Genomic DNA, 57,671 nt, shown 5'->3' on the forward strand with positions numbered 1-57,671 from the left:
CTGCGGTCGGTGCATAACAAGCGCCACTGGCGCTTTGCACCCTCGCGGAGCGTATAACTCAGAAGGGGATTGTCTCCCCTCCTGAGAAAGTTTGTGATACCCCCACCTATAGAGGAGGGGGACATCCACTCTGAGTTATAAGATTGATTTAAAATGCTTCTTTCACTTATATTGGATTTTGGTAATATTCATTGTAAGCTCCAACTTGCAGTTTGGGAAATCCATCTTTATAATAGAAGTATGACAAAGTGTAATACTTCTTGTCATAGCGATAAATGCATGGAAGAACACGCAAGTAAATGTACAAGTGCCATTTTAAGAGAATAGCAAGCGCGCAATAAACCAAACGAAACTGGCAGGAGGCGACGGAACAACAGATGGATGCAAAGAAATTGGAGATTTTGATGACGGCGGTGGATCTTGGAAGTTTTTCCAAGGCGTCGGAGGTTGTGGGATACACGCAGTCGGGACTCACACATCTCGTGAACAGCTTGGAGCGGGAGATCGGATTTCCGCTGATTGTCAGGAGCCATAACGGGATTTCTCTGACGGAGCAGGGGCGGGAGCTTGTGCCGGCGATCCGGCAGTTTTTGCAGGCGAATGCGAATCTAGAAAATCGGATTCAGACAATTGCGAAACAGCAGACGGAGACGATCCGCATTGCGGCCTATGCGAGTATGGCGATGTGTTGGATGCCGGAAATTCTCTATCGGTTTCGCCGAATCTGTCCGAATGTCGATGTGGATCTGCGCATGGTGGATCACGCGCTCGAGCCGTTTGAACTGCTTGAGGAGGGAAAGACCGATGTGATTTTTGCAAGTCGCCAGGATGTGGGGAAATGTGAATGGACACCGCTCTATCAGGAACTTCTCTATGCGATTCTGCCGAAAAATTATCCACTTGGCGGGCGGAGTGAATTTCCACTGAAAGAATTTGAGGGAAAAGATTTTCTGATGCCCTACGGTCGATTTGATATCGATGTGCACAGTACATTTGGGGAAGCCGGGGTCAAGGCAAATGAACAGACCGTCTATGTCGATGATGAGACGGTGATCCGCATGGTGGGAAAAGGACTTGGGATTTCGATGATGTCAGAGCTGATGATTCGTGGAAATACGGATGATGTTCGTTGTGTCCCGGTCACGCCAAAGAGCATTCGCGAACTTGGAATGGGAACGGAGAAGGGCGTGGCACTCTCAGAAAATATGCAGAAGTTGAAAGACTGTGTCCTGGAGTATATTCGGGAGGCAGAGCGAAGAAAAGGAGTTGGGGCAAACTGTTTTACAAAGTTGTAGCAATCCGGTGAGGGGAGAAAAAAATCAAACAGGGAAAGGAGAAGCAGGCAGGGACGGAGCGCAAAAAAGAGGCTATGCCGGTGGGATGCTGAAAAAAACTTGACTTTTCTGACCGAAATGAGTAGAATGAACCATAGGCTATGAATTGTTCATGACGATGTGAGGATAGAATAGTAAGGAATGGTAGGAAAAACAGGATACTAGGACACTCATATTTGATCCGAACAGTCATATCTGCAATCATAATTTCAGAATAAAAAAGCGAAGATCGTGTTTTTAAGATTCTGTTTCCGGTCAGAGAGAAGAGGTCGTCGGCTGTGAGCCCCTTTCCGTTCAGACAGAGATCCGAATTTCCCACGGGAGCTTCATTGCTGAATACCGAGAAGAAGAGTGGTTGAGTAGGCATTGACGTTTGGTGTACGTTACGCACCGGAAAGTGTCTGTGACAGAATGTTTTTTGCAGTCTGTTTGCAGGAAGCTGGGTGGTACCGCGGTAGAATAATTATTGTCTAATCGTCCCTTTGCACATTTGTGCGGAGGGACTTTTTTTGTACAAAAATCCATATCCTTTTTCCATAACACTGCGGTTGACCAAGAAAACCGCGAGATGTGACGGAGAAAACGGACGTGCACAAATGTGTGGATTGCAGAGCATGTTTTAGATGTTTTAGAGTAATAGAAAAGGAGAGAAATCATGCAGGATTTAAAAGAACTGAATGAAGTGATCGCTTCGATCAAAGAAAAAATCCGTGAGGGCGCAGATACTCTGACGACTTCGAGAAGTGTCTATGAGTTCAAGAAGACCTTTTTGGACAACAAGCAGGGCAAGATCGGTCTTCTGATGAAGGAGATGCGCAACGTTCCGAACGAGCAGAAGGCAGAGTTCGGTAAGACGATCAACAGCGCAAAAGAGTGGGCAAACGAGTTCTTCGACGAGCTGGATCAGAAGCTGAAGGAGAAGGAGCAGGAAATGAGATATAAGTCCGAGAAGATTGATATCTCGATGCCTCCGGTAAAGATCCGCTACGGCAACCTGCATCCGGTAACGACGGTTCGCAATCAGCTGACCGACATCTTTGCGTCTATGGGATTTGAGGTGTATGAGGGAACGGAGATCGAGACCGATTACTACAACTTCACGGCACTGAACACCCCGCAGGATCACCCGGCGCGCGACATGCAGGATACGTTCTACCTGTCTCCGGAGTTCCTGCTTCGTACCCAGACTTCCGCAGGTCAGGTTCATGTCATGGAAGCAAAGAAACCGCCGATCAAGGTCGTTTCCCCGGGTAAGGTATTCCGTTCCGATGACGATGCAACCCATTCTCCGATGTTCAGCCAGATGGAGGGCCTTGTTGTCGATGAGGGCATCACGCTCTGCGATTTAAAGGGCATGCTCGACATGTTCGTTCAGAGAATTTTCGGCGAGTCCACCAAGACCAGACTTCGTCCGTCCTACTTCCCGTTCACAGAGCCGTCTGTTGAGGTTGATGTGAGCTGTTTCCAGTGCGGAGGCAAGGGATGCAGACTGTGCAAGGGAACCGGCTGGATTGAGGTTCTCGGCGCAGGCGTTGTGAACAAGAAGGTGCTGGAGAACTGCGGAATTGATTCCGAGAAGTACAGCGGATTTGCGTTCGGCCTTGGTCTGGAGCGTATCGCAATGCTGAAATACGGCATTAACAACATCAAGATGCTTTTTGAGTCTGATCTGCGTGTGCTGGATCAGATCGATGACTGATTAGGACAGGAGGATTAGAAATGCTTGTACCGTTAAGCTGGTTAAATGATTATGTAGATATCAATGTTTCCGCAGATGAGTTGGAGAAAAAACTGTTCGACTGCGGATTTGAGGTAGAAGAAAAATGGCAGGTGGGAAAGGACATCAGCGGAATCGTTGTCGGTTACGTGGAGTCCTGTGAGCCGATTCCGGAGACCCATCTTCATGTATGTCAGGTAAATGTAGGCGGACCGGAGCTTCTTCAGATCTGCTGTGGAGCGGACAACGTAAAGGCAGGCGGAAAGTATCCGGTTGCTATGGTTGGCGCGAAAGTTTATGCAACTGCAAAGGATCATGTCACGATCGAGGGTGTTGTCACGATCAAGAAGGGCAAGCTCAGAGGATATGAGTCTCAGGGTATGCTCTGCTCCGGCGTGGAGATCGGTTTAAATGAGGATCTGTATCCGGGTGCCGGTTACTGTGGACTTCTCGTTCTGCCGGAGGATGCCGAGATTGGCGCAGACGTGAAGGAGATCACCGGATTAAACGACTGGATCTTCGATGTTTCGATCACTGCAAACCGTCCGGACTGTCAGAGCATCTTTGGTCTGGCAAGAGAGGTTTCTGCCGCTCTCGGTCAGCCACTCAAGATGCCGGCTCTCGATTACACCGAGACTGAGGTGGAGAAGGAAGGTTTTGAGGTTACCGTTGAGGCTCAGGATCTTTGCCCGCGCTACCTTGCACACTATGTATACGATGTAAAGCTGGGTCAGTCTCCGGCATGGATGAGAAGAAGACTTGCCCTTGTCGGCAACAACTCGATCTCCAACATCGTCGATATCACAAACTACATCATGAGAGAGCTTGGTCAGCCTCTTCACGCATTCGACTGCGATTATCTTGAGGGCAATGCAATCTGTGTGAGACGTGCAACCGAGGGCGAGAAGATCGTGACTCTCGATGAGAAGGAGTTCACCTTAAATCCGAACAACCTTGTGATCTGTGACGGCAAAAAGCCGGTTGCTCTTGCAGGAATCATGGGCGGTCTGAATTCCGAGATCCGTGACACGACGACAGAGGTAATGTTCGAGTCTGCAAAATTTGCCCGCGACAACATCCGCAGAAGTTCCCGTGCACTTGGTCAGTCTTCTGATGCAAGCCAGAGATACTCCAAGGGTGTCGATGAGTACGCAACCGAGATGGCAATGAAGCGTGCCCTGCATCTCGTGGAAGAGCTCGGAGCAGGAAAGGTTTCCAAGACCCACAAGAACGTGAACACCGGAAATTCCTTGGAGCCGGTAACCTTCAAGACCAGCATCAAGAAGGTAAACGGCGTTCTCGGAATCACAGTTCCGGACGAGGACATTCTTCGCATCCTGACCGGTTTGAACTTCCAGCCGGAGATCAATGGCGATGAGCTGACGATGCATTTCCCGGCATATCGTGAGGATATGGAGGATTATCCGGATGTCGCTGAGGAAGTCATCCGTATGTATGGCTATGAGCACATCAATTCCACCTTCCTTCCGACTGCAAAGGTAACGATCGGCGGAAGCAACCTGCGCCAGAAGACGATTCTGAAGGTGAAGAGAGCGCTGTGCAGTGTTGGAGCTTTCGAGGGAATCCATTATTCCTTCTTCTCCCCGGCAGACCTTGATGAGATGGGATTTGCAGAGGATGCTCCGGAGCGTCACGCAATCCGCATCATGAACCCGATCAACGAGGATCTCTCCCTGATGAGAACGACGCTTGCCCCGCAGATGATTCATGCGATGGGACGCAACCAGAAGAGAGGAATTTTCGAGGGTCGTATCTTCGAGATCGGAAATGCATTCATTCCGAAGGCGCTTCCGCTGACCGAGTATCCGGAGGAGCGCGAGACGCTGTGCATCGGTGCTTTTGGTAAGGATGAGTCCTTCTTCACCTTAAAGGGAATGGCAGAGACCGTTGCAGATGTTCTGCACATCTCCTTCACCTATGAGAGAACCGAGAAACCGTTCCTGCATCCGTATCAGACCGCAAGCATTCTCTGCGAGGGTGAGGAGATCGGTTACCTTGGAAAGGTAAAATATGAGATCATGAAGGAAGAGGCAATGCGTGAGGATGCCTACGTTCTGGAGATCAACATGAAGGCTCTCGAGAAGTGGTACGGCAAGGCACCGGTATTTGAACCGCTTCCGAAGTTTGCTGAGGAGAAGCGCGACCTGGCTCTGGTTATGGACAAGGACATCACCTGCGGACAGGTTGAGGAGTGCATCTACCAGGCAAGCCCGTTTGTAAAGGATGTCACCCTCTTCGATGTGTACGAGGGCAAGCAGATCCTTTCCAACAAGAAGTCTATGGCATTTACGGTTCTGTTCACTCCGAAGGACGAGGCTTTCGGCGCAGATACTGTGGACGGATATGTGAAGAAGATCTTAAAGCAGTTGAATAAGACTTACGGAATTGAGCTGAGAAGCTGATAAAGAGATATAAGATTTAGACTTAATAAATGCCCCAGAACGCAAGCATTTGTGGCTTGCAGGCTGGGGCATTTTTTTGTCGATGTTTTTTGAATTGCCTGCGATATTCTTTTCCTATTTTTTTGTCGATATATCGACATTAGAGACAGAGGGGAGGACGGGAAGTTGTGGGCGTGGACTGAAATTTTTCCTGCAAATAATGAAGCATTGTCTGGGAGACAACGGAGTTGGCAGTTTTTGAAAATGCAAGTCCGATCGTCCGACAAAATCCCGGGTTGAGCGGGCGGGAGATGACATCCTGGGCGAAGGCTTTTAACACAAGTTCCTGAGAGATCGTCACGCCGAGACCATTTTTTACAAATGCCATGATCAGGGTGTCGTCGCGGAAGCTGTATCGAATTTTCGGTTTGACGGAGCATCGGGTCAGCAGATGTTGGATATCGTTGTCACAACCGGGCGTCTCGATGATCAGCGGATACTCAAACAATTCGGGCAGAGAAATTTGCTCCTGTTCTGCAAGAGGATGCCCGATCGGAAAAACCGCGCAGAGCGGATCGTCATGCAGGGGATAAAACTTGAGATCATCTGCGACGATCGAGGAGAGAAATCCGCAGTCAACCTGACCGTGAGTGATCCAGTCGCGGATCTGGTCATAATTTCCGTCAAAGATTTCCACATTGACATTTGGGTAATGTTCATCGAAGAAATGGATCACATCGGGCATCCAGAGTGCGGTGATACTGGAAAAACTTCCGACGCGGAGCGTGCCCTCAATTTTGTGGGTGATCTGGAAGGCTGCCTGGCGGAGTTTATTCTTCTGGTTGACCATTTCCTGAATATAGGGGATCAGGCGGGCTCCGTTGTCCGTCAGAATGACTCCGCGTTTGACGCGGGCAAACAGCTGAATGTCAAGTTCCTCCTCGAGTCCTGCCATCATCTGGCTGATGCCGGATTGTGTATAGTTTAAAGATTCCCCGGCTTTCGAGAAACTGCCGGTCTCACACACTTTCAAAAAAATTTCATATCGATCTTTCTGTTCTCTCACAAAATGATTCTCCTATCGTTTTTGGTTACTCTTTTCTTTTTTCTTGTTGCTCTTTTTTGACCTGATTTTAGATATTACAAAATGTAATGCATAGCCATAAAACTATTTGGTTTACTGATATTATACAATGTGTTATCCTTGCTGTGCAAGTTTGAATAACTCAGAGTGGATGTCTCCCTCCTCTATAGGTGGGGATATCACAAACTTTCTCAGGAGGGGAGACAATCTTCTTCTGAGTTATACGCTCCGCGAGTATGCGAAGTGATTTTGATGGGAAGATGTCAGCAGAGCTGACCAAAATCGCGCATCAAGTTTCCGCGAGCGTCGACTTGAAATGAATTAGGGAGTGGGGAAAGAAACAATGGAAAAGAAAAAGAGTCATTTTTCGGGGCAGATTGGATTTGTGCTTGCCGCAGCGGGAAGTGCAGTCGGAGTCGGAAATCTGTGGAGGTTTCCGTATCTGGCGGCAAAAGACGGGGGCGGACTTTTTTTATTGGTGTATTTGGCACTTGTGCTGACGTTTGGGTTTACGCTTTTGACTTCTGATATTGCAATCGGGCGAAGGACAAAGGAGAGCGCGATTGGAGCATACACGAAGATGAGTCCGAGATGGAAGTTTCTTGGAATTCTCACCTTTCTTGTCCCGGTACTGATTATGACGTACTATGCGGTGATTGGTGGATGGGTGACGAAATATGCAGTTTTGTATCTGAGCGGACAGACGGAGGTCGCAGCGGGCGATCAGTATTTTACGTCCTTTATCACGTCACCGACGGCTCCGGTTGCCTTTGCGCTTCTGTTTATGGGAGTGACTTCTCTCGTTGTCTACAATGGAGTGCAGGGCGGAATTGAGCGTGTTTCTAAGTACATGATGCCGGTGCTTCTCGTGCTTGTTGTTGTGATTGCAGGATATTCGCTGACGCTTCAGCACACGGATGAATCTGGACAGCTTCGGACGGGAATTGATGGATTTCTTTATTATCTGACGCCTGATTTTTCAGGACTGACTGTGGAGCGTTTTCTTCAGATTTTGTTGGATGCGATGAGCCAGCTCTTCTTCTCATTGAGTGTTTCGATGGGGATTATGATCACTTACGGTTCTTATGTAAAACCGGAGGTAAACTTAAATCGGGCAGTCAACCAGATTGAGATTTTTGATACCGGAGTTGCGCTGTTGGCGGGAGCGATGATCATTCCGGCTGTGTTTGTATTTTCCGGGACAGAGGGAATGAGTGCCGGACCGAGCCTGATGTTTGTGTCCCTGCCAAAGGTATTTATGGCAATGGGAAAAGGAGGACGAATCGTTGGAATTCTGTTCTTTGTGACGACCATTTTTGCGACTCTGACTTCCTGCATCTCGGTTCTTGAATCGATCACAGCAAACTGCATGGAGATCTTTCACGCAGAGAGAAAGAAAACGGTTCTGGTGCTGACGATTATTTATCTGGTGGCATCGGCGGTGATTGCGCTTGGGTACAGCCTTTTTTATTTTGAGATAAAACTGCCAAATGGATCGACCGGTCAATTGCTTGATATCATGGATTATATCAGCAACAGTGTCATGATGCCATTGATTGCTCTGCTCTCGACGTTTCTGATTGGATGGATCAAGAAACCCGACTATGTGATCGGGGAGATGGAGAGAAGCGGGGATTCCTTCAAACGCAAAAAAATTTATACGGTGATGATTCGTTATGTCGCACCGGTGATGATGTTTGTGCTGTTCTTGCAGTCAACGGGAATTCTCTCATAAAACGGTGAGAGAAAAAAATGAAAATTGAAAAAAGATGGAAATCAAAAAAGACAGCAATCAAAAAAGATAGCAATCGAAAAAGATAGCAATCGAAAAAGAGGAAAATCAAAAGTCGTAAACGGATAACGGATAAGAAAAAACACAAAACCGAAAAAGATGCAGGAGAGACAGGAATGGAAAAATCAGATTCTTGTTTTTCCTGCATTTTTTATGGGTAGTCTTTTTGGAACAGTCATGATAAAATATTCATAAAATCGGGCAAATCCGAGAAGTTATCAAACAATAAAAGTGAAATCGGAAAAATAAAACACAAAACTGGAATGAAAAGATCAGAAAAAAACCGAAAAAGAGATAACAAAAGAAATAAAAAATAAAGAGCAAATAAGAAGATAAAAAATAGACAAGAAAAGGAGAAGGGCGACGTGCAGAAGATTACAGAAGAACAGATTGCTTTGATGGCACCGAATCCGAATGCGGTGGCAAACGGGAGAAAGATCTCGCAGAAGGGCGGATTTGTGAGACTTGAGCGCTCGGAAGATGATACGTTTTACATGGGGGAATGTAAGGGAAGCGGAAAGAGCAATTATTTGACCTCGGTTGACTTTATCGATCCGAGTGCACCGGTCTGTCGCTGTTCGTGTCCGAGCAGACAGTTCCCATGCAAACACGGGATCGCACTTTTGTTTGAGATCGCGGGGCAGAAATCATTCTCCCTGTGCGAGATTCCGGAAGACATCAAGAAAAAGCGGGAGAAAAAGCAGAACCGGGAGAAAAAGGCGGAGACCGGCAGGGCGGACGGCAACGCAACTCCTGCGGAGACTGGAGAAGAGCAGACAGCAAACCACGACAATGGTGCAAAGGAAATGAAGACAAAGACGACAAAGACGACGAAACGCGCGTCAGGAAATAGTCGGGCGAAAGTCAAAAAACTGCAAAAACAGTTGGAGGGACTTGAACTCGCGGAACAGATGATCAAGAACATCGTGAAATCGGGACTTGGCGTGATGGGCGCCGATAAGATCAAGACATATGAGGAGGTTGCAAAACAGCTCGGAAATTACTATCTTCCGGGTCCTCAGCATCTGGTGATGGAGCTGATTTTTGAGATCCGTTCCTTCCAGAACGATGAAAAGGAAGAACACTATGAGAATGCGGTGAAAAAGCTGGAAAAACTGTGGGCGCTGGTCAAGAAGTCAAAGAGCTATTTGGAAAAGAAGATTGAGACTTCAAATGCAGAGCAGGAGGATACGGAACTCTATGAACTGCTCGGCGGTGCATGGAAGTTGGAGGAGCTTGAGGCACTCAACCTCTGCCGGAAGGACGCAGAGCTGATGCAGTTGTCATTTTGGATTTCCTACGATGAGGCAGGGAAAACGTATGTGGACACAGGATGTTATGCGGATCTTAAAACGGGAGAGATCTTCTGCACGTACAATTACCGCCCGGCGAAGGCATTAAAGTATATGAAGCAGGATGATTCTGTGTTCCAGATCCTTCAGATTCCGACGATGGCAGTGTATCCGGGAGCCTGTAACCAGAGAGTGCGCTGGAATGGCGCGGGGATGAGAGAGGCGACGGACGAGGATCGGAGAAACGTGATTTCGTTTGCGTCCTCCTCAATCGCGCAGGAGGCAAAGAGAGCGAAGAATCTTTTGAAAAATGCGCTGGCACCGGATTTTTGTCTGAGCCTGCTTTCCTACGATCAAATCGTAAAAGTTGGTTTGACAGGGCAGACTTCATTTGTACTCATGCAGGGCGCAGAGACGATTGTTCTTGATGATATGCCGGGAATGGAGCCGACGATTTATCGTATGGAAGCATTGTCAGACACGAGTCTTTTGAAAAATCAGGTGCTCTTCGGTGCATTTTTCTACGAGGCATCAGAAGCAAGAATGAAGTTCTATCCGCTGAGTATTTTGACGGAAAAGATGACGGTGCGACTGCTCTATTAACATTGATTTAGAAGAGAACTGGAACGAACCGTTAGAACCCCAAAAAATTAGGAAGAATAAGAGATTCGAGGACGACGAAACGAGGATAAAAATATGAATCTTACACCATTATATGAGCTTAGAAGCCGGTTGAAAAACAGTATGATTGCGGGGACAGGTCTTCTCGCGGAAGATTTTCGTCTCAAACGTGCGGTTGAGGGAATCCGACCGTTTGCAAAGGCAGCGCCGGTATTTGCCAAGATCAGTGAGCTTGCAGAACAGCTTTTTGAAGAGGAGCGGGACAACAAGGAGGAGATTCTGCTCGATGCGATCACGCTTTTGGATGCCCTTTTGTGCACACAGGCGAGTGTCACAATAGAGGGATTTGCAACAGAAATTTCAACAGCAGGAAATTCGGAGATAGGAGTTTCGACAGCAGAAACTTCCGCAGAAGGGACGATAAAAGAGTCCACAGATGAGAGTTTGGAAACAACAGTTTCAGACCGGGGAAATTTAATCACAGAAGTCAAAAATTATCCCTATTCTCTTGTGAAAATCCTGACTGAGGCGCTCACGGTCTCAGGATCGGGTCATTATGCCCAGGTACTTGAGATGCATGAGACATACCCGGAACTGTTTGAGGATTACCGCGTGAAACTCGCGATGACCCAGGCGCTCGGCGCATCTTACTACGAGCTTGGCGATCAGGTGGAACAATGGCTTAAGGACACCGGAGATGACGGGATAGCGAGACTGTTGATGCGAAATTTTGATCCGAAAGGGAAGCGGGAGATGGTGCGCCGTGTTCACGTGATTGAGGAGATCTGCGGGGGACGGGCCAATGCTTTTTATCGGAGGGAGTTTCCGAACGCGGAGAAGGAAGTCCGTGAGGCGCTGATCTGGGCGCTTCGCTTTGAACCGGAAAATCTGGAACTTCTTCTGTCTCTCGAGCAGACCGAAAAGAAGAGTATGAAGAAGGTTGTGATTGCGACACTTGCCAATCTGTCGCCTGAGGAGGCAAGTGCTCCGTTTGAAAAGATCATGAAAAAGAAGCCGGAATCGGTGTTTGACTGTCTGCACTTATCCCAGACCGAGTGGGGATCAAGGTTAACGGCAAAATGTCTGATTCAGGGGCTTGAGCAGTGGGAGCAGAGAGCGACGGAGCGGGGAAGTTATGCGCTGACAAAGGAGGAGGCAAACTGGTGGGAAACATTTTTGCCGATTCTGATCGGAAAGCGTGGAATAGAGATTGAGGAAGCATTTGCGTATGCCTCAGAATGGATGAGAGCGCATATTGATCCGCAGACAAAAGCCGAGGAAGAGCAAAAAAAAAAAGAGAATTCTTACGAGAGCTCACGATATGAGATGCCAACGAATCAGGAAGTCTATGGAATGAATGTGGGACGGATTCAGGACGGTGCCATGGTCAAGCAGGCGCTTGGATATGCGCTGATGGTGTCACTGCGGATGGGACAGGATGATGGACTCTGTGCGCTTGCAGAGAAACTCTATGAGCAGAATGGATGGGAGGACCCGAGAAATCCATATTTTGGATCCGCATTACTTGCAAAACTTTTTGAGCCGGGTGACTGCTCTGAGTGGATCAGAGAGCAGATTTTTTTGCCGGAATCGAATTTGCTGTCAAAAGCGAAGGCGCTCGCGAAGTTTGTTTCCCAGATTAAACGAGATAAATCAGATGAATCAGATGGATCAGATGGACCAAAAGCAGAATCAAAACTGACTGGAAAATTATGCTCCGATCGATTGGATGCACTCGAGCATGTCTTTTATGGAATCAAGCCGGATCAGAGTGGATGGAAGATGGAGAGCAAATTCTATTATCCGGTTCTCGGGGATATCCGCAGGGTGGTTCTTTCGATTCCGCAGAGATTTGAGGATGGAATGATCGATTTATTGATGGATTGCAAAGATCTTCGGACAGACAAGATACTTGCAAACCTTGCAGATCTGGATTCGCCTGAGAGCAGGAAGAAAATCGGAGACTATTTTTATCAGAGAGCGCGGATTAGCTTGGATGTGGACACCTGCATCCGTGTGATGAAACGATGCGGATGTACGGAGTGCAAGGGAATTTTGAGCCATTATATTCGGACGTTCAAGCGGGGATTCTGGGATCTGTGGTATTTCTGCGATCGACTTCCGGGCACTGGAAAGGCGAAGGCACAGGAGATCCGCGAGACGGTGCGATTGCTTGAGAATGGAACGCTGAAACTGCGCCAGTGGAACAAGCAGTATGCAGAGCAACTGGAAAATCTGGCAAAGCACCTGGAAGAGGAAGAAATCGGATAGAGATCGGATAGAAATCAGATAGGGATTAGATAGAGACAAGATAGAGATCAAGAGATCAGACACTCGATATAAAAAAAAAAGAAATAGAAAAGAATAGAAAAAATAGAATGCTGGAATAAGTAAGTAGGAAGAAAAAAGTACAACGAAAATGAAATAGAATAAAAACACGAGCAGAGAAAGGGAAAAGGAAACGGTTATGAGTACAGAGATGTTGAGACTTCCGGCGGAGGAACAGTACAAAAAAGAGCTGGAGGCTTTGATTGCAAATGAGACAGATCCGGTGCCGGCGGGATGGAAGATGTCCCCTCGTTCTGTCCGCACTTATATCTGTGGAGGAAAGGCGGGAAATACGGTCATCACACCAAAATATATCGGTCATGAGCGTCTTGTGGAGATTGCGATTGCGACGCTTGTCACAGACCGCGCCCTGCTCTTGATTGGAGAGCCGGGAACGGCAAAGAGCTGGCTTTCTGAGCATTTGACGGCAGCGATCAATGGAAACTCGACAAATGTGATTCAGGGAACTGCGGGAACGACAGAAGAACAGATCCGCTATTCGTGGAATTATGCGATGCTTCTCGCAAAAGGTCCGTCTCAGGAAGCAATGTTGAAGAGTCCGATTTTTCGTGCGATGGAGGAGGGAACGATTGCGAGAGTTGAGGAGATCTCAAGATGTGCATCGGAGGTTCAGGATGCCCTGATCTCGATTCTGTCGGAGAAAAGAATTTCCGTACCGGAGCTTGGCATGGAAGTTCCCGCAAAAAAGGGATTTTCGATTATTGCGACGGCAAATACGCGCGATAAGGGCGTCAATGAGATGTCGTCTGCGCTGAAACGCCGTTTTAACATTGTTGTGCTCCCGGTTCCGGATGATCTTGAGACGGAGATTCAGATCGTGAGATCGAGGGTGGAACAGCTGGCAGGTGGAATGGAACTGAATGCATCTCTGCCGAAGGAGGAGATTGTGGAGAAGGTCTGCACGATTTTCCGAGAACTGCGAAGTGGAGAGACCTATGATAAGACACAGAAAATAAAGACGACGACCGGAGTGCTCTCCACAGCGGAGGCGATCTCTCTGCTTTGTGGAAGCATGGCACTTGCGGGAAGTTTTGGAGATGGAACGATCAGCGATGAGGATCTTGCAGCGGGACTTTCCGGTGCGGTGATCAAGGAAGAGGACAAGGATGTGACTGCATGGAAGGAATATCTGGAAAATGTGATGAAAAAGCGCGGATCAAAGTGGAATGGGTTGTACCGGGCATGCAGAAAGCTTCTGTGATGGCGATGGATTGCTGATTGCTTTAATGGCTTGATAGCTTGGCTTGTAGCGATGGGAGTTTGAGAAAATGAGAGAAAAGAAAGAGCCATATATTTTTGGAATCCGTCATCTGTCTCCGGCAGGGGCGTGGCATCTGCTCCAATTTCTTGAGGAGAAAAAGCCCGGACTTGTGCTCGTTGAGGGACCATCGGATTTTGCGGATATGATCGAGGATCTGGTGCGAACAGAGACGAAACCGCCGGTTGCGATTCTGGCGTACACCAGACAGCTTCCGGTTCGCACGGTTCTATATCCGCTTGCGGAATATTCCCCGGAGTATCAGGCGATTCGCTGGTGTCATAAAAATAAGGTTGTGTGCCAGTTTATGGATCTGCCGTCCGATGTGATTCTGGCACTGCCACAGGAGCAGGAGAATAATGCGGGCAATGATCCGGATATGCAGGGTGTGCAGGGCGATCCGGATGGCACGCGTAAAGATAACAGTCAGACTGGTCAGGGAGAAACGTTGGCTAGAGGTCGATCAGATGATTCGAATGGACAAAATGAACAGAATGGGGCGCGTGAGCGCGGATCAGAGTCAATTTATGAAAAACTGGATCGCTTGACCGGGGAAGATGGTCAGGAAATGTTTTGGGAGAGGATTGCGGAGCACACACTGGACACCGAAGGATACCATCTTGGAAGTAATTTGTTTGGGGAGAAGTTGAGGGAACTCTGCACGGAGTCGCAAAACCAGAAGGTTCAAGATCAGCCCCGTGAAGTTGTGCCCCATAAAGTTGCGCGTGAGACGGAGGATGTTTGCCGAAAATGGAATTCGGAACAGTGGGAGGAGATTCGGACGCTTCTTCGAGAAGCCTATATGTGCCGGAAAATTCAGGATGCACTTGCCGAGGGCTATCGACCGGAAGAGATTGTGGTTGTGACGGGTTCTTACCATGTGGCGGGACTTCGGGAGCGATTGCGAAATGGACAAACGGTGACGGCAAAAGCAGAGAAAGAGGAAGAGTCGGAGAAACAACGACAGATCAGTACCGGAGAGCCGGATGATAAGATTTTTGAAAATTCCGGAATGACCGATGAGGAGATCTGCCGGCTTCCGAGGGTGGAGACGAATCACACGTTGATGCCGTACTCATATTATCGGCTGTCGAGTCGCTCAGGATATGGGGCAGGAAATCAGGCTCCGGCATATTACGAACTGCTCTGGCGGGGAATGAAGCATCAGGATCTGTGGGAAGCGTCTAATCGTTATCTTGCGGGAATTGCAGGATACCAGAGGGCGCACGGGACACCGGTCTCCTCGGCGGAGGTGATTGAGGCAGTCAGACTCGCAAAGACGCTTGCCGTGCTTCGAGGAGGAAGGGTCCCGGCACTCAGGGATCTTCGAGATTCTGCAATCACCTGTCTCGGTCATGGAAGTTTTGCTGAGATCAGTCTTGCAGTCGCACAGACGGAGATTGGAAAAAAGATTGGAAGTCTGCCGGAGGGAGTCAGCCGAACCTGTATTCAGGAAGATTTTTATCGGAATTTGAGAGAACTCAAACTGGAAAAATATCAGAGTTTGAGCGCTGAAGAGTTGAATCTGGATCTGCGAGAAAATCGAAATGTCGTGTCAGAAAAATCGGCGTTTCTGGATCTGCACCGCTCGTTTTTCCTGCATCGTCTTCGAGTTCTCGGTGTGAGTTTTGGAAGTTTGCAGACGACGAAACAGGAGAATGCGACCTGGGCGGAGCGCTGGACACTTGCCTGGACACCGGAAGCAGAGATTGAACTTGTCGAGACGGCACTGATCGGGGACACGATTGTTCAGGCAGTCGCCCTCGTTTTTCAGGAGAGAACGGAGCACGCAAAGGAGATCGGGGAGATTGCGCTTGTGATCGAGGATGCGTTTCTATGTGGAATGGAGAGGGCGCTTTCTAGCACGGTCGGGGCGCTTCAGGCGATCGCGATTGACGAGGTGGCGATCCGGGAACTTGCAGTGACGGTGCATCGGCTCTCTACCGTTGTGCAGTATAGGGATATTCGAAATATTCACACGGAAATGCTGATTCCTGTCATGAAACAGATGTTTTACCGGGCATGTCTGATTCTTGCGCAAGAATGTAAGTGCGACGATTCCGCATCGAAATCGATCTCAGAGGCGATGGATCAGCTCAATCAGGCGCAGACTGCACATGAGTTTCTCAATGCGGAATCATGGGTTCAGGCGCTGAAAGAGGTCGCAGAACGAGATGATTTGAATCCAAGACTTTCCGGATATGCATCGGCGATTCTTCTTGAGCGGGGACTGCTGAGCGAGGCAGAGCTGGGGGCACAGATTCAGCGAAGACTCTCGAATGGAATTCCGGCAGAGCTTGGAGCGGGATGGTTTGAGGGTTTGTCGATGAAAAATCGATATGCACTGATTGCCCGACTTTCAATTTGGAAAAATCTCGATGAATATCTGGACACATTGGATGACGAGGAGTTCAAAAAGGCATTGGTATTTTTGCGCCGGGCATTTGCGGATTTTAATTCCGGGGAGAAGGATGAGATTGCGGAGAATCTCGGTGAGATCTGGGGACTCAATGGACAGCAGGTCAGTGAGACAGTAAATGCGGTGCTTGAGACCGAGGAGCAGGATTTCATTCAGGAGCTGGCACAGGATCTCGGAGACTTTGATTTTGACTTTTAAGTCGGGGTAGTTCACACGGAATGAGAGGAAAGAGGGGCGAAAAGAGAAAATCGGGATATGGATAAAAACAGTACCAATCATACAGAAAAAGTGGATCAGAACACAGAGGATTTGAATAAAGATGATAAGGATAGAGACAATCAAAATAGAGACAATCAGAATAGAGATGATCAAAATAAAGACGATCAAAATAAAGACGATCGGGAAAAAATCAGGCGTTGGCGGTTGATTCTGGGGCAGGAGAGTGAAAATCGTTTTTCTCAGATGGGAAATGCGAAACTCAGTGAAGAGCAGGATCTGATGGATCAGGCGCTCTCTGTGATCTACAATCGCGGGGATGGCGGATTTAAAAACAGGGGAGCGGGAAAAGGGCCTTCCGATCCTCAGATCAGCAGGTGGCTCGGGGATGTGAGAACGCTGTTTGACAAAGAGATTGTGACGATCATTCAGTCCGATGCGATTAATCGATGCGGACTCAAGCAGTTGATGTTTGAGCCGGAACTTTTGGAGCATCTCGAGCCGGATGTCAGCCTTGCATCTACGCTTCTGATGCTTAAGGAACAGATTCCGAAGAGTTCCAAAGAGAGTGTGAGGATCTTTATCCGAAAGATTGTGGATCAGATAAATCGCTTGCTTGAGCAGGATCTCAAACGGGCAGTGACCTCGGCGATCAATAAGAGGAGACATTCTCCGATTCCGTCGGCGGTTGCCCTCGACTATAAGACGACGATCTCGAGAAATCTCAAGCATTACAACAAAGACTTGGGAATGATCGTGCCGGAACATTTTTATTTCTTTGACCGGACAAGCTCGAGTTCAGCAAACAAATGGAATATCATTCTCGATGTCGACCAGAGTGGATCGATGGGAGAGTCGGTGATCTACTCGTCGATTATTGCCTGTATTCTTGCGTCTATGACGAGTCTGACGACGCGGATTGTCGGTTTTGACACGAATATTATTGATCTGACGGACAAGTGCGAAGATCCGGTGGATCTGCTGTTTGGATTTCAACTCGGCGGGGGAACGGATATCAATCGCTCGGTCGCGTACTGTGAGCAGTTTATCACAAATCCGTCAAAGACGCTGTTTTTCCTGATTTCGGATCTTGATGAGGGTGGAAATCGCGCAGGGCTGTTGAGACGGCTTGAGGAGATGAAGAGCTCCGGTGTGACGGTTGTCTCGCTTTTGGCGCTTGCAGATGGCGGAAAGCCCTATTATGATGCGAGGATGGCATCAAAGGTTGCAGGGCTTGGGATTCCCTGCTTTGCGTGCAGTCCCCAGATGCTCCCACGGTTGATTGAGCGTGCGCTGAAGGGGCAGGAGATTTCGGAGAGGGAGTTTGAGGTTAAATAAAGATAAATAGGGCTCCTACGGCGGGATAAGTCCTGCAAACGCGCTCTCGCTCCGGGTTCGACGTAGCGGTGCATAAGGCTGTAAACTACACAGCCTAAGCACCGACGTCTCACACGGGTTTGCAGGATCTTTCCCGCCTTCGTCGCCGTGAGTGAAATTTCCCTAATTGTGATAGTTAAAATATTATTTGGCGTGTGGGATTTGCTTGAAGGTGATTTTGTATGAATTTGACATGTCAACTTGTAAACTGTAATTAAATTACAAGTTGACATAGATGGCAGTTCGTGATAAAGTTTATTATTATTGCAAAAAAAGAAATATTTAGAACCTGGAAAAGTTTAAAAAGAAATCATAAGAAGACTATGAAGAAATAGAGAAAAGCGAGGAATTTGTTCATGACTGCCGAGAAGAATTCTGTAAATAACGAGGAGATCTATGCAAAGATTTTTGCTCAGGAGGAGCCGAATCTGACGAGGGATGAGGCGATTGCGCTGATCAATCTGCCGGATGAGAGACTTGGCGATTTGATGCGTGTCGCAGGAAATCTGCGGACAAAGTACAAGGGAAATCGCGTGAGCATCCATATCCTGACGAATGCGAGAAGTGGCAACTGTTCCCAGAACTGTGCGTACTGTGCGCAGTCGAGTCGTTCTCAGGCGGATATTGACAAGTATAAGTGGGTGGCAGATGAGAAACTTTATCGCGACAATACGTTTGTTCAGGAGAACCACCTCTCGCGTCACTGCATCGGACTGAGTGGAATGGGATTCAGCGATGCTGAGATTGAGGAGCTTGCAAAGAAAATCCGCGTGATGAAGGCAGAGGGCACTCATCTTTGCTGTTCGATCGGCTTCTTGACCGAAAAGCAGGCACTGATGCTCAAAGATGCCGGTCTTGACCGAATCAACCACAACTTAAACAGCAGTCGCTCTTACTATCACAATATCTGCACGACGCATACTTACGAACAGCGTGTGCAGAATATTCGCATGCTTCAGAGACTTGGATTTGAGATTTGCAGTGGTGGAATCATTGGAATGGGAGAGAGCAAGGAGGACGTTGTCGACATGCTTCTCGACCTTCGCGAGATCCGCCCGCAGGCACTTCCGATTAACTTCCTGATCCCGATTCCGGGCACTCCACTTGAGGGGATCGATACCTCCGTGCTGACCCCGGAATACGGTCTGAAAGTGCTCTGCCTTGCGCGTCTTCTCGTCCCGCAGACCGACATCCGCTGTGCGGCAGGACGTGAGATCTACTTTAAGGGACGTGAGAAAGAGCTGTTGAGCGTTGTAGATTCGATCTTTGCATCGGGATATTTAACTGCCGGTGGTCAGGGAATTTCCGACACCGTGAAGGCAGTCACCGATGCCGGATTTACCTGTGAGATTGAGTCTTCCGGTGTGTAGACTTTGAGGATTTACCGGCAGTCTGGGACGAATTTACCCGTTTTTGAACCGACTTAACATGACGATGTTTTTGCGCTGTGCTGGCTTGGGTGCATGGATAGAGGAGTTTCGCAATCTGAGAAACCTCTTCTGCACTTAGCGCATAGCGCTTTTTTGAGGCGATCGGAGCGATGATCTTGGGTAAAGTGTTATAAGTTGCCGTGACGCTCTCCGTCGTCCGTTTAGGGACGGATTTTAAATCACAGTGATCAGAAAAGACGATGACCGAGTGAATCGGCACGTCTTTTTTTGGTGTCTTTCTGGCTGTCTGCATGAAAATTTCACGTGCTTCCCGTGACAGAAGCTCTTTTAAACAGGAAATATGGGATCTGTTTTGCAAAATCGGATTGAAAAAGGAATTTTGCGTCGTCGAATGTCCCTTTGCCGGAAGTGTCTGTGTCCAGTACTGGTCGGCTTCCTTTCCGGAGATCACTCCTCCATAGTTTTTGCTCTCAAACACATAGATTCCGCTGTGATGGATCATCAGTGCGTCAACCTCAGTCGTCTCCCCGGAGCGCCATGGGAGATAGCAGTTAAAGAGAAAATGAGCTCCGTCCCTCTCATAGGAGGCGAGATTCTGATAAATCTGATATTCGCCGTAAGCGCCCTTGTCCTTCTGGATTTTCCGGTAGGAGTTGTGCGTGATTTTGTGGTAGGTAGTTTTGTAAAACTGTCCGGCAGGGCTGTTTGTAAAGTGATGCCACAAGAGTGCAAGAACACCCGCAAGGACAAGGATCAAAATGAAAACAGACAGGTTGTTGTTGAGTAAATGCATGATTGGTTGTATCCTCCGGTTTTCTGTTATCTGAGTGTTATTATACGCAGAGATTTTCTCTTCGGCAAGATCGATTTTATTCGTTTTCGGCTTTTTGTATAGTCGGAAAAAGGACGGTTTTAAGGGGAGTATCGCCGGAAATACGGGAGCATGAGAGACGGGAGACAGAATTTTTTATGGAATCCGCATATAGACAAAGTGGAATTCTCCTCGTATAATAGGACTTGCAGTGTCATATATAAATACTATATATTGATGCATGAACGTGGAAAATAACTATATATAGTTGGGAGACGAGCGGGGATGAAAGTACAGAAACGGGATGGAAGAATCGCGGTTTATGATGCCAACAAGATCCGGGCGGCAATTCGCAGAGCAAATGAGACGGTAGAGGAATCTGAGCAGGCAGATGCAGGGCTTGTGGAGCAGACGATCCGCTGTGTGGAAGAGCAGGCAAAGGATGTGATTCCGGTCGATACGATTCGGGATCTGGTCGAGAGACAGATGATGGGGCACAATAAATATATGCTGGCGAAGAAATATATGCTTTACCGTTATCAGCGTGCACTGCTTCAGAAGACCAACACGACGGACGAATCGATTTTGAAATTGATTCGCAATGAGAACAAGGAACTGGCGGAGGAGAACTCTAACAAGAATACGGTGCTCGCGTCAACGCAGAGAGATTATATCGCGGGTGAAGTGTCGAGAGATGTGACGAAACGACTGCTCCTTCCGGAGAAGATCACTCTCGCGCATGAGAACGGGGTTTTGCATTTCCATGATGCCGATTACTTTATTCAGCCGATTTTTAACTGCTGTCTGATCGACATTGCGGACATGCTCGACAATGGAACGGTGATGAACGGAAAGATGATTGAGACACCGAAGAGCTTCCAGGTCGCATGCATCGTTATGACGCAGATCATTGCAGCAGTCGGAAGCAACCAGTACGGCGGGCAGTCTGTGGCAATCAAGCATCTCGGCAAGTATCTGCGCCGGAGTCGCGAGAAATTTGAGCGGGAACTGGTTGAGGAGTTTCACGATGAGATGAGCGCCGAGGAGCGCGAGCGGATCGTGGGAATCCGTCTGCGGGACGAGCTTCGCTCCGGTGTTCAGACAATCCAGTATCAGATCAATACGCTGATGACGACGAACGGTCAGGCGCCTTTTGTGACCCTGTTTTTACAGATTGATCCGGATGATGAGTATGTGGAAGAGAATGTCATGATCATTCGAGAGATCCTCCGTCAGCGCATTCAGGGAACAAAGAATGATGCGGGAGTCTATGTGACCCCGGCGTTCCCGAAACTGATCTATGTGCTCGACGAGTGCAACTGTTTAAAGGGCGGTCCGTATGACGATGTGACTCGCATGGCAGTGGAGTGCTCGGCAAAGCGCATGTATCCGGATTACATTTCTGCAAAGAAGATGCGCGAGAATTACGAGGGAAACGTCTTCAGTTGTATGGGATGTCGGTCTTTTCTGTCTCCGTGGAAAGATAAAAACGGAAATTACAAGTGGGAAGGTCGTTTCAATCAGGGTGTAGTCAGCATCAATCTTCCGCAGATCGGAATTCTTGCAAGAGGTGATGAGGAGAAATTCTGGAAACTTCTCGATGAGAGACTCGAGCTCTGCCGTGAGGCGCTGATGTGCCGTCACAATGCGCTTCTTGGAACTCTCTCCGATGTGAGCCCGATTCATTGGCAGTACGGGGCGATTGCGCGCCTGAAAAAAGGAGAAAAGATTGACCGCTTCTTAAAGGATGGTTATTCGACCCTCTCACTTGGCTACATTGGCATTTATGAGATGACCTACCTGATGAAGGGAGTCAGCCACACAGATCCGGTTGGACGGGAATTTGCGTGGAAGGTCATGAAGTACATGCATGACAAGACCGAGGCATGGAAACGCGAGACCGGTCTTGGATTTGGACTCTACGGAACGCCGGCAGAGTCTCTCTGCTATCGTTTTGCGCGGATCGACCAGCAGAAATATGGTGTGATTGAAAATGTAACTGACAAGGGCTACTACACGAACTCCTACCATGTCGATGTGCGTGAGAAGATCAATGCATTTGATAAGTTCCGCTTTGAGAGCGATTTCCAGAACCTCTCGACAGGCGGTGCGATTTCCTATGTTGAAGTTCCGAATATGATGAACAATCTCAAGGCGATGGAGACACTTGTGACCTACATTTATGACAATATCCAGTATGCGGAGTTTAACACGAAATCGGATTATTGTCAGGTTTGTGGATACGAGGGAGAAATCAAACTCAATGACAATCTTGAGTGGGAGTGCCCTCAGTGTGGAAATAAGGATCACAGCAAGATGAATGTGACCCGACGCACCTGCGGATACCTCGGGGAGAATTTCTGGAACACCGGAAAGACGAAGGAGATCAAGAGCAGAGTTTTGCACCTGTAAAATTGGATTTTTGTCTATCAAAATCGCAGAGTACCACGCCTGATGACATAGGAAATGGAGAATTCAGACGTGGTAATTCATAACAACTGAAAGGATTATCGTTTTATGAATTACGCAACAATCAAGTCGGTGGACATTGCAAACGGACCGGGTGTGAGAGTGTCTCTGTTTGTGAGCGGATGCCCGCACCACTGCAAGGCATGTTTCAATGAGGAGGCATGGGATTATCAGTACGGCGAGCCATTTACGGAGGAGACGCAGGAATATCTGCTGAGTCTTCTGGCACCGGATTACATAGAGGGAATGACCCTGCTTGGTGGAGAGCCGATGTACCCGAAGAATCAAGAAGCTCTGCTCCCGTTTGTGAAAAAAGTTCGTGACACCTATCCGAACAAGACAATCTGGTGCTTCACCGGATATGATTTTGAGAAGGAAATTCTTGCAAAGATGGTGCCAGAATCAGAGACGACGAGAGAACTTCTCTCACTCTTTGATGTGATGGTGGATGGACGCTTTGTAGAAGAAAAGCGAAATTTAAGTCTGAAATTCCGCGGTTCCGAGAATCAGAGGATTCTTAATGTAAAAGAGTCGCTGAGAGCGGGCAAAGCAGTTTGGGTCGAGGAATTTCGTTGAAACTACAAATAACAAAAGCCTGGAAATTGGAATATAATTTTAAGCAATTAGAAAACTGAAAATAAGATTTTAGGAAATAGAGAATTATGTGAGGAGCTCCGCAAGGCGGGAATTTACCCGCCGGCGGAGCTTTTTATATTTTATTTCATTTGTTTTTTATGTATTTAAAACTTTTACACCATCCGAATTCTCGTCTGATAACTTCTTGCAGTGTGCGCATCCAATCTCTGAACCTGATACTTGTGAATGAATTCATCATCCTCATCCATTCGGATTGCACATCCATTCCACGGTTCTATGCAGAGAAACGGGGCATGCTTGCCGTTCGGAGTCCAGAATCCAATTCCGCCAAAATCCGGATAGGCAACCTCGACACCGTGACCACTGTTGCGATTGATGAGACGAACCACATGGGAAGCTGTTTTCTCAAAGTAGACGGCATCCAGATCGAAGAGGTCGTAGTGGAGAGGGATCACAGACTCGTTTTCGAGCGTGATCGTCCCATGTCTTGACGGGTCAAATTCCAGTTTTTCCAGATCGTAGAGCACGGAAGAGATGGATTCTTTTTTCTCAAATTCCAACTGATAATCTTCAAAGACAGCGCCATCCTCCATCGGGCAGAGAAATCCGGGATGTGCACCGATGCAGTAGCAAATCTCACGGTTCATCGGATTTTCTACCTGATAAGTCATTGAGAGCGTTCCATTTTCAAGACGATAGGTCAGCGTTAAAACAAACTCATATGGATAGTGAATCCTCGTTTCTTTGTTTGCACAGAGCGTAAATCGTACCTCGGAGTCGGAGATCTGTTCTGCCTCAAATTCAGAAGTACGGCAGAATCCGTGCTTGGCAAGCTCGTACCATTCGCCGTCAAATTTTGTGCGGTTGTTTCGGCTGTTTCCAATTGCAGGAAAGAGTAGAGGAGAGCAGAATCCCCAGATCGCCGGATCTCTCTGCCAGATATGTTCTCTGCCGGAGGCGTCCTTCAAGGAGATCAACTGCGCACCGAGGGAGTCGATCGATGCAGATACAAACATTGCGCCATTATGAGTCTTATCATGGGTTTTATCGGGAATCTGAATCTTATCGTGAATTGTGAAAATCATAAGCTAGAATCCTCTCTTTCTCTTATCATATTCTTGAAGATATGTTTAATCTATAATTATAGTTTGATTCAACCATATTCTTCTCTTAACCAGTCGCTTGTTGATTTTTATTCTCAATCTAGTTCCTCTCTTGGGCGAAGGGGATGTGCTGGTCCACAGCTCTCCCGGTTTGCAATGTAGAAGGGCAGGTTGATTTTCATCGGGAGGGAATGTCCGCCCTCGATCCGGTCAATCAGAGTCTTAGCAGCCATCTGTCCCATCTCCTCGATCGGGATGTGGACGGTTGTCAGCATTGGGATCAGGTACTGGGCTGTCTCAATGTCATCGATGCTGATGATGGAGATGTCACCGGGAATCGAATAACCGGCTTCCTGGATTGCGCGCATTGCTCCGATTGCAGTCATATCGTTCGGACAGAAATAGGCAGTTGCGTCGCAGTTTTGTTCGAGAAGTCTTTTGGCACCGAGGTATCCACCCTCGGAAGAGAGAGTCACGTTGCTGACATATCCCTTATAGACAGTGATATTTTCTGCGGAGAGAGCATCGAGATATCCACGATAGCGATCTTCCCGTTCCGTTTCACCGATGTAGGCAATTTTTCGATGACCGAGCTGAATCAGGTGATTGATTGCAGTTACCGCAGCCTGATAGCCATCGCAGATGATCTGGTCGTAACGAGCGTCGAGGCTGTTGAGTCCCGCGTATACGACATATTGGAAATACTGTTTTAAGAATTTTAAAAGTTGTTTGTCACAGCGCCCAAGCACGGCAACTCCGTCCACATGGTTGTCGGAGATCAGCCGATAAGTGCCTGGATGGTGAATATCAAACGCGGAAAATGTATATTTCAAAATATAATTGTGGCGAAAGGCCTCCTTCTCAATACTGCGGGCGAGCGGGGAGAAGAAATTGTCCGTGTTGGTGTCCTCGACACGGGCAAACAGGCAGGCAAGTGCGTGACAGCGCGAAGTGTCCGCATGCGGATCTCCTTTTTTGAGCTGACGGGCAGAGCTGTTTGGGGTGTAGCCAGTCTGGCGGACAATCTCCCAGATTCGATCCTGAACTTCCTTGCTTGCTGGACAGCGCCCGCTCTTGTTGATTACGCGGGATACAGTAGAAATGGAAACTCCGGCCTGAGTCGCAATCTCTTTCAGTGTCATCTGGTATTTTTCCTCCTTTTTTTATATGTTCTCTTTTTATGTGTTCTCTGTGCTCTCGATTTGTGTTTTGTATGTTCCCTCTTATATTTTACTTTTTTCTTTGTTTTCTTTTCTTTTGTTTCCTTTTTCTTTTGCTTTTTTTCGTCCGTTTGCTTTCCCGTTATACCCTTTATACCGTTAGAAATACGGAAAACTTTCTTTATTTATTAAGAGTATAACGGATTTTTGAGAAAAAAGACAGAGCGGATTACACAAAAAATAATGAAAAAAATTAGGCAAAATAAAGCCAAACGTTTGCTCAAAAAGGGCGTGCTTTTATTGTGAAATGTGTTATAATGACATTACAAACTCAAAAGAAAAATGTCAAATTATACAAAATAGAGCATGAAAACGCAAAAAAGAGGAGGTTTGTTAAGCGAAAGTCAAACGAAAAAAAGTCAAAAAGAAAATGAAAACAGGATGGGGAAACAATTAAGAAAAAGATGGGAAAGAAAGTGTAAAAAGAGTAAGTAGACAGAAAACAAACAAGAAATAAGTGGGGAACAAACAAGAAAGTAACAGAGAGAAAAAACTATAAAAAGGAGAAGGAGGAAACGAGATGTCTTCTGATGCAGGGAAGCAGAAAAAGAAGGAAAAAGATCTGATCGGACAGATTCCGAATGGGGGATGGCTTCTGATCTCACTGCTCGTGGCGATTGGACTGTGGAAATGGCTGTCAATTAATCCGAAGACGGCGCGCAGTTTTCCGTTTTTACCAGAAGTATTAGAGGCACTTAAGACGATGGTTGGTCGCGGAGTGCTCTGGAACGATTTTGCAAGCAGTATGATCTCGGTGGTATTCGGATTTGTACTTGGATTTGTGACTTCCGTGCCGGTTGCATTTATGATGGCATGGTATCGCCCGGTTCGCTACATTGTGGAGCCGTGGATTCAGTTTATCCGAAATATCCCGCCGTTAGCTTATGTACCGCTCGTAGTTATCTCGGCAGGTGTTGGACGCAGACCTCAGGTCATTGTCATCTGGTTGGCGACCTTCCTGATTATGACCGTGACGATCTATCAGGGCGTGCGAAATGTGGATGAGACGCTGATCAAGGCGGCGCGTGTACTCGGTGCAAAAGACAATGATCTGTTTGTAAAAGTGATTTTCCCGGCAACGACTCCGTTTATCATCACAGCGGTTCGTCTAGGTGTTTCCGTAGCGCTGACGACTCTGATTGCGGCAGAGTCCACCGGCGCGATTGCAGGACTCGGAATGAGAATCCGGTCACTGAACAACAGCTTTGAGGTGGCACCGATGTTGCTCTATATCATCATCATCGGTATCATCGGACTTACAAGTGAGAAGGTAATCAAATATCTGGAAAGGAAGTTTACGGGATGGCAGGAGACGAGAAACGTGTAAAAGTGAAGATTGACCATGTCGAGAAGATTTATGAAGGCAGAAAAGGAAAGATGATCGCTCTGAATGGGGTAGATCTTGACATCATGGAAAATGAATTTATCTGCGTGGTAGGACCTTCTGGATGTGGAAAATCCACTCTGCTCAACATCATTGCGGGACTGCTTGAACCGACTTCCGGAGCAGTGTATGTGGATGGAAAGAAAGTAGAGGGAACCGGAACAGAGCGAGGCGTGGTATTCCAGCAGTATGCGCTCTTCCCGTGGCTGACGGTCCTCAAAAACGTCATGTTCGGTCTGAAATTGAAGGGCATGAAGGATGAGGAAGCAAAAGAGATTGCGATGAAATACATCCGCATGGTTCAGCTTGAAGATTTCGTGGATGCCTACCCGAAGGAGCTGTCCGGTGGTATGAAACAGAGAGTTGCGATTGCGCGTGCCTATGCGGTACAGCCCGAAGTGCTTCTGATGGATGAGCCGTTTGGAGCGCTCGATGCACAGACGAGAACTCAGCTTCAGTCCGAGCTGATTCGCACCTGGCAGGAAGAGAAGAAGACTTGCTTTTTCATCACTCACGATGTGGAGGAGGCAGTCATTCTTGCGACGAAAGTCATCATCATGAGTGCGCGTCCGGGACGAATCAAGAAGATCGTGAATGTGAACCTGCCGTATCCGAGAACGCAGGAGATGAAGATGGAGCTTCCGTTCCTTGATCTCAAGACTTATATCTGGGGCGAGGTTTACAAGGAATATCTGGAAGTGCGAAAGTAGGACGAGAGTTACGTTTTAATATAGGCGACTAGAAATAGGAGACTAGAACTAGAAGACTAGAAGACGGAGATTTGAACGAGAAAAGAAAAAGATCAAGGAGGATCTTATTATGAGAAAACGAGGAATCTTATCAGTGGCACTGGCATCTCTTCTGGCAGTATCTTCTTTAGCAGGATGTGGAAGCAGTAAACCGGCTGAGACAAAGGCACCTGAGACTACGGCAACCGCTGAGACGAAAGCGGAAGAGACCACAGCAGAAGCGAAGGCAGAGGAGAGCAAGACCGAGGAGACGGCGCAGGACCCGATCACTCTCAACATCGCTTACATGCCGAACTATGGAAGCCTCTGGTCAGTGACGACAGCCATTGAGAAGGGATACATGGAGGAGCAGGGAATCACAGTAAATATGATTGAGTTCGCAGACGGCCCGACGATCATCGCATCACTGGAGTCCGGAAGCGTGGATATCGGATACATTGGACAGGGTGCTCATAAGCTGTGTATCAATGGTCAGGCAAAGATCATTGCTCTGTCTCACATCTCGAACGGTGATGCCGTGATCGGTGGACCGGAAGTCAAGACACTTGAAGATCTGAAAGGAAAGAAAGTGGCATACTCCTCCGGTACCTCGAGTGAGGATATTTTGACGAATGCGCTCACGAAGGCAGGTCTCTCGATGAGCGATATCACCGCAGTCGATATGGATGCTTCCGGTATCGTGACCGCGATGGTTTCCGGCGGTGTGGATGCATGTGCAACCTGGTCTCCGAACAGTTTAAAGATTCTTGAGGAAGTGAAGGATTCCACGAAACTTGCGGATAACATGACCTTCTCCGATACGACAGTTTCTCTGGGAAGCTGGATCGTAACTCCGAAGTATGCAGAGACGAATCAGGACAAGATCCTTCGATTCACCAAGGCTCTGTTCAAGGGAATGGATTATGCGGCAGACGGAAACTATGAGGAAGTTGCAAAGTATGTAGCAAACCAGACAAAGACGGATGAGAACAGCGTTTACGAACAGCGCGGTGATGCAGACTGGCTGACTGGTGCGGAAGTTGCAAAGGGCGCAGAGGACGGAACCGTTGAGCAGTACTACAAGACCCAGCAGGAGAATTTCATTGCAGGTGGTCAGGTAGAGAAAGAAGTTCCGATTTCTGATTATGTAATGCTTGACAATATGGTAGAAGCAGGAAAATAATAGAAACGAATCAAAATAAAAATGAATTAAAAACAGGAAAAGTATAACAGCTTTGACCGTATGAGGCTGCCATCATCTGGTGGCAGTCTCTTTTCGTTTTGATTATAGAAACGGAATAGAGGTCACAGGAAAGGAAATGAGATCATATGCGTCACGAGTATTATCAGTATACAAAGGAAGAACTTTTGAGCAATCCGAAGATTTCTCTGAGCTGTCTTCCGGATAATGAATCCGTATTTCGCCAGATGGCAAATCAGATGATTGAGGAGATTGAGAAGAACAATCGTGCGGAGAAAAAGACGGTGTTTATCTGTCCGGTTGGTCCGGTGGGACAGTATCCATATTTTGTGGATATGGTTAATGAGCGCGGGCTGAGTCTGAAAAATGTCTGGTTCATCAACATGGATGAGTATTTGGATGATCAGAAACAGTGGGTTCCGATCGATCATCCGTTAAGTTTCAGGGGATTTATGGAGAGAACCGTTTACTCGAAGATTTACGAGGAACTTCTGATGCCAAAGAGGCAGAGAGTTTTTCCGGACCCGAACGATGTGGGATATATTCCGAGACTGATCGAGGAGCTTGGCGGTGTCGATATCGCATTTGGAGGAATCGGCATCAATGGTCATGTGGCGTTCAATGAGGCAGATCCGTCACTGACAAATGAGGAGTTTTTGAATCAGAAGACGAGAGTCCTTGCGATCACGCCGGAGACGCGCACTGCAAATGCGATCGGAGATTTCAACGGTGCGCTTGAGGACATGCCACACTACTGCATTTCGATCGGAATGTATGAGATCTCTCACGCGAGAAAGATCCGACTTGGATGTTTCCGCAACTGGCATCGGGCAGTGGTTCGGAGAGCTTCTTATGGGGAGCCGACATCCGCATTTCCGGTGACACTTCTTCAGGGTCATCCGGATCTGACGCTGACCTTTACGGATTTTGTGGCAAATTTGGAGTAAGAAAGATTGACAGGATAACAGGGACAGACTGGGGGTAGCGTGTTCATGGAACTGCTTTTGAAACATGGTAAGGTATATCAGAATCACGGATTTGCAGGGAAGGATATCCGGATCAAGGACGGAAAAATTGTGGAAGTGGGAGAGAATCTTGACACATCGGCATCAACGACAACCTCATCAGATGCCAAGGTGCAGGTGATAGATCTGAGAGGACTCTCGGTGATTCCGGGTTTGATTGATATTCATACGCACGGTGCAGTCGGTGTGGATGTCAACTCGGCGAAGGCGGAAGATTTTGAAAAGATCTGCCGTTTTCAGGCGAGTCAGGGCGTGACCGGTTGGCAGGCTTCGATCTTGACGGACACAAAGGAACAGACTCTGTGGGCGATCGGAGAATATCGCCGATGGAAACAGCTTTCCCATCAGGGAGCCACACTGATCGGTATCCATTTGGAGGGACCCTTCCTCGCAAAAGAGTACAAGGGAGCAATGCCGGAACATCTTTTAAAAACCCCAGATCTCGAACTCTTAAAGGAGTATCAGGAGAGCGCCGGAGGGGATATCCGTTATATCACGGTGTCCCCGGAGGTTGAGGGCGTGGTCGAGGCGATTCCCCAGATGAAAAAACTGGGAATGGCAGTCGCAATCGGTCACTCCGGTGCGGATTATGAGACGGCGCGCCGGGCGATTGCAAATGGCGCGACGAGTGCGACTCATGTGGGAAATGCGATGCGACTTCTGCACCAGCATGAGCCGGCGATCTTTGGAGCGGTGCTTGAGGATCAGGATGTCTATGCGGAGATGATCTGCGATGGACGCCATCTTCATCCGGGAACGGTTCGTTTTATTCTCAAGGCGAAGGGAACCGAGCATGTGGTGGCGATCACGGATTCGATCATGGCAGGAGGACTTCCGGATGGATTTTATCATCTCGGTGTCAATGAGGTTGTCGTGAAAGACGGGGACGCCAAACTTGTCAGCGATGGGACGAGGGCAGGAAGTACACTGACTGCGATTCATGCGATTCAGAACCTCGTTCAGTTTACCGGAAAATCTCTTGCTGAGATTGTACCGCTGATGACGGAGAATCCGGCAAAACTGATTGGAATTTATGACCGGACAGGTTCGATTGCACCGGAGAAAGATGCAGATCTGACGATTCTCGATGAGAATCTGGAGGTTGTTTACACGATTGCGAGAGGAAACCTCTGTTACTCGCGGGACAATCAGACGGAGAATCAGACGGATGATCAGACGGAGAATCGGACTGAGAATCAAACTGAAAATCGAACTGAAAAGTAGTTGGAAGAAGAACGAAAAGTAAGAGGAATAACTTAGAAAACGAATGGCAGAGGGCGGATGAGAGAAGGGAGCGGATCGGAAAATGGAAAAAAATGTGCTCGTGATCCACGGCGGAGGTCCGACAGCGGTGCTGAATGCATCTCTTTATGGGGCGATTCAGTCAGCGAAGGAGAGCGGAGAGACTTCTCATGTATATGGAGCGATCGGAGGCAGTGAGGCAATTTTAAAAGAACGTTTTCTGGATTTGATGCAATTCCCGGAAGAGACACTCAGGCGTCTTCTGACAACGCCGGGTACAGCGATCGGTTCTTCGCGGTATGCACTCAGCGAGGAAGATTATGCGAGAATGCCGGAGATTTTTGAAAAGTGGAAGATCAAATATGTTCTGCCGACAGGTGGAAACGGGACGATGGATACCTGCGGAAAGATTCAGAGAGCGTGTGAGGGCACGGACATCTGTGTGGTTGGAATTCCAAAGACGATCGACAATGATATTGCAGTCACCGATCACACGCCGGGATATGGAAGTTCGGCGCGCTATTTAGCGGAGACCGTCGCAGAGATCGGAGCGGATGTGAAGTCTTTGCCGATCCATGTATGCATCGTCGAGGCGATGGGACGAAATGCCGGATGGATCACGGCTGCCTCCGCACTTGCGCGAGAGAAAAAGGGGGATGCCCCTCATCTGATTTATCTGCCGGAACGACCATTTCGAGAAGAAGAATTTCTTGAGGATGTCAAACGCCTGTATGAAGAACTCGGTGGAGTCGTCGTGGTTGCAAGCGAGGGACTGAAAAAAGAAAACGGTGAGCCGATTGTGCCACCGATCTTTCGCTCAGGGCGTTCAGTTTACTACGGGGATGTCGGAGCCTATCTGGCAGAACTTGTGATTCGTAAACTTGGAATCAAGGCGAGAAGTGAGAAGCCAGGCATCTGTGGCAGAGCGTCGATTCCGCTTCAATCGGCAGTTGACCGGGAGGAAGCGGTGATTGCGGGGCGAACTGCTTTTGAGTCGGCATTAGCGGGACAGACCGGTGTCATGGTCAGCTTTGTGCGGGAAGCGAGTGAGGATGGCAGTTATCGGATGCATCCGGGCACGGTTCCGATTCAGGAGGTCATGATGTATGAGCGGAAAGTGCCGGAGTCCTATATCAATGAGCGTGGAAATGATGTGACAGAGGAGTTTGTCTCCTGGTGTAGACCGCTTGCGGATGTCCATCATCGGGAATTTATTGATTTTCAGGAATACTACTGGGAACGGAAGGGGAAGAGGGAATGAAACATATTTATCTGAATCTGAAACGGTTTGATATTCCAAAAGAAGCCGGAGGCGTGAATTCGCTTGCGCCGATCCGGGAGTGGGGAGCAAAAATTGTTCGGGAGACGCAGGAGGCTCTGAAGGAATATGACAGGGAGAATGTGGAATTTGCAATGTATTTTCCGGAGGCTCACCTGATTCCGGCGCTCGAGGCGCTTGAGGAGGACAGTCCGATTCAGGTTGGCTGTCAGGGCGTTTTCCGTGCAGATACCGTGTGCGGGGGAAACTTTGGAGCATTCACAACCGGAAGAACTGCAAATGCGATGCGTGCCCTCGGCTGTGAGAGTGTGCTGATTGGTCATTGCGAGGAGAGGAGAGACAAGAGTGAAATCATGAGGGAGTTGATGAATGGCAATGTAGACTCCTCAGATCCTTCTAATTTCACGGAGTTTGCAGATCGTTTCGTGGTCTCTGATCAGGCAGTGCGCGGTGCAGTGAACCGAATTCTGAACAAGGAGATCCGGGAGGCGGTGCGCGCAGGAATGAAGGTGCTCTATTGCATCGGAGAATCTGCCGAGGAACAGCCGATCTGGAAAGACGTTTTGAGAGAACAGCTTGAGGTTGGACTTGCAGATGTGGATCGATCCAAAATCACGATCGCCTATGAGCCGATCTGGGCGATTGGACCGGGAAAGATCCCGCCGGATCAGGCATATATGGAAAAGATTGGCGCTTATGTCAAGGAAGTTACCGGTGGCATGGATGTCGTCTACGGTGGCGGTTTGAAGAAGGAAAACGCGGAAATGCTTGCGGGTGTGAAATCGATGGATGGCGGTCTGATTGCGCTGACGAGATTTTCGGGAGAGATTGGATTTTACCCGGAGGAGTATTTGGAGATCATTCGTCTGTACCTGAACGCAAATCAGGGTTAGATAGGGTTAGATATAGTAGACATAGACGAAAATAGGAATTTGACCGGAAGCAGTGAGTTGTGATTGACGGAAGCAATCAAACAGATTGACAGAAATAAAAACATTCAGGAGGAACGGAGAATGAGATTATCGTTTGAATATGGACAGGGATTGATGAGTGCGGAATTGCCGGATACGACAGATGTCTTTATTCCGGGGGAGACGGTGCCGGACCCGCCGTGTATTCCGGAGGATCAGATTGAGGCAAAGACGCTGGAATCGATCCGCAACCCGATGGGAATGCCACCGCTGTCTGAGTTGGCGCACAAGGGCTCAAAGGTCACGATCGTTTTCCCGGACATTGTAAAGGGCGGAACTCAGCCGACTTCCCACAGAAAGGTATCGATCAAGCTGATTTTGCAGGAACTCTACAATGCGGGAGTGGAGAAAAAAGATATTCTCCTGATCTGTTCAAATGGTCTGCATCCGAGAAGCACGGAGCAGGAGCTTCGCCAGATCCTTGGTCCGGAACTGTTTCAGGAATACTGGTACAGCCATCAGATCATCACGCATGACAGTGAGGACTACGATCACATGGTAGATCTCGGAACGACGGATCGCGGAGATCCTGTTCTGATGAACAAATATGTCTATGACAGTGATGTCGCAATTCTGATCGGTCACACGCAGGGCAATCCTTACGGCGGATATTCCGGCGGATACAAGCACTGTGCAACCGGAATCACCCACTGGCGTTCGATCGCTTCCCACCATGTTCCGGAGGTCATGCATCGTGCAGATTTCACTCCGGTAAATGGAAAGTCCCTGATGCGCACGAAGTTTGATGAGATCGGACAGCACATGGAGAAATGCATGGGTAAGAAATTCTTCTGCTGTGATGCGGTTCTGGACACTTATTCCCGCCAGATTGAGATCAACAGTGGATATGCGAAAGTCATGCAACCACACTCCTGGATCACGGCGGACAAGCGCACCTATGTGCCGTGGGCAGAAAAGAAGTACGATGTGATGATCTTCGGTATGCCACAGGCGTTCCATTATGGAAATGGAATGGGAACGAACCCGATCATGCTGATGCAGGCAATCTCTGCCCAGGTCATCCGTCATAAGCGTGTGATGAGCGATCACTGCGTGATCATCTGTTCTTCGATTTGCAATGGATATTTCCATGATGAGCGCTGGCCGTACCTGAGAGAACTCTATGAGATGTTCCAGAAGGATTACATGAACACTCTGCCGGATTTGAACCGCTATGGAGAGTATTTTGCGACAAATGAGGAATATATCCGCAAGTACCGTTTCTGCAACGCTTTCCATCCGTTCCACGGTTTCTCGATGATGAGCTGTGCTCACATTGCGGAGATGAACACCTCTGCGATCTATCTCTGTGGCGCTCAGGAGCCGGGATATGCGCGTGGAATGGGACTCAAGACGCGGGCGACGATTGAGGAAGCTCTCGCAGATGCGATGAAGAAATATGTTGGACCGAACCCGAATATTCTTGCACTTCCGCAGACGTTCAAGCTCGGTGCAGTGCATCTGATGATGAAGGATGAGACACCGGATGGAAAGGGTGCACAGGACTGCCATTGCGCTGGTCATATGCATCACATGTAAAGAACCTATGTAAAAAAAAGGAGGAAAAACAATGCCACTGATTCCTTTGCGTCCTCTTCTTGAGGCGACGGTAACATATGGATTTGGACAGGGCGCGTTTAATGTAAATGCGGTTGCCCAGGCGAAGGCTGTGATTGAGGTGCATGAAATGTTCCGTTCTCCGGCGATTTTGCAGGGAGCGGATCTTGCGAATGGATTTATGGGCGGGCGGACAGATTTTGCGAATGCGACGATTGAGGATAAGAAGATCGGAGCAAAGAACATCGCCAATGCCGTGAAAAAATATGGAGCGGATTCTGAGATTCCGATCGTGCTTCATCTCGATCACGGACGCAATTTTGAGTCGTGTGTCGCAGCGATTGAGGGTGGGTATACCTCCGTTATGATCGATGGATCGTCGCTCCCGTTTGAGCAGAACATGGAGCTGACGCGCGAGGTCGTGAAGTATGCGCATGCGAGAGGCGTCAGCGTTGAGGGAGAACTTGGTGTTCTCGCCGGAGTCGAAGATCATGTCTTTTCGGCTTCCTCGACGTACACGAATCCGCTTGATGCAGTGAAGTTCATCCAGAATACGGGAGTCGATGCGCTTGCAGTTTCTTACGGCACGATGCACGGCGCCTCGAAGGGCAAGAATGTCAAGCTCAGAAAAGAGATTCCGATTGCGATTCGGGAGTGCTTAAATCACCTCGGAATTTTCTGTGCTCTGGTTTCCCACGGTTCTTCGACAGTTCCGAAATATATCGTGGATGAGATCAATGCGCTTGGTGGAAATTTGAGCAACACTTACGGCATCTCGATTGAGGAGCTGAAAATGGCGATTCCGTCCGGCATCAGCAAGATTAACGTTGATACCGATATCCGCCTTGCAGTGACGCGTAATATGAAAGAACTGTTTGCGAAGTATCCGGAGAAGCGCACGAGTGCCTCGATCGGTGCGATCTATGAACTGCTCGAGACGAAACGTGACCAGTTTGATCCGCGCGTCTTCCTTCCACCGATCATGGATACCGTGATGTATGGCACAATTCCGGATGAAGATGTCGCAGAGATCGTGGCTTGCATTGAGCGAGGTGTCAAGGAGGTTGTTGGAACGCTGATCGTTCAGTTTGGTTCATTCGGAAAGGCTCCGCTCATCAAGCAGAAGTCTCTGGATGAGATGATTGAGTTTTATAAAGATTGATTGAGTGTGTTCCCCAATTTTAATATGGTGCCCCCGATTGTTGGATGTTTAGGTCTGACTTTTGGGGGCATCTTATTTGTGGTTTAATGGGGAAGAGATTTGTGTAAAAACTGTGTTGAAAACCTGAAGATCAATTCCAAATCTTGTAATAAATCCGTCAGAATTTTCCAAATATTGTCATAAAGTATAAGAGATTGGTAAAGTCTTACCGCCCCTTTCCATGCTAGAATAAGATCATCGATAGGAGAAAGTTTCATACGTTTCATACAAGAATTTCAAAAAAGAGATTCATGGACAGAGATTCATAAAAAAGTTCATGACAAAGAAATTAGAAAAAGAAATAAAAAAAAGAAATTCGGAAAAGAAATCATACAAAAAAATTAGATGAGGAAATGATAAAATACGCGGAAGGAGCGGTGAACATGAGACTGAGAAAATTAACTGGATGGATGACAGCGACGGCGCTGACGGTGATGAGTTGTACCGGGTTCACCGTTCTGAAGGAAGGATATGAGGCATATCAGACAGCGGTTGAGGCAGAGAGTCTTGACGAAAAGATTGCCAAGATCCAGGCGAAAAGAGGATACACGAGACTTTCGGAACTTCCGGATACCTATGCACAGGCGGTTGTCTCTGTGGAGGATCATCGGTTTTACAATCATTTTGGACTCGATCCGATTGCAATTGGGCGGGCAGTGGTTCGCGATTTGAAAGCTAGACGATATGTGGAGGGCGGAAGCACGATCACCCAGCAACTTGCAAAGAATTTGTATTTCAGTCAGGAAAAACAACTCTCAAGAAAAGTGGCAGAGGTCTTTTTAGCACTTGATCTTGAGCAGAAGTATTCCAAGGATGAGATTTTGGAATTGTATGTGAACAGCATTTATTACGGGGATGGATACCAGAATATCGGACAGGCAAGCCGGGGATATTTTGGAAAAGAGCCGTCGAAGATGAGCGATTATGAGTGTACGCTTCTTGCAGGTGTGCCGAATGCACCGTCCCGGTATGCACCGTCAAAGCATCCGGATCTCGCCTCAAAGCGCCAGCAGAAGGTGCTGAGTCGGATGCAGGTTTGCGGATACCTGACGAAAGAGGAGACGAGTGAGGTGAATGCGCAGATTCTGGCGATGAATTTACACTTTGTGGGAGCGAATTAAGAGATATAGGAACGACAAGAGAGGAATAATAGAGACAAGAAGGGGAGATGAAGGGGCGACAACGGCAGGAGTAAACCGTGCAAACTCGTTCTCACTCCGGGTTCGACGTAGCGGTGCATAAGACTGCAAAATACGCAGTCTAAGCACCGACGTCTCACACGGGTTTGCACTGGTTTCTCCGCCTTTTGTCGCCTAGCAAAGTATTTTCGGTTTTTCGATGAATTGCATCAATTCTCCAAATGTTCTTTAAAAGTGGGATTCCGAAGACTCTCCCCCTAACTATTGACATAAAGCCAAAAATAACGTGACATATGATCGTTTTTTATGATCTTGTGTCACGTTATTTTTATGTGAGTGGATATGTATGATGTAGGTTACTGAATTTCACGGATCAGACAATACTGCTTGAGAGGAAAGTTTCTCTTCATCACACCGTAGGTCTTAAATCCTAAATGATGATAGAAATCCAGATTTTTCTCGTTGTGTGTCTCGAGAGAAATCATCATGCGGTGCTTTTCCGCATAGTCAATCGCTTCTTCCATCAAGGAAACAGCAATGCCGTGGTGTTGCATCTGAGGATCGACTGCCAGATAGATGATGTGAAGGCGCTGATCCTGGTGCAACTGGTCTGTCCAGCTGGAGTTAAGGTAATCATTTCCCTTTAAGAAATTCTGAAATGTCTTGAGGGAGTGATCTTCCTTGATTAAGTAAGTGTCCGTCTGAAGTTTTGCCTTTGTCTCTGCCAAATAGAACTGGAAGATGTTATAAGGTTCCGCTTCATCGGAGACAACGAGAACTCCGTTTAAGTCCGGACTGTCTGCAAAGATTTCGCAGGTCTCATAAAATTCGTCCATATCGCAGTGAAACAGTTCCGGCATTAAACGCTTGCGCACATCCGGATCAGGAATCAGTGTTTCATAAAGAGGATCGTGTGCAAAACATCGGTTTAAAAGCTGTTCAAGCTGTGGCAAATCTTTGCGCTGTACGCGGTATAGTTTGTTACTGTCCATAATTGATTGACCGTATAGTAACGGCTGTCATTCCTTTCGTGAATATTCCTCATAGTAAAATAGTACTGTTTGTTTGGTAAGAATGTTAATAAGTTTTTTTCTGTAAAGCCTGCCAGGGCGTAGCTGGCGGTGTGAGGAGAAGAAGCCAGGGCAAACCCGTGTGAGACGTCGGTGCTTAGGTCGCGTATTTTGCGACCTTATGCACCGCTACGTCGAACCCGGAGCGGGAGCAAGTTTGACATGGCTTACTTCTGCCGTCACCGCCCTAGTTTATAGTTACTCAGTTTGCTCGATTATATTATTTGTCTCAGTACACTTTATCGATCTCTTGCTCTATATTAATCTCTTACAGAAACACCGTCTTGACAAGTCGGGAGAGTTCTTCCAGCGTTTCCGCAAGTAATTTATGCTGGTTATCCCGAATCGAAGTGAGCTGACGAATCTCATCCTCGTAATCTGTCTCGCCATTTTCCTGCTTCTTCAACAGGCTCTTAACCAGCCCGTAGAGGTTCTCATGAGGCATCAGGCGACCATAGCCCCATTTCAGACGCTCTTTCGGCTGGTGGAGCACATAGTTGGTGAAGTGATTGTAGACATCCTCATCAAACATGAAGGCGTATGCGTTGTTGTCGACCTGATAGAGCCGTCTGAGTGCCGAGGAGAGCTTTCCATTTTGCAGGGCGTGGATCGAACCGGACACGAGCTTTAAATTCTTGAGAAGAATCTCATGCGGGTAGAGCACATTGCCGTACCAGTCGATTCGCACGAGTGCATCCTGAGTCTTCTTGAATCGATCGAGCAGAAGTTTTTCTGTCTTTCTGGCTTTCTCAAAGAGTTCCTCTGCCTGTGCATTCTCCCCCTCATTTAAGAGGTGACGATAGAGGTTGTTTGAGACCTCAAGATCATCATAATCTCTCCACGCCTTCTGCTCCGCAATCCGAAGCAGATCACAGAGGGAGGAAATCTGAAATTCCAGATCCATGCCGGAGGCATCTACTCCTGAATGAAGTCCGTGCTTGCTGTTCTCAGAGAAATCCAGGTCGTTGTCATCGAGACCGTGGAAGGCGTGATGCATCACCGGAGCGAAGCAGAGCGGAACAACAGCCGTCTCATCGAGAGCTACGATCAGCAGGGCGAAGAGTTCGTGGTGCAGGCGGTAAACCTGAGCATCGTAAAACTCGTCATTGTCAAACTGAGAGTGGTAATGAGTCTCCATAAAACTTCCGCCGGTGAAATCGTTGACCATCGACGGGATTCCGGAGATCGCAATTGAGAAATCGTCCGACCAGGTCTCGATCGGAGCCGTGATTCTCGTCTCCTCCGGGTAGGCGCGGGTCAGTTCCGGAAGTTCCGACAAGTAGTCCTCAAGGAACTGGGTGTACTCATAGCAACTGCGGATGCGTGCGCGTGTGCCGTGTGCGAGAGCAGGAAGCTCAAAGTTTAAGTCTGCGATGACTTTGCCGACCCACTCCGGATGAGCCGTGAAGACCTGTTCGTAAGCGCCGGTCGACCAGTCAAAGTTCGAATCTGCGACGCCCCATTCCTCCGCTGCCATCGCACAGAAGACGATCGTGTTGCGCGGTTTAAATCCGCTGTCGACGAGAGCCTTTGCGATGCCAAGCATCATGGCGATTGCGGTGTTGTCATCCTGAAAACCGCTGAAATAGGAGTCATAATGGGCGGAGAGCATGACCATACGGTCAGGATGAAGTCCCGGAATCCGTCCGACAATGTTGTAGGTCGTGCAGTCGCGCATCACGCGGGTGTCGGAGTCGAGCAAAATTTTGATGCTCTCATTTCCGGCAACACCTTCCTCGACATGAAGAAGCTGTTTGAGAGCAGTCGCATCCTTGCGAGAGATTGAGAAAGCAGGTGCATTCTCCGGTCCGGCAATATCCTGAGCATTGAGCGCCTCGTCATCGATCTCCCCGTATCCGCCGCACTGGACGGCGATCAGGGCGCGAGCACCCTTTAAGTGTGCCTGATAAACCGGATAGTTGATCCACCACTCATCGCGCTGGTTGATGTCGACGAGGACAAGTTTGCCGGTGACATCCTTTCCTTCGTAGTCGGAAGCCGTTCCCTTGCCGAGATACATCAGTTCAAATTCTTCCGGACCGTCCGTCACGAACGTCGTCTGGTAAGCGCCAAGCTGTACTTCGTGGGCGGTTCCATCCTCTGCTGTGAAATGAAGCACAGCCTTCTTAAATTCCCATCCGTCGACTGTGATTGCGTCTTTTGTCACATCCGAGAGACCGATGGATTCCATTTCCTTTTTGAGCATCTCGCCGGTCTCAAATTCTGCCCGGGAGCCAGCACTGCGGTATCCCAGGACTTCGTTGGAACGATATTGTTCCATCCGTTTTGCAAGACGGTAAGAATAGTCGATATCAATATGTTTTAAAATCGTTTCCTGAAGAGTCATTAATCGCTTTTCCTCCTGTCAAATTCAGATTCATTATAGCACCGGAACTGAAAACTGGCTACACCTCACAGTGAGGAATTTTTTGAACAAAAAGTGATTGTGTTACTGTTCAGAGGTAGACACTTTTGGAATCGAACGTGCCGTGAGACATGATACAAGAATAAGATCTGATTGACAGAAGACGGAGAAGGATGATATAATCGCGTTTGCTAAAACCCATGAGGATGTGGATTTTTCTAGAGAGATTCTATTTTCGCCACACAGTTTCCGGTCGTTCCGGTGACTGCGTGGCGTTTTTTTGTTTCGACATTAACCGCACTCGGCGCAAAAACGGCGCAAAAATGTGCCAAGGCAATTTCTTTTAAGAAAAAAGCCAAACAAAAAAATGGAACAGAAACAAAAATAGAACAGAAAAAAAGAAGAGAAGAGCAAAACAAAAACAGAAAAAGAAAAGAACAAAAAGAAAAAAACAAAAAGAAGAACAGGAGGAAATTTAAGAAAAATGGAACAGACACAGATGAAAGAAAAGCCGGTTCTCGGACTCTTGCTTTCGATGGCACTGCCGATGGTGATTTCCATGATGGTAAACTCACTTTACAACATCGTCGACAGCTTTTTCGTCGCAAAGATCAGCGAGAGTGCGATGACGGCATTGTCGCTCGTCTACCCGCTTCAGAACCTTGTAAACGCGCTGATGATCGGATTTGGAGTCGGAATCAATGCGGTGATTGCATTTTATCTCGGAGCGAGAGATTTTAAGAAAGCAGATGATGCAGCTTCGCAGGGATTGTTTTATAATGTTGTACAGGGACTTCTGATGACGGTGGTTTGCATTGCGGTGATGCCGTCGTTTTTGAGACTTTTCACCGGCGATGAGGAGGTTATCTCCCTCGGCGTGCGCTACTCGAACCTTGTATTTCTGTTTGCAGTTGCGGTTGCCGTGGAGCTGGCATTTGAGAAGACGTATCAGGCAGTCGGAAAGATGGCGGTCTCGATGTTTTGTATGATTGTGGGATGTGTTGTCAACATCATTTTAGACCCGGTGTTGATCTTCGGACTCGGACCGTTTCCTTGTCTTGGAATTGAGGGCGCGGCACTTGCGACCGGAATCGGTCAGACCGTGAATGCAGGCCTGTATGTGATTTTTTATCTGATCAAGCCGATCTCCGTTCACATCAGACTTCGCCAGATGAGACCGACACGCGATATGGGAATCCGTCTCTACGCGATCGGAATTCCGGCGACATTGAACCTTGCACTGCCGTCCCTTCTTGTCTCCGCGCTCAACATCATTCTTTCGGGATACGGTCAGATTTATGTCTTTGTGCTCGGAGTTTACTATAAACTCCAGACGTTTTTGTATCTTCCGGCAAACGGAATCATTCAGGGAATGCGTCCGCTGATGGGATACAATTACGGAGCGGGAGAGAAGAAGCGCGTGCGCCAGATTTATGTGACAGCACTCGTGCTCTCAGCGGGAATTATGGTCGCAGGAACGATTCTTTGCCAGCTGATTCCGGGATCTTTGATTCAGATGTTTACGACGAGAACGGAGACCGTCGAGGCAGGCGCGATAGCGCTTCGGATCATCAGCCTTGGTTTCCTTGTTTCCGCACTTTCCGTGGTTTCCTCGGGAGCACTTGAGGCGCTTGGAAAAGGAGTTCCGTCTCTGATGATCTCGCTGTGTCGATATGTGATGATTATCATTCCGGTGGCATGGATTTTGAGCCATTTCCTCGGTGCAGTCGGTGTCTGGCATGCATTTTGGGTGACGGAGGCAGTTTCCGGAATCATCTCGGTTCTGATTTATCAGGGAGTCCACAAAAAAGAGGAGCGATAAGAAGAATTATGAAATTGATGCATCTGTCCGATCTCCATATCGGCAAACGGATTTATGAGTATTCGATGTTAGAAGACCAGAGGCATATCTTGAAGGAAGTGCTTGCGATCGCCGGGGAGGAAAAGCCGTCGGCAGTTCTTCTTGCGGGCGACATCTATGACCGTGCAGTGCCCTCGGCGGAGGCAGTGAGCGTGTTTGACGAGTTCCTCAGTGAACTGGCAAAGTGCTGTGAGGCAGTCTGCGTGATTTATGGAAACCATGACTGCGCGGAACGCCTTGCATTTGGAAATTCGCTGATGGAAACGAGCCAGGTCTATGTCTCACCGGTCTATGATGGGACGCTCAAGAGCGTTTGCTTAAACGATGAGTGGGGATGTGTTCGGATTCATCTGCTCCCGTTTTTGAAACCGGCAGTCGTCCGTCATGTGTGGGAGGATGAGCCGGCAGATACGACGGAGGATGCCGTGCGGACAGCGCTCGCGCATTTGACGTTTGATCCGGACGAGAGAAATGTGCTTGTCGCTCACCAGTTTGTGACCGGGGCAAGTCGCTGTGAGTCGGAAGAGCTTGCAGTCGGCGGAGTCGACCAGGTTCCGGCAAGTGTCTTTGATGGATTTGATTATGTGGCACTCGGTCATCTTCACGGACCTCAGAGTGTGGAGCGAGAGACGATTCGATACTGTGGAACCCCGCTCAAATATTCATTTTCGGAGGTGCATCAAAATAAGTCGGTGACGATTGTGGAGCTTGAAGAAAAAGGCAAAGTCTCCGTTCGCATGCGTCCTCTTCACCCGCTTCGCGATCTTCGGGAGATTCGCGGGACATATCTTGAACTGACGGCAAAATCATTTTACGAGGGAACGAATACCGAGGACTATATCCGAGCTGTGCTGACCGATGAGGAGGATATTCCCGATGGTCTGCAAAAGCTCCGCGTGATCTATCCGAATCTGATGCAACTGCTGTACGACAATCAGCGGACAAGGGAAGACCAGACGGTGGAGTCGGCTGAGAATGTGGAAAAGAAATCGGAGTTGGAGCTGTTTGAGGAATTCTATGAGATTCAGAATAATCAGCCGATGAGCGAACAGCAGAGAACATTTTGTCAGGAACAGCTTGAGAAGATTCTTTCGGAAGGAGGCAGGTGACTTTGAGACCGGAACATCTGATTATCAGTGCATTCGGACCGTATGCGGGACGGACAGAACTTGATTTTACAAAATTTGGACGGGGAAGTCTTTACCTGATCTGTGGGGATACGGGAGCGGGAAAGACGACGATTTTCGATGCGATCACATTTGCGCTTTACGGGGAGGCAAGCGGGCAGGTGCGCGATGCCGGAATGTTTCGAAGTAAGTATGCCGAACCGACCGCGGACACGTTTGTGGAGCTTGTGTTTTCCTGTCAGGGAAGTACCTACACAGTCAGACGAAATCCCGAGTATCTGCGACCGAAGACGCGCGGAGAGGGAATGACGGTGCAGAAAGCCGATGCTGTTTTAACGTTTCCCGATCAGAGACAACCGATCACAAAGGCGAGGGAGGTAACGAAGGCGGTGACGGAGCTCATCGGTCTTGATTATCGCCAGTTTACGCAGATTGCAATGATTGCGCAGGGAGATTTTCAGAAACTTCTTTTGGCGGGAACTGCGCAGAGATCCGAGATCTTTCGCCAGATTTTTCATACCGGACCGTATCAGGATTTGCAAAATCGCCTGAAGACGAGCGCAAAAGAATGCTGGAAGATTTATGATGAGACTCGAAGAAGTATCGTGCAGTACCTCGACGGGGTTCACATTTTGAAAGAGGAGATCGAAAGCGGATCGGGAGAAAAAACAGATCGTCAAGACATGATCGCGCAGTGGAGCGTGATTCAGTCTGCGCAATTTGATGGATGTACGGTTCGAGGAATCGAACTGCTCACGGAATTTTGTGCAGTGGATGCAGAACGTTTAAAAGGACTGCAAGCGCATCTTAGACAGTGTCGTGAGCACTTGCAGAGAGCGCAAAACCGGCAGGAGCGAATGGAGGAATGTCAGCGCCTGCGCGCAGAACTTGAGCAGGATGAGGCGAGGATGGCGCCTGCGCTTGAGGCAAAGAATCAGGCAGAGCGAGAGTATGAAATTTGCCATGCCACCTCAGAGCGCGGGAAAAGTCTTGATCAGGAGATTTTACTGCTTCAGGAAGAAGAAAACCGACGGAACCGCCAGAAACTGAGAAGAGCTCGTCTGGAAAAACTTCAGGACATGATTCAGAACGAGGAGCGCGATGGGAAACGTTCTCAGGAGGAGCTTGCGCGATATACAGAGCTTTCCGAGCAGGAGTCCGAGTCTTCCTCGGAACAGAGAAGAGCAAAACACAGCGAGAGAATCCGACAGCAGGCAGAAGGAAAACAGCTCTTGCAAAACGGTGCTCATCTTCGCGTGTTGGAGACGGAGATAGAGAAAGAACAGGCTTCGTATCAGATGCTTGCAAAAGAGCGGGCACAGGCTGAACAGGGATACCTCATTCTCGAACAGTGTTTTCTCGATGCACAGGCAGGAGTTCTCGCCCGCCATTTAAGTCCCGGCGTTCCGTGTCCGGTCTGCGGTTCGCTCGAACATCCGCATCCGGCCATTCTCGCGGAGGATGTCCCGGACAAAGAGGAGTTGGAGCGGGAGAAAGCGCGACTTGAGAAAATTCGCCAGAGTGCACAGAATGCAAGCGCAAAGTCGGCACAGCTGATGAAACAGAGAGAGCAGGAATCAACTGCATTTGTCGAGCAAACGGGGATTTTTCTGGGAGAAATAGAAGCCCAGATGGAAGCAGAAACTTGCGATCTGAATGAGTGGCTGGAGCGGATTCAGATTTCTTTAGAGACGTTAAAGGCACAGGAAGCGGAGTATCAGCGATGGGAAGCACAGATTCAGGAGCGCGAGAAGAAGAGCTTTGAGATTCGCCAGAAGATTCAAAAAGCAGAAATTGCACTTGCCGGTTTGCGTGCCGAGCAGAGGGAGCTGATTCGACAGGATGAGGAGGAAAAATCAAGTCGGGACAATCAGAGAAAGAGTGATAAGACGGAGACGGATGACTGGGAGAGCGAGGATCTGAGTGCGTTGATTCAGAGAAAGCGAGAGGAAAAACGGACGTTGGAAACTGCCTTAAAGCAGGCGGAGGAAGTTCGCAGAAGGGCTGGCGAGACATTTGCGCGCTTAGAGGAGAGTCTTCGCCTGCATAAGGAAAGACTTTTCAAACTCCAAGAAGAGCTGAAAGAAGAATTTGATAAAACCGACGAAACGAACAAAAACAATGAAATTGAAATTAACGAAATCAACGAAACTGAGGGTGGGTTTGAAACCTTGCTTTCTTCCCTCAGAGAGCAGATTGGTCGATTGAAAGAGGAGGAGGGCGAGTGGAATCAGCGCATGCAGGATCAGTATGCGACGTTAAAAAACAATGAGGAGATCCTCACGCGTGTTCGTCTGCGCCAAAAAGAGCTTGAATCCGCGGAGCAGAAATATACCTGGATTCGTGCACTTTCCGATACCGCAAACGGTACACTGTCCGGAAAAGAGAAAATTGAGCTTGAGACCTATGTGCAGATGGCATATTTTGATCGGATCTTGCGTCGGGCAAATCTTCGCCTGATGACGATGAGCAGTGGTCAGTATGAACTTAAACGGCGAAGTGTCTCGGAAAACCGGAAAGAGAAATCGGGATTGGAGCTGGATGTCATCGACCATTACAACGGTTCGCAGAGAAGTGTCCGGACACTCTCAGGCGGAGAGACATTTCAGGCTTCGCTCTCCCTTGCGCTCGGTCTCTCGGACGAGATTCAGGCGCGGGCGGGAGGCATTCGCCTTGACGCAATGTTTGTGGATGAGGGATTTGGCTCTCTCGACGAGGATGCACTCTCGCAGGCAGTGCGCGCACTTGAGAATCTGACGCAGGGAGATCGGCTTGTCGGAATCATTTCCCATGTCGCAGAACTCAAAGACCGGATTGAGAACAAGATTGTTGTGACAAAAACCCGGCAGGCGGGCAAGGCCGGAAGCCGGGCAAATGTTGTCTGCTAAAAAATTTTTGCACAGATCATAGTTGAAAAGCGTGAAAAGAAAGAAAAGCAAGAAAAGCATAAAAAGCATTAAATCTTGCCATTTGACAGAGCGTCCGGTGAAAAACTGGGGCGAGATCTCAGCTCAGAAAACGGGATCATCGCGGGCTGATTTGTCAGATGGGTTCCGATGTGCTTTTCCATCCAGACCATGTTGTACCAGCGGTGAAATTTGTACCCGCACTGAAAAAACTCTCCGACAAGGCGGTAGCCGAGTTTTTCATGAAAACGAACGCTGTCTTTTGTCAGATGAGGATCGTTGTCCTCGGCTGGATAGGCAATGCAGGCGTTGAGATTCAGGATGTTTTGAGCGGAGAGTGTGTGCTCCAAGGCATCGTAGAGGAGACGACCAACCCCGTTTTTGCGGTGGGAGCGGTCGACGTAAATTGAAGTCTCAACGGCCCAGTCGTAGGCAGGGCGGTCATGAAACGGACCGGCGTAGGCGTAGCCGACCGGCTTACCATTCACCTCGGCGATGAGGTAGGGGTATCTCTCTAACGTGTGTTCGATTCGGCTTGCGAATTCTTCGACAGATGGAATTTCATATTCAAACGTGATGGCAGTGTCCGTCACATAGGGGGCGTAGATGTCTAAGAGGGCAGATGCGTCCTTTTTTTCTGCAAGACGAATGGTAGGAATCGTGGCTGAGTTGTGAATAGAGTCCATAATCGTTGACCTCCAATAAATGATGATAGGGATATTTTTTAATCCGTTTTTCAGACCAACTTTAGCACAAAGTGAGGGGGAAAACAAGAAATTCTGACACGGTAATAGCCTGTCTGTGAAATCTCTGTGAAAACGTGGAAATACGAAAATAAATTTGATACAATGCAGATAACGGGTACAAAAATGGATCTTTCCGTTCAAGAGATACGCACAGTGAGCGTTGACTTGAATCAATAAAATACGATGAATATGATGGATAGTCAGGAGGATGAGACGATGGATGGATTAAAAGTGCTTGTCGTGGATGACGAGGCGAGAATGAGAAAACTGGTGAAGGATTTCCTCACCGTAAAGGGATTTCAGGTTTTGGAGGCAGGTGACGGAGAGGAGGCCGTGGATATTTTCTTTAAGCAAAAAGATATTTCCCTGATTATTCTCGATGTGATGATGCCAAAGATGGACGGATGGGAAGTTTGCAGAACAATCCGCCAGTACTCCAAGGTGCCGATCATCATGCTGACGGCGCGCAGTGAGGAGAGAGATGAGCTTCAGGGATTCAAACTCGGCGTGGATGAGTATATTTCAAAACCGTTCAGCCCGAAGATCCTTGTCGCCCGTGTTGAGGCGATTCTGCGCCGGAGCAATATGACGGTCAAGGAAGTCTCCGATGTCGGTGGAATCTGTTTGGATAAACCGGCGCATCAGGTGACGATCGATGGAAAGCCGATTGATTTGAGTTACAAGGAATTTGAGCTTTTGAATTATTTCATCGACAACCAGGGAATTGCGCTCTCGAGAGAGAAGATCCTCAACAACGTGTGGAACTATGATTACTTCGGTGATGCCCGCACGATCGATACCCATGTGAAGAAACTGAGAAGCAAGATGGGTGAGAAGGGCAATTATATCAAGACAATCTGGGGTATGGGATACAAGTTTGAGGTGGATGATGACAGTCAAAAAGATTGAGAAACAGCTCCATCAGGACAAGGGAATGCGCCATTCGATCCGTCACCGGATCATGTTGATTTACATGGGGCTGATGTTGGCGACGATTCTTGCGATTCTCGTCGTCAACAACTGGTGGCTTGAGCGATATTACGTCAACCAGAAGCTGAAAGTCATGGAGGAGGCGTACAACACCGTCAATCATGAAGTGATGGAGGAAGCGCAGGACGGTGAGAGCATCAGCAGTGTAATCAGCCGGGAGCTCGAGGCAGAATGGCAGAGGTGGGGGCAGATCCCATTTGATGAGAACGGGGAGGATAATGACACTCAGACGGGTGATTCTGAAAACTCGGGAAGTTCAGAAAGTCATTGGAAGCAGAAAAAGAAGATCCAGATGGCAACGACTTCGGATCAGGACAATGATACACTTCTTGGGACAATCCGGACATTCGGGGAGAGAAACAATCTGACGACGGTTCTGATTGACAGCTCAACAGGAAAGGCATTCTTAAGTTCTGGCCGGGAGAGCGATTTCCTCGCGCAGAAAGTACAGCGCTATGTACTCGGAAAAGGCGGAAGCAATGCTGAGATTTTAAAAGAACACGATAACTATATCGTGGAGACAAACTATGACAAGCGCTCAAATGCGAGCTATATGGAAGCATGGGGATTTTTCTCGGACAACAGCACGCTCTTTATCATGTCGATGCCACTTGCGGGAATCCATGACAGTGTGATGCTTGCAAATCGTTTTACAACGTTTGTCGGACTTGCAGCGTTGATTCTCGGAACGATCATCATGTACTTTGTCGCCAATCGTGTGACGAAGCCGTTGCTTGCACTTGCGGCACTTTCGGAGAAGATGTCAAATCTCGATTTTGACGCCCACTATGAGGCAAATGCTCAGGATGAGATTGGAATTCTCGGACGAAATATGAACAACCTCTCGAGCAGGCTCAAGGACGCGATCGGAGCGCTTCAGGACGCGAACCGACAGCTCCAGCACGACATCGACGAGAAGACCCAGATCGATGAGATGCGAAAGGAATTTATCGCAAATGTCTCCCATGAACTCAAGACTCCGATTGCGTTGATTCAGGGCTATGCCGAGGGTCTGACTGAGGGAATGTGTGAGGATGAGGAGAGCCGGAATTACTACTGCGAAGTCATCATGGATGAGGCAGGAAAGATGAACAAGATGGTCAAACAGCTTCTGACACTGACGGCACTTGAGTTTGGTAACGATGCGCCGTCGATGGACACGTTTGATATCACAGAACTGATTCAGGATCTGATCCGTTCTTCGTCGATCCTTATCCAGCAGAATGAGGCGACTGTCTGTTATAATCCGGATGGACCGTGTATGGTATTTGCGGATGAGTTTAAGATCGAGGAGGTTGTGACAAACTATCTGACGAATGCAATCCATCATCTCGATGGAGAGCGACGGATCGAGATTCGCGTTGAGAAGAAGGGGGAGACTGTGAAGGTGACAGTCTTTAATACCGGAAATCCGATCCCGGAGGCAGACCTTCCGAATCTCTGGACGAAGTTCTACAAGGTTGACAAGGCGAGAACGAGGGCTTACGGCGGAAGTGGAATCGGACTCTCGATCGTCAAGGCGATCATGGACATCCATCACCAGAGCTGTGGCGTTGCAAACGTCGAGGGCGGTGTGGAATTCTGGTTTACACTTCAGGCACAGAAATAAATCCCAGGTCTTTGCGAGAGTCAGCTTGAATCATCTCCGGAATCTCCAGTGAAAAGCTAGGAAAAAAGATACAGAAAATAGTTGACAAACACTGGGAAAAGTCTTAAAATGTGAAAAAACAAAATATAAATTCAATCAAACCGATGAAGCGGAGATAAAAACAAGTCGTGCACTTACAGAGAGACGGGATGCTGAGAACCGTTAGAACGCAGTTTGTTAAATGGACCGCCGAGGGCGCAGTCAAAAGCTGGCAAATGAAATCCATCATGGACAGCTGAGTATTCTGCGACGTGAGACACGCGTGAGAGGTCAGGAATATGATGGTATTCCGTAAAGCGCACGGAAGCCGGAGTGATACAGAGCGGGCAGTTGAGAGATCAGAAACCCGATTGAGTCAGAGCTTCCGGTGAAGTGAATCAAGGTGGCACCGCGGGAAGCGTGAATGTAATAAGTCCCGTCCTTGGCAGACTTTCTATATTTGAGAGTCTGTCATGGACGGGGCTTTTTTATTTCATAAATTTATGAAACTCATAAATAAAATGCAAACCATGATTTTTATGAAATTTCGTTCCATCCATATATTCTATATTCTATCAATCGATCAATTAGAAGGAGGATAAGAGAGATGATGACGCTTGAACAGGCTAAGAAACTCGCTGAGGAAGGCAGATACGGAAGAATTCCGATGACCAGAGAGATTTATTCGGATATTCGCACCCCGCTTGAAGTTCTGAGAATTTTAAAACAGGTGAGCCGTCACTGCTATCTGCTTGAGAGTGTGGAGGAGTCGAAGCAGTGGGGACGCTACACGTTTCTCGGATTTGATCCGCTTCTCGAGATCAGCTGTCAGGACGGAACGCTGACGATCAAGGGCGCGACGACGATGAGCCAGAAAGTCGATCACCCGAAGGAGGCGATTCGCCAGATTCTTGAGGAAAACCGAAGCCCGCGCCTCAAAGATCTCCCGACGTTTACCGGTGGCCTTGTGGGATATTTCTCCTACGATTACATCAAGTACGCGGAGCCGACGCTGGATCTGGAAAAAGCCGACGAGGACTCGTTCAAGGATGTCGATCTGATGCTGTTTGACAAGGTGATCGCCTTTGACAATTTCCGCCAGAAAATCATCCTGATCGTCAACATGAAGACGGATGCAATCGAGGAAGAATACCACAAGGCAGAGCTCGAGCTTGAGCGACTCGCCTACCTGATTCGCAATGGAAATCTGGCACCCAATCAGCCGTTGAAATTAAAAGGTGAACTTCAGCCGACGTTCTCGAAAGAGAAGTACTGTGAGATGGTTGAGAAGGCAAAGCACTATATCCGCGAGGGAGATATTTTCCAGGTCGTGCTCTCAAACCGTCTGGAAGCAGAGATGGAGGGAAGCCTTCTCGATGCATACCGGGTGCTTCGGACGACGAACCCGTCTCCGTATATGTTTTACTTCTTCAGCGATGACATCGAGATTGCCGGAGCTTCCCCGGAGACGCTCGTCAAACTCACAGATGGCAAACTTTTCACCTATCCGCTTGCAGGCACGCGCCCGAGAGGGGCTTCTCAGGAAGAAGATCAGAGACTGGAGCGGGAACTGCTCGCGGACGAGAAGGAGCGCGCAGAGCACAACATGCTTGTCGATCTTGGAAGAAACGATATCGGAAAGATCAGTCGGATCGGAAGCGTGAAGGTAGAAAAATATATGGAAGTGGAGCGATATTCCCATGTGATGCATATCGGATCGACGGTGAGCGGAACGATTCGCCCGGAGTGTGACGCCGTTGATGCAGTCGATGCGATCCTTCCGGCAGGCACGCTGTCGGGTGCGCCGAAACTTCGAGCTTGTGAGATCATTCAGGAACTTGAGGGCGGTCGCAGAGGAATTTACGGAGGAGCGATCGGTTATCTCGATTTTGCGGGAAACCTCGATGTGTGTATCGCGATCCGCATTGCCTACGCAAAGCGCGGAAAAGTGTATGTGCGCTCGGGAGCCGGAATCGTTGCGGACAGCGTCGCAGAGAGTGAGTATCAGGAGTGTCTGAACAAGGCAAAGGCAGTTGTGAGTGCGATTGACACGGCACGGAAAGGAATGGAAGAATGATCGTTTTGATTGATAATTATGACAGCTTTTCTTATAACCTCTATCAGCTTGTGGGAAGCATTGATCCGGATATCCGCGTGATTCGCAATGACCAGATCACCGTCGAGGAACTTGAGGCGTTGAAACCTGAGGCGATTATTCTCTCGCCGGGGCCCGGAAGACCGGAGGATGCCGGCATCTGCATCGAGGTCGTTCAGAAACTCGGATCAAAGATCCCGATTTTTGGAGTCTGTCTCGGACACCAGTCGATCTGTAAGGCATACGGGGCGAATGTGACGTATGCAAAAGAGCTGATGCACGGAAAGGTCTCAAAGATCTCGATTCATCCGCAGAGTCGCCTGTTTGCGGGACTTGAGGATGGGATGCAGGTTGGTCGTTATCACTCACTGTCCGCAGAAGAGACGACGATGCCGGAAGAATTGCTTGTCACAGCGAGAACGGAAGATGGGGAGATCATGGCGGTCGAGCATCGAACGAGTCCGGTGTTTGGCGTGCAGTTTCATCCGGAATCGATCCTGACCCCGGATGGAAAAGCGATTTTGGAAAATTTCTTTAGAGTGTTCCGGGAAACGATTTGAGAAATTAAGAAAACATAATCTGGGAAAAATAGGAAAAAAAGAAAATAAAAAAAATAAAAAATAGAAACTTAGAGAAGAAAAAAATAGAAAAAAACATTAAAGAAGGGTATTAAAAAAGAACACGGAAAAGAAACTTGAAACTTAAAAAAAGAAAATCGAAGACGAAATTGCGAAAAGGAGAGAACAACGATGATTAAGGAAGCCATTTTAAAAGTATATAGAAATGAAAATCTTACCTACGAAGAGGCAGAGCAGGTGATGAACGAGATCATGGAGGGTGAGGCAAGTCCGGTGCAGATGAGCGCTTACCTGACCGCACTTGGCATGAAGGGAGAGACCGTTGAGGAGATCACCGCATCGGCGTCTGGAATGAGAGCGCACTGCGTTCGCCTGCTTCACAATATGGATGTGCTTGAGATTGTCGGAACGGGTGGAGACGGAGCGAATTCCTTCAATATTTCGACAACCTCCGCGCTTGTGATCTCAGCCGCAGGAATTCCGGTTGCAAAACATGGAAACCGCGCCGCTTCGAGCAAGTGCGGGGCAGCAGATGTGCTTGAGGCACTTGGCGTTGACATCACAATCTCTCCGGAGAAGAGCCGGGAACTTTTGGAAAAGATCGGAATCTGCTTCCTGTTTGCACAGAAATACCACGGTGCAATGAAATATGTGGCTCCGGTCAGAAAGGAGCTTGGAATCCGGACAATCTTTAATATCCTTGGACCTCTCGCAAATCCGGCAGGTGCCAATATGGAACTGATGGGAGTCTATGATGAGACGCTTGTGGAGCCTCTCGCTCAGGTGCTTGCAAATCTCGGCGTGAAGCGTGCGCTTGTCGTGTATGGAACGGATCATCTCGATGAGATCTCGATGAGTGCGCCTACGAAGGTCTGCGAGGTGCGGGACGGTGCGTTCACAAGTTATGAGATCACGCCGGAGCAGTTTGGATTTTCGAGATGCCAGAAAGAAGATCTCGCAGGCGGAACCCCGGAGGAGAATGCGAAGATCACGATGGCAATTTTAAATGGAGAGAGGGGACCGAAGCGAGATGCGGTGCTGATGAATGCAGGATCTGCAATTTATCTGGCAGGAAAAGCAGAGTCGATTGCAGAGGGAATCAAGATTGCCGGAGAGATCATTGACAGCGGAAAGGCAAAGAAACAGCTCGAAGCCTTTGTAAACGGATCGAGAGACCAGCTCGGGGAATAAGAAGAGTAAAAAGAATAAGGCGAGTAAGACAAATCGGAATAAGAAGAATTAGATAAAAAGAATTGGATAAGAGAAATGAAACATTTGGTTAGATGAAAATTTGGGAGAAAAAGTTCGGACAGGAGAGGAAAGTCATATGATTTTGGATGAGATTGCGGAGAAGACAAGGGCGAGAGTTCAGGAAGAAAAGAAAAAAATATCTGCACAGACAATGCGGGGACTCGCGGAGTCGCATCGGTGTCCGCAAGACAAACGCTTTCGGTTTGAGCAGGCGCTTCGGGCACCGGGACTTTCCTTTATCTGTGAGGTGAAGAAGGCTTCCCCATCAAAGGGCGTGATTGCAGAACATTTTCCGTATCTTGAGATTGCGAGAGAATATGAGGAGGCGGGGGCGAGCGCGCTCTCTGTCCTCACAGAGCCGTTTTATTTTCAGGGAAGCGACGCTTATCTCAAGGAAATTGTGGAGACAGTCTCGATCCCGGTTCTTCGGAAAGATTTTACGGTGGATTCCTATATGATTGATCAGGCAAGTGTGTTAGGGGCTTCGGCGGTGCTTTTGATCTGTGCGATTCTCGGGGACGGACAGCTGAAGGAATATCTGGCACAGGCGCATGAACTCGGACTTTCCGCTCTCGTGGAGGCGCACGATGAGCGCGAGGTTGAGCGGGCTTTGCGTGCGGGAGCAAAGATTGTCGGAGTCAACAACCGCGATTTGAGAACGTTTCAGGTTGATGTCAACAATTCCGTGCGCCTGAGAAGTCTTGTGCCAAGCGAGATCGTGTTTGTCTCGGAGAGCGGAATCCGGGGTGCGGAGGATACAAAGAGACTCTATGAAAATGGAACGGACGCGGTGCTGATCGGAGAGATGCTGATGAGAAGTGCAGATAAGGCAGAGACGCTTCGACAGCTTGGAAGAAGATAAACACGAAATGAAAATGAAACCTGGATTGCGAAAACTCAGCAAAAGAGAATCGTAAAACCGTAAAACAATTGCAAAAGAATAAATAATAATAGAAGAAATTGCAGGGAAGAGCCAAAGAATATGGACAAGAATCAGAAACACAAGATGGGAATCGAGAACGGGAAGGCAGGCACAGGCGCAAGGCGGACGAGGGTCAAAATCTGTGGACTGACCAGAGAGGAAGACATGGATGTACTCAATGAGTGCAGACCGGATTTTGCCGGGCTGGTGTTTGCGCCGAGTCGCAGACAGGTCAGTGAGGAGCAGGCAGAGAAACTTCGCGCGCGCCTGAGACCGGAGATTCCGATTGTCGGGGTGTTTGTGGATGCACCGTCGGAGCAAATTGCGCGCCTTGTGGAAAAAAGAATCATCGATGTGGTTCAGCTTCACGGCTCAGAGACGCCGAGCGATCTTGAGAATTTGCGAGAGCGTTTAAAAGGTCTTGGCAGAAAGGTTCCTCTGATCAAGGCGATTCGGATGAGCGCGGAGACGGATCTTGCGATCTGGGATCAGAGTGAGGCAGATTATCTGCTCTTGGATGCGATGCAGGCGGGAGCGGGGAAAGTGTTTGATCACAATCTGCTGGAATCGCATCTTCCGATCAGGAAGCCGTGGTTTCTTGCAGGCGGGATGAATCCCGAGAATGTCTCTTTGGCGATTGCGCGGTTCTCTCCGTTTGGCGTGGATGTCAGCAGTGGAGTCGAGACGGACGGAAAAAAAGATCCCGAAAAGATTCGGCGGATGATCGCAGAGGTGCGTTCCCATTCGTTTGATTAAGTGCTATAATGAGCGCAGGAGCAGTGCGCTGACAGTTCAGTAGTAGTGCAGGAGCAGTGTAGTAGCGCAGACTTGCGAGTGTTGACTTGAAAAACATGCATATAGGATACTTATAACATTTATAAGACGCATATAAGATGTATATAAGATGTATATAAGATGCATGCAAGATATATACAAGATACGGGAGAGGACTGGGATCATGGAACTTGGATCAGAAGAAAAATCGTATATCAGAGAACATGCAAAAGAGGGATATGAACTCTTAAAAGAGCTGGCGCAGATTCCGGCGCCTTCGAATCATGAGGAGCGTCGAACCGAGTTTTGCAAGAACTGGCTTGAGAAAAATGGGGCAAGCGGAGTCTATGTGGATGATGTTGGAAATGTGATCTATCCCCATCATGTGACGGAGACGAATCCAGTGATTGTTTTTATGGCACATATGGATGTCGTATTTCCGGATGAGACACCTCTTCCGTGGAAGGAGGAGGGCGATCGCCTTTGTTGCCCAGGAGTCGGGGATGACACCACAAATCTTGTCGCCCTCCTGCTTTCCGCAAGATACGTTGCAGAGCGGGATTTAAAACCGGAAGACGGCTGTGGCGTTCTCTTTGTGTGCAACACGGGAGAGGAAGGACTTGGAAACCTGAGAGGTTCCCGAAAAATCTGTGAGGATTATGGCAGTCGGATCAAGGCGTTTACGAGTTTTGACTGCACAATGGACACGATCGCCTGTCGGGCGGTCGGTTCGGAGCGCTTCCGCGTGAGTGTGAAGACCGAGGGCGGACATTCTTACAGTTGCTTTGGCAATCCCAATGCGATTGCAGTCATGGCAGATCTGATTCGGGAGATTTATGCGATCTCTGTGCCGGCGGGCGGAAAGACGACCTACAACGTCGGTGTAATTGAGGGTGGGACCTCGGTCAACACGATTGCGCAGGAAGTCCATATGCTCTGCGAGTATCGCTCGGATGACGCAGATAGTCTTGACTGGATGAAGGCGCGTTTTGCGGAGATTTTTTCAAAGAAGAGAGAAGGCGCCGAGGTATCGGTGGAGGTTGTCGGTCTGCGCCCGTGTGAGCGGTTGAATGAGGAGCAGAAAAAGGTTCGCGAAGAAATGCTTGATTTTGCGAAAGAGACGCTTGCGCGCATAACCGGAAAGACACCGGCACTTGTTCCGATTTCGACGGACTGCAACATTCCGCTCTCGATGGGAATTCCGAGCGTGTGCTACGGAACGTGTTTTGGAGCGGGCGCGCACACGAGAGAGGAGTATGTGGAAAAGAGTTCTCTTGAGCTGGGGTATGAGACCGCACTGAGCGGAGTGCTGAGATATTTTTCAAAATAAAATTTAAACTTTATAACTTTACAATTCATAAAAATTATAAAGTTATAAAGCAGAAAAACCTCCATTGCCAGAACAGAAAACGAAGTATCCGTCAGGCTGTGGAGGTTTTGTGTTGCGGATAGAGTCTTGAAATCTTGTCTGAGAGCCTTTACTGCTCGTCCATATCGTCTCCGAGTTCATTGTAACGGGAGGTATCGTAAGGGCGAATCAAATTTGGATCGACGTTGTTTTGAACAAGCGTGATCAGGTCTCTCATATTCACATGCTGATCCTTCATCTCCTCGCGGGTTGCCGGGACGTAGTGTTCGAGGATCGGGAGAACGATCAGGATTGTGATACCGGCGGTGAAGCCACCGTTGTAGAGGACGAAACCGCCGTGGAGTGCACTTGTCGCCGTACAGATTGAGGCGCACAGGAATCCGCAGGCGATTCCGGCGCGGGTGCCGTAACGTCCGACAATCGGGCTCATTCCCGTCGCGAACGCTGCTCCGTTTAGATAGCCCTGCATCGAGATCGACCAGGTGAGCTGTCTTCCGTTGATGTGGCAGAAGAACAGTGTGAAGAGGTACAGGCACTCATAGCCGAGGAGAATCGGCAGGATGTTGCGCGGATGCTGACCCATTGCAGTGAACGTCAGAGCGGCGAGCACGATTCCGAAAGTCGGTCCGGTAAAGCCTGCGCCCTCGGAAAACTGAATGGCGAGATTTAAGTAAATCAAGAAGATACAGCCGTAAAATCCGATGTTCATCAGGCAGATCGGCATGCCGTATTTTTCTGCAAAGTCACTGCGAAATCCGGTATCCTTGAACAGATGTTTCAGTCCGTGAAGACTTTTTCCGTTCAAAATATA

General features: G+C 48.4%; 41 protein-coding genes (1 of these 41 running past the window's edge). 33 read left to right on the top strand and 8 right to left on the bottom strand.

Annotation, left to right across the window (positions count from 1 at the left end; all coding sequences use genetic code 11):
- Positions 1 to 377 precede the first annotated feature (377 nt).
- The 3 genes from ACR0QT_RS09450 to pheT all read left to right on the top strand — a co-directional run bounded on the left by ACR0QT_RS09450 (position 378) and on the right by pheT (position 5,474).
- A complete protein-coding gene (locus ACR0QT_RS09450) occupies positions 378 to 1,295 on the top strand; it encodes a LysR family transcriptional regulator (RefSeq protein ID WP_432630552.1) in 918 nt (305 codons plus the stop codon).
- A 694-nt stretch (positions 1,296 to 1,989) separates the two neighbouring features.
- On the top strand, positions 1,990 to 3,033 hold the full coding sequence (gene pheS / locus ACR0QT_RS09455; RefSeq protein ID WP_432630553.1) for a phenylalanine--tRNA ligase subunit alpha: 1,044 nt from the start codon (positions 1,990 to 1,992) through the stop codon (positions 3,031 to 3,033).
- Between the two features lie 20 nt (positions 3,034 to 3,053).
- A complete protein-coding gene (pheT, locus tag ACR0QT_RS09460; protein ID WP_432630554.1) occupies positions 3,054 to 5,474 on the top strand; it encodes a phenylalanine--tRNA ligase subunit beta in 2,421 nt (806 codons plus the stop codon).
- 139 nt (positions 5,475 to 5,613) lie between these two features.
- On the opposite strand, the gene ACR0QT_RS09465 is transcribed toward pheT, so the two are convergent.
- Positions 5,614 to 6,519 carry a LysR family transcriptional regulator gene (locus ACR0QT_RS09465; RefSeq protein ID WP_432630555.1) on the bottom strand — a complete coding sequence of 302 codons (906 nt, stop codon included), beginning with the start codon at positions 6,517 to 6,519 and terminating at the stop codon, positions 5,614 to 5,616.
- 361 nt (positions 6,520 to 6,880) lie between these two features.
- Between ACR0QT_RS09465 and ACR0QT_RS09470 the strand changes: the two genes are divergently transcribed.
- From ACR0QT_RS09470 to bioB, 7 genes are all read left to right on the top strand, one after another.
- Positions 6,881 to 8,272, top strand: a complete 1,392-nt coding sequence (locus tag ACR0QT_RS09470) for a sodium-dependent transporter (protein WP_432630556.1) — start codon at positions 6,881 to 6,883, stop codon at positions 8,270 to 8,272.
- A gap of 422 nt (positions 8,273 to 8,694) precedes the next feature.
- On the top strand, positions 8,695 to 10,224 hold the full coding sequence (locus ACR0QT_RS09475) for an SWIM zinc finger family protein (RefSeq protein WP_432630557.1): 1,530 nt from the start codon (positions 8,695 to 8,697) through the stop codon (positions 10,222 to 10,224).
- A 93-nt stretch (positions 10,225 to 10,317) separates the two neighbouring features.
- Positions 10,318 to 12,513, top strand: a complete 2,196-nt coding sequence (locus ACR0QT_RS09480) for a hypothetical protein (RefSeq protein ID WP_432630558.1) — start codon at positions 10,318 to 10,320, stop codon at positions 12,511 to 12,513.
- 196 nt (positions 12,514 to 12,709) lie between these two features.
- Positions 12,710 to 13,792, top strand: coding sequence for an ATP-binding protein (locus ACR0QT_RS09485; RefSeq protein ID WP_432630559.1), 1,083 nt, complete (start codon positions 12,710 to 12,712; stop codon positions 13,790 to 13,792).
- A gap of 67 nt (positions 13,793 to 13,859) precedes the next feature.
- On the top strand, positions 13,860 to 16,466 hold the full coding sequence (locus tag ACR0QT_RS09490; RefSeq protein WP_432630560.1) for a DUF5682 family protein: 2,607 nt from the start codon (positions 13,860 to 13,862) through the stop codon (positions 16,464 to 16,466).
- A 57-nt stretch (positions 16,467 to 16,523) separates the two neighbouring features.
- The gene (locus tag ACR0QT_RS09495; protein WP_432630561.1) at positions 16,524 to 17,822 is read left to right on the top strand and encodes a VWA domain-containing protein; all 1,299 of its coding nucleotides are present in this window, start codon (positions 16,524 to 16,526) and stop codon (positions 17,820 to 17,822) included.
- A 395-nt stretch (positions 17,823 to 18,217) separates the two neighbouring features.
- Positions 18,218 to 19,231 carry a biotin synthase BioB gene (bioB, locus tag ACR0QT_RS09500; RefSeq protein ID WP_432630562.1) on the top strand — a complete coding sequence of 338 codons (1,014 nt, stop codon included), beginning with the start codon at positions 18,218 to 18,220 and terminating at the stop codon, positions 19,229 to 19,231.
- Here the strand turns inward: bioB and ACR0QT_RS09505 are convergent.
- On the bottom strand, positions 19,200 to 20,045 hold the full coding sequence (locus ACR0QT_RS09505; RefSeq protein WP_432630563.1) for a nuclease-related domain-containing protein: 846 nt from the start codon (positions 20,043 to 20,045) through the stop codon (positions 19,200 to 19,202). The genes bioB and ACR0QT_RS09505 overlap by 32 nt on opposite strands.
- 303 nt (positions 20,046 to 20,348) lie before the next feature.
- Here ACR0QT_RS09505 and nrdD point away from each other — a divergent pair, with 303 nt between their 5' ends.
- Together nrdD and nrdG are read left to right on the top strand one after the other, a co-directional pair.
- Complete coding sequence (nrdD, locus tag ACR0QT_RS09510) at positions 20,349 to 22,475, top strand: anaerobic ribonucleoside-triphosphate reductase (protein WP_432630564.1); 2,127 nt, start codon at positions 20,349 to 20,351, stop codon at positions 22,473 to 22,475.
- A gap of 105 nt (positions 22,476 to 22,580) precedes the next feature.
- A complete protein-coding gene (gene nrdG, locus ACR0QT_RS09515) occupies positions 22,581 to 23,108 on the top strand; it encodes an anaerobic ribonucleoside-triphosphate reductase activating protein (RefSeq protein ID WP_432630566.1) in 528 nt (175 codons plus the stop codon).
- Positions 23,109 to 23,281: 173 nt separating this feature from the next.
- On the opposite strand, the gene ACR0QT_RS09520 is transcribed toward nrdG, so the two are convergent.
- Positions 23,282 to 24,214, bottom strand: a complete 933-nt coding sequence (locus ACR0QT_RS09520; protein ID WP_432630567.1) for an aldose 1-epimerase family protein — start codon at positions 24,212 to 24,214, stop codon at positions 23,282 to 23,284.
- Positions 24,215 to 24,327: 113 nt separating this feature from the next.
- On the bottom strand, positions 24,328 to 25,374 hold the full coding sequence (locus ACR0QT_RS09525; RefSeq protein ID WP_432630568.1) for a LacI family DNA-binding transcriptional regulator: 1,047 nt from the start codon (positions 25,372 to 25,374) through the stop codon (positions 24,328 to 24,330).
- 598 nt (positions 25,375 to 25,972) lie between these two features.
- Between ACR0QT_RS09525 and ACR0QT_RS09530 the strand changes: the two genes are divergently transcribed.
- The 10 genes from ACR0QT_RS09530 (at position 25,973) to ACR0QT_RS09575 (ending at position 37,161) form a co-directional block, all read left to right on the top strand.
- On the top strand, positions 25,973 to 26,779 hold the full coding sequence (locus ACR0QT_RS09530; RefSeq protein ID WP_432630569.1) for an ABC transporter permease: 807 nt from the start codon (positions 25,973 to 25,975) through the stop codon (positions 26,777 to 26,779).
- A complete protein-coding gene (locus ACR0QT_RS09535) occupies positions 26,755 to 27,546 on the top strand; it encodes an ABC transporter ATP-binding protein (protein ID WP_432630570.1) in 792 nt (263 codons plus the stop codon). The genes ACR0QT_RS09530 and ACR0QT_RS09535 overlap by 25 nt, the downstream gene beginning before the upstream one ends.
- A 109-nt stretch (positions 27,547 to 27,655) precedes the next feature.
- Positions 27,656 to 28,747, top strand: coding sequence for an ABC transporter substrate-binding protein (locus ACR0QT_RS09540; protein WP_432630571.1), 1,092 nt, complete (start codon positions 27,656 to 27,658; stop codon positions 28,745 to 28,747).
- Positions 28,748 to 28,893: 146 nt separating this feature from the next.
- Positions 28,894 to 29,712 (top strand): linear amide C-N hydrolase, encoded by an 819-nt coding sequence (locus ACR0QT_RS09545; RefSeq protein ID WP_177977882.1) that lies wholly within the window; start codon positions 28,894 to 28,896, stop codon positions 29,710 to 29,712.
- 45 nt (positions 29,713 to 29,757) lie between these two features.
- Positions 29,758 to 31,014 (top strand): N-acetylglucosamine-6-phosphate deacetylase, encoded by a 1,257-nt coding sequence (nagA, locus tag ACR0QT_RS09550; protein WP_432630572.1) that lies wholly within the window; start codon positions 29,758 to 29,760, stop codon positions 31,012 to 31,014.
- Between the two features lie 82 nt (positions 31,015 to 31,096).
- Positions 31,097 to 32,293: a diphosphate--fructose-6-phosphate 1-phosphotransferase gene (locus ACR0QT_RS09555; RefSeq protein ID WP_432630573.1), complete on the top strand. Its 1,197-nt coding sequence runs from the start codon at positions 31,097 to 31,099 to the stop codon at positions 32,291 to 32,293.
- Entirely contained in the window at positions 32,290 to 33,204 is a 915-nt protein-coding gene (locus tag ACR0QT_RS09560; RefSeq protein ID WP_432630574.1) for a triose-phosphate isomerase, read from the top strand. Before ACR0QT_RS09555 ends, ACR0QT_RS09560 begins: the two co-directional genes overlap by 4 nt.
- A gap of 120 nt (positions 33,205 to 33,324) precedes the next feature.
- Complete coding sequence (locus ACR0QT_RS09565; RefSeq protein ID WP_432630575.1) at positions 33,325 to 34,821, top strand: lactate racemase domain-containing protein; 1,497 nt, start codon at positions 33,325 to 33,327, stop codon at positions 34,819 to 34,821.
- A 31-nt stretch (positions 34,822 to 34,852) separates the two neighbouring features.
- Positions 34,853 to 36,001 (top strand): class II fructose-bisphosphate aldolase, encoded by a 1,149-nt coding sequence (locus ACR0QT_RS09570; RefSeq protein WP_432630576.1) that lies wholly within the window; start codon positions 34,853 to 34,855, stop codon positions 35,999 to 36,001.
- 422 nt (positions 36,002 to 36,423) lie between these two features.
- Positions 36,424 to 37,161: a transglycosylase domain-containing protein gene (locus ACR0QT_RS09575; RefSeq protein ID WP_432630577.1), complete on the top strand. Its 738-nt coding sequence runs from the start codon at positions 36,424 to 36,426 to the stop codon at positions 37,159 to 37,161.
- A gap of 374 nt (positions 37,162 to 37,535) precedes the next feature.
- Here ACR0QT_RS09575 and ACR0QT_RS09580 read toward each other — a convergent pair whose 3' ends face one another.
- The gene (locus tag ACR0QT_RS09580) at positions 37,536 to 38,171 is read right to left on the bottom strand and encodes a GNAT family N-acetyltransferase (protein WP_177977875.1); all 636 of its coding nucleotides are present in this window, start codon (positions 38,169 to 38,171) and stop codon (positions 37,536 to 37,538) included.
- 346 nt (positions 38,172 to 38,517) lie between these two features.
- Positions 38,518 to 40,596: a M28 family peptidase gene (locus ACR0QT_RS09585; protein WP_432630578.1), complete on the bottom strand. Its 2,079-nt coding sequence runs from the start codon at positions 40,594 to 40,596 to the stop codon at positions 38,518 to 38,520.
- Between the two features lie 502 nt (positions 40,597 to 41,098).
- Here ACR0QT_RS09585 and ACR0QT_RS09590 point away from each other — a divergent pair.
- The 3 genes from ACR0QT_RS09590 to ACR0QT_RS09600 are packed head-to-tail and all read left to right on the top strand — an operon-like array spanning position 41,099 to position 46,490.
- Positions 41,099 to 42,436, top strand: coding sequence for an MATE family efflux transporter (locus tag ACR0QT_RS09590; protein ID WP_432630579.1), 1,338 nt, complete (start codon positions 41,099 to 41,101; stop codon positions 42,434 to 42,436).
- A gap of 8 nt (positions 42,437 to 42,444) precedes the next feature.
- A complete protein-coding gene (locus ACR0QT_RS09595; RefSeq protein ID WP_432630580.1) occupies positions 42,445 to 43,584 on the top strand; it encodes an exonuclease SbcCD subunit D in 1,140 nt (379 codons plus the stop codon).
- Between the two features lie 2 nt (positions 43,585 to 43,586).
- Positions 43,587 to 46,490: an AAA family ATPase gene (locus ACR0QT_RS09600; RefSeq protein ID WP_432630581.1), complete on the top strand. Its 2,904-nt coding sequence runs from the start codon at positions 43,587 to 43,589 to the stop codon at positions 46,488 to 46,490.
- A 68-nt stretch (positions 46,491 to 46,558) separates the two neighbouring features.
- Here the strand turns inward: ACR0QT_RS09600 and ACR0QT_RS09605 are convergent, their stop codons facing one another.
- The gene (locus ACR0QT_RS09605; protein ID WP_432630582.1) at positions 46,559 to 47,194 is read right to left on the bottom strand and encodes a GNAT family N-acetyltransferase; all 636 of its coding nucleotides are present in this window, start codon (positions 47,192 to 47,194) and stop codon (positions 46,559 to 46,561) included.
- Positions 47,195 to 47,470: 276 nt separating this feature from the next.
- Between ACR0QT_RS09605 and ACR0QT_RS09610 the strand changes: the two genes are divergently transcribed.
- The 8 genes from ACR0QT_RS09610 (at position 47,471) to ACR0QT_RS09645 (ending at position 56,821) form a co-directional block, all read left to right on the top strand.
- A complete protein-coding gene (locus ACR0QT_RS09610) occupies positions 47,471 to 48,163 on the top strand; it encodes a response regulator transcription factor (protein WP_432630583.1) in 693 nt (230 codons plus the stop codon).
- The gene (locus tag ACR0QT_RS09615) at positions 48,141 to 49,853 is read left to right on the top strand and encodes a sensor histidine kinase (RefSeq protein ID WP_432630584.1); all 1,713 of its coding nucleotides are present in this window, start codon (positions 48,141 to 48,143) and stop codon (positions 49,851 to 49,853) included. The genes ACR0QT_RS09610 and ACR0QT_RS09615 overlap by 23 nt, the downstream gene beginning before the upstream one ends.
- A 625-nt stretch (positions 49,854 to 50,478) precedes the next feature.
- Positions 50,479 to 51,948, top strand: a complete 1,470-nt coding sequence (trpE, locus tag ACR0QT_RS09620) for an anthranilate synthase component I (protein WP_432630585.1) — start codon at positions 50,479 to 50,481, stop codon at positions 51,946 to 51,948.
- Positions 51,945 to 52,526 (top strand): anthranilate synthase component II, encoded by a 582-nt coding sequence (locus ACR0QT_RS09625; RefSeq protein ID WP_432630586.1) that lies wholly within the window; start codon positions 51,945 to 51,947, stop codon positions 52,524 to 52,526. The genes trpE and ACR0QT_RS09625 overlap by 4 nt, the downstream gene beginning before the upstream one ends.
- Before the next feature lie 189 nt (positions 52,527 to 52,715).
- Complete coding sequence (trpD, locus tag ACR0QT_RS09630) at positions 52,716 to 53,735, top strand: anthranilate phosphoribosyltransferase (protein WP_432630587.1); 1,020 nt, start codon at positions 52,716 to 52,718, stop codon at positions 53,733 to 53,735.
- Between the two features lie 136 nt (positions 53,736 to 53,871).
- Complete coding sequence (trpC, locus tag ACR0QT_RS09635) at positions 53,872 to 54,657, top strand: indole-3-glycerol phosphate synthase TrpC (RefSeq protein ID WP_432630588.1); 786 nt, start codon at positions 53,872 to 53,874, stop codon at positions 54,655 to 54,657.
- A 120-nt stretch (positions 54,658 to 54,777) separates the two neighbouring features.
- Positions 54,778 to 55,473 (top strand): phosphoribosylanthranilate isomerase, encoded by a 696-nt coding sequence (locus tag ACR0QT_RS09640; protein ID WP_432630589.1) that lies wholly within the window; start codon positions 54,778 to 54,780, stop codon positions 55,471 to 55,473.
- A gap of 202 nt (positions 55,474 to 55,675) precedes the next feature.
- Entirely contained in the window at positions 55,676 to 56,821 is a 1,146-nt protein-coding gene (locus ACR0QT_RS09645; RefSeq protein ID WP_432630590.1) for a M20/M25/M40 family metallo-hydrolase, read from the top strand.
- A gap of 148 nt (positions 56,822 to 56,969) precedes the next feature.
- On the opposite strand, the gene ACR0QT_RS09650 is transcribed toward ACR0QT_RS09645, so the two are convergent.
- Positions 56,970 to 57,671, bottom strand: partial view of a DUF1576 domain-containing protein gene (locus ACR0QT_RS09650; protein WP_432630591.1) — the end only. Its footprint extends 795 nt past the window's final position; only the last 702 of its 1,497 coding nucleotides appear in the window; its start codon lies off the right edge, out of view; the stop codon is at positions 56,970 to 56,972.

Source organism: Brotaphodocola sp. (assembly GCF_050873365.1).
Lineage (GTDB): Bacteria > Bacillota > Clostridia > Lachnospirales > Lachnospiraceae > Brotaphodocola.

Excerpts from the sequence above, each read along its gene's own strand:
- ACR0QT_RS09520 (WP_432630567.1), bottom strand. The coding sequence starts at position 24,214 with ATGATTTTCACAATTCACGATAAGATTCAGATTCCCGATAAAACCCAT.
- ACR0QT_RS09545 (WP_177977882.1), top strand. The coding sequence starts at position 28,894 with ATGCGTCACGAGTATTATCAGTATACAAAGGAAGAACTTTTGAGCAAT.
- ACR0QT_RS09480 (WP_432630558.1), top strand. The coding sequence starts at position 10,318 with ATGAATCTTACACCATTATATGAGCTTAGAAGCCGGTTGAAAAACAGT.
- ACR0QT_RS09490 (WP_432630560.1), top strand. The coding sequence starts at position 13,860 with ATGAGAGAAAAGAAAGAGCCATATATTTTTGGAATCCGTCATCTGTCT.
- trpE (WP_432630585.1), top strand. The coding sequence starts at position 50,479 with ATGATGACGCTTGAACAGGCTAAGAAACTCGCTGAGGAAGGCAGATAC.
- nagA (WP_432630572.1), top strand. The coding sequence starts at position 29,758 with ATGGAACTGCTTTTGAAACATGGTAAGGTATATCAGAATCACGGATTT.
- ACR0QT_RS09605 (WP_432630582.1), bottom strand. The coding sequence starts at position 47,194 with ATGGACTCTATTCACAACTCAGCCACGATTCCTACCATTCGTCTTGCA.
- nrdD (WP_432630564.1), top strand. The coding sequence starts at position 20,349 with ATGAAAGTACAGAAACGGGATGGAAGAATCGCGGTTTATGATGCCAAC.
- ACR0QT_RS09525 (WP_432630568.1), bottom strand. The coding sequence starts at position 25,374 with ATGACACTGAAAGAGATTGCGACTCAGGCCGGAGTTTCCATTTCTACT.
- ACR0QT_RS09450 (WP_432630552.1), top strand. The coding sequence starts at position 378 with ATGGATGCAAAGAAATTGGAGATTTTGATGACGGCGGTGGATCTTGGA.
- ACR0QT_RS09570 (WP_432630576.1), top strand. The coding sequence starts at position 34,853 with ATGCCACTGATTCCTTTGCGTCCTCTTCTTGAGGCGACGGTAACATAT.
- ACR0QT_RS09505 (WP_432630563.1), bottom strand. The coding sequence starts at position 20,045 with ATGCATTTACTCAACAACAACCTGTCTGTTTTCATTTTGATCCTTGTC.
- pheS (WP_432630553.1), top strand. The coding sequence starts at position 1,990 with ATGCAGGATTTAAAAGAACTGAATGAAGTGATCGCTTCGATCAAAGAA.
- ACR0QT_RS09560 (WP_432630574.1), top strand. The coding sequence starts at position 32,290 with ATGAAACATATTTATCTGAATCTGAAACGGTTTGATATTCCAAAAGAA.
- ACR0QT_RS09495 (WP_432630561.1), top strand. The coding sequence starts at position 16,524 with ATGGATAAAAACAGTACCAATCATACAGAAAAAGTGGATCAGAACACA.
- trpC (WP_432630588.1), top strand. The coding sequence starts at position 53,872 with ATGATTTTGGATGAGATTGCGGAGAAGACAAGGGCGAGAGTTCAGGAA.
- ACR0QT_RS09575 (WP_432630577.1), top strand. The coding sequence starts at position 36,424 with ATGAGACTGAGAAAATTAACTGGATGGATGACAGCGACGGCGCTGACG.
- ACR0QT_RS09640 (WP_432630589.1), top strand. The coding sequence starts at position 54,778 with ATGGACAAGAATCAGAAACACAAGATGGGAATCGAGAACGGGAAGGCA.
- ACR0QT_RS09590 (WP_432630579.1), top strand. The coding sequence starts at position 41,099 with ATGGAACAGACACAGATGAAAGAAAAGCCGGTTCTCGGACTCTTGCTT.
- ACR0QT_RS09645 (WP_432630590.1), top strand. The coding sequence starts at position 55,676 with ATGGAACTTGGATCAGAAGAAAAATCGTATATCAGAGAACATGCAAAA.
- ACR0QT_RS09485 (WP_432630559.1), top strand. The coding sequence starts at position 12,710 with ATGAGTACAGAGATGTTGAGACTTCCGGCGGAGGAACAGTACAAAAAA.
- ACR0QT_RS09540 (WP_432630571.1), top strand. The coding sequence starts at position 27,656 with ATGAGAAAACGAGGAATCTTATCAGTGGCACTGGCATCTCTTCTGGCA.
- ACR0QT_RS09595 (WP_432630580.1), top strand. The coding sequence starts at position 42,445 with ATGAAATTGATGCATCTGTCCGATCTCCATATCGGCAAACGGATTTAT.
- ACR0QT_RS09610 (WP_432630583.1), top strand. The coding sequence starts at position 47,471 with ATGGATGGATTAAAAGTGCTTGTCGTGGATGACGAGGCGAGAATGAGA.
- nrdG (WP_432630566.1), top strand. The coding sequence starts at position 22,581 with ATGAATTACGCAACAATCAAGTCGGTGGACATTGCAAACGGACCGGGT.
- bioB (WP_432630562.1), top strand. The coding sequence starts at position 18,218 with ATGACTGCCGAGAAGAATTCTGTAAATAACGAGGAGATCTATGCAAAG.
- ACR0QT_RS09470 (WP_432630556.1), top strand. The coding sequence starts at position 6,881 with ATGGAAAAGAAAAAGAGTCATTTTTCGGGGCAGATTGGATTTGTGCTT.
- ACR0QT_RS09555 (WP_432630573.1), top strand. The coding sequence starts at position 31,097 with ATGGAAAAAAATGTGCTCGTGATCCACGGCGGAGGTCCGACAGCGGTG.
- pheT (WP_432630554.1), top strand. The coding sequence starts at position 3,054 with ATGCTTGTACCGTTAAGCTGGTTAAATGATTATGTAGATATCAATGTT.
- ACR0QT_RS09530 (WP_432630569.1), top strand. The coding sequence starts at position 25,973 with ATGTCTTCTGATGCAGGGAAGCAGAAAAAGAAGGAAAAAGATCTGATC.
- ACR0QT_RS09585 (WP_432630578.1), bottom strand. The coding sequence starts at position 40,596 with ATGACTCTTCAGGAAACGATTTTAAAACATATTGATATCGACTATTCT.
- ACR0QT_RS09625 (WP_432630586.1), top strand. The coding sequence starts at position 51,945 with ATGATCGTTTTGATTGATAATTATGACAGCTTTTCTTATAACCTCTAT.
- ACR0QT_RS09535 (WP_432630570.1), top strand. The coding sequence starts at position 26,755 with ATGGCAGGAGACGAGAAACGTGTAAAAGTGAAGATTGACCATGTCGAG.
- ACR0QT_RS09580 (WP_177977875.1), bottom strand. The coding sequence starts at position 38,171 with ATGGACAGTAACAAACTATACCGCGTACAGCGCAAAGATTTGCCACAG.
- ACR0QT_RS09615 (WP_432630584.1), top strand. The coding sequence starts at position 48,141 with ATGATGACAGTCAAAAAGATTGAGAAACAGCTCCATCAGGACAAGGGA.
- ACR0QT_RS09565 (WP_432630575.1), top strand. The coding sequence starts at position 33,325 with ATGAGATTATCGTTTGAATATGGACAGGGATTGATGAGTGCGGAATTG.
- trpD (WP_432630587.1), top strand. The coding sequence starts at position 52,716 with ATGATTAAGGAAGCCATTTTAAAAGTATATAGAAATGAAAATCTTACC.